Here is a 57671-nt window from a genome sequence, read left to right as displayed (position 1 = left end):
GCCAGGAAAAGTAAATCCAGTTATGGCAGAAGTGATTAACCAAGTCGCATTCCAAGTAATCGGAAACGATCATACAATTTGCTTAGCATCAGAAGCAGGACAATTAGAGTTAAACGTAATGGAGCCTGTGCTTGTATTTAATTTAATTCAATCTATTAGTATTATGAATAATGGATTCCGTGTATTCCGTGAATATTGTATTGAAGGAATTACGGCAAATGAAGAATTGCTGAAGCAATATGTTGAGAAAAGTGTTGGAATTATTACAGCAGTTAATCCTCATATTGGTTATGAAGTAGCATCTCGTATTGCACGTGAAGCAATTGAAACAGGGAAATCTGTTAGGGAGTTATGTTTAGAACATGGTGTACTGACAGAAGAGGAATTGGATATTATTTTAGATCCATTCGAAATGACTCACCCTGAAATTGCTGGAGCTTCTTTATTAAAAAATAAAAAAATGTAATGTGAAAAACACCGATCCACTTGGATCGGTGTTTTATTTTTAAAAGATATTAAATACAGCGTTTAATTGAAGTAAGCTAATAACAGCTAAGAAGATTAAACTGTATTTCATTGCTGTTTTAAATAGAGCAGATTCTTTACCAACTAGTCCAACTGCGGCACAAGCAACTGCTACAGATTGTGGTGAAACCATTTTTGCCATTGTACCACCTACTACGTTTAAGGCAACGAGTGTAGAAGGAACGATGTTTAACTGGTCTGCTGTTACTGCTTGAAGTGGTGCGAATAAAGAACCACTTGAAACTACTGAACCTGTAATGAATACGCCAATCCATCCTAAGATTGGAGAAAGAACTGGGAATGCATTACCAGTAGAAGAGAATGCAAGTCCAAGTGTAGATGACATACCAGAGTAGTTTTCTACGTAAGCTAAAGCGATAACGCTACAAATTGTATATACTGGAGCTTTTAATTCTTTCATTGTTTCAATCATTAATTCTTTAACCATTTTACCTTTTACGCGGTAAACGATAAGTGAAACGATAATTGCTAGTACAATCGCAGTAGTTGTAGAAGAGAATACATCAAATTTGAAAACAGCTGCGAAAGGTGTATCAGCTTTTGTAATTGGTGTAGTTTTCATAACAGCATTATGAAGACCAGGGAACTGAATGTTAAATACTAAGTTTGCTAACGCACCATCTGGAGCAAATAAAGCTTTAATCGGTTTTAAGTTAAAGATTGTTACAAATGCAGTTAAGAATACGAATGGAGACCAAGCATATAAAATTTGATTGAATGTGTGTGATACTTTAGTTTCTTGTTTTTCTTCTTTAGTAGAAGATTTTGGTTGCCAAACACGTAAGAATAATGCAAGAGAGATCATACTTACAACGGCTGCGAAAATATTAGTAAGTTCTGCGCCTAAGAAGTAAGTTACAGCGAATTGAGTAATAGCGAAAGAAACACCACTTACAAGAATACCTTGCCAAGTTTCTTTAATACCTTTAATTCCATCGACCATTGAAACAAGTAAGAAAGGTAAGATAACACTAATGAAAGGTAAAATAAGAACAGTTTGACGACCAATAGTTAATGCGTCAAGTTGAGTTAATTGTGCTGGTACTGTAACTGGAATACCCATAGCACCCATAGCACCACCAGCAATATTAGCTACTAAACAAATACCTGCTGCTTTTAATGGATTAAAGCCCATACCTACAAGTAGTGCAGCTGTAATAGCAACTGGAACTCCTAGACCAGCTGCGCCTTCTAAGAAAGCACCGAAAGAATAAGCGATTAATAATACTTGTAAACGTTGATCATTTGTAATGCTTGAAATACTATCGCGAATAATATTGAATTGCTCTGTTTTAACAGTTAATTTGTAAAGGAAAATTGCGGCGATAACGATAGTACAAATTGGATAAAATCCAGATAAAACACCGAATCCGGCAGATGCTACAGCTACTGTTGCTGGCATTTTATAAACAAATATTGCAAGGATAATAGCGACAATCACACTATAAAGACCAGCCATGTAACTTTTCATTTTGAATCCCATTAAACAAATGATGAAACAAAAGATTGGAAGTGCTGCGATTAGTGCAGATAACCAAATATTGTTTAATGGGTCATAAATTTGTGTCCAAGTACTCATAATAATGACAACTCCTATCTATTATATGTGAAGAAATTCACATTATTTGTGAAACTATTCACAATCAACTTACATGCTTAGTATATTCTCCTTCAACACTATTGTCAACGTAAAAAAGTATAATTATTCCATAATAGTGTTAAAAGAAAAGCTTTGTTCATAAAGTAGACAAAAAACACACTCAAATGAATTTAAGTGTGCTGTATAAACTATGTGCATATTATTTTGCTTATTCAGATGGCATGCTCCTTATAGGCGTATATTAGATGAAGTCTTTTATATTAAGTATAAAGTTTGATATATGCAATTATCTGTCCTGTTTGATCTAGTGGGGGGAACGGTGAGTGGATTTAATAGGAAGTTTTGCACAACAATCCAACCGCTTGCAATACGAATAAAAAATAAGAAACAAATTTTTAATATCACATCATCTCTTTTTACTGAAAATTCCTTTTAGCGTAACAAAGAGGTTAATTATAGTTCAACTACATTACGATAGGTTATCAATTATAGACGGTATTTTACAATACCGTTACTGTGCATTTCAATGAGGTGAAAATATAACAAAAAGCCTGATAAAACAACGTTTGCAAGCAAAGTATTCGTAGGCCATTATTTTGCTTTTTCGTTATATCATATAGTATAATATTCAAAATCAGCAAGGATTTTTTCCTGAATTTTTGCTGATGAAGATGGAAAAATTTTTCGGCTTTATAGGTTGATAAAGTTATGTCGTAACAGGAAATATAAGAACAGATATATAAATAAATAAAAAGAACATAAAAACGCAAATAAAAACGAAAATGAGGGGAACTTTATGAGCCAAAATCAATTCGAATGTCGTATTTCAGAAGAAGATGTACAAATGTTAAGAGCGTTAGCTCACCCACTTCGTCTACGTCTAGTAATGGAACTTATGCAAAGAGGAACATGTAATGTAACACAGCTACAGGAAGTATTAGAAATTCCACAATCAACTGTTTCACAACATTTAACGAAGTTAAAGCAAAATAAAGTAGTACGCTTTGAAAGACGAGGATTAGAAGTGTATTATCAAATCCATAATGATAAAGTAAGTGCGGTAGTAAAAACATTATTTTCTTAAAATTTGAATATTATGGAAAAAGACGTGTAGAATATACGTCTTTTTTTATTTGTCAGAAAGGTAGCGAGAGAGTAAATATTAGCATGTTAGGAAGAAATGACTATCAATCAACATGCTGCCTTACGGAATATATTCTAAAAGGAAAAGAAAAAATAAAAAGGAGTGTAGTAAGCAAAAGGAGGGATAGTAGTATGGATGTGAAACGTGTGAAACAAATCTTATCTTCTTCAAGTAGAATTGACGTTACATATGAGGGCGTACCAGTATGGATTGAGAGCTGTGATGAGCAGAAGGGGAGTGCTCAAGTGTATGATGTATCTAATCCTGGTGAGAGCGTTCATGTGGACGTGACAGCTTTAGAGGAGAAATAATAAAAAAGACGCTTCTAATTTTAGAAGCGTCTTTTTGTTATTCCATCATACTTGCAACTTTTTTAGAGCATAGAAGAAGTACAAATCCTAAGACGATAACGATAATCCCGATACTTGCAAATACTTCAAGGTATCCTAATGATTGTGTAAAGGAAGCAAGTTTACCAGCTAACCAGTTAGCCATACCTGAACCAGCTAACCATACACCCATTAATAATGATGCTAATTTAACAGGTGCAATTGCACTTACCATAGATAATCCGATTGGTGATAAGAATAGTTCTCCAATTGTATGGAACATATAAGTGATAACGATGAATAATAAGTTTGCTTTAACAGTTATATCAGCTTCACTACTTCCGGTTTTTAGAACCGCTAATGTTAAAACCAGGTAACCTATACCTAGTAAAATCATACCAAATGCCATTTTTGTTGGTATTTTTAAATCGCCACGCTTTGATTTAGAAAGTTTTAACCATAGCATAGATACGAATGGTGCAAGGAGTACGATGAACGCTGGATTAACGGATTGGAACCAAGATGTTGGCACTTCCCATCCGAAAATTGTACGATCAACAAATTTATCTGTATAAAGTGTTAAAGAACTACCAGCTTGTTCAAAGCCTGCCCAGAAGAATACTACGAAACAAGTTAAAATTACAATTGCCCAAGTGCGATTTTTTTCTTGTTTTGTTAAAGGTTTCTTTTCAATTGTAGGTTGATTTTTTGATTTTTTACCGACAACTGTTGTTCCAGCTTTACCAAGGTAGCGAGGAGCTAATAAGTTGAAAACAATTTGCCCAACAATCATACCGATACAAGCTGCTAAGAATCCGTATTTATATCCCATAACCATAACGCCATCAACGCTTGTTTTAAAGAAGTCTTCTGCTAAAAATCCACAAATAAGTGGAGCAAAGAAAGCACCTACGTTAATACCCATATAGAAGATAGTAAATGCACTGTCACGACGTGAATCATTTTCATCATACAATTCACCTAACAGTGTAGAAATATTTGGTTTAAAGAATCCATTACCAATAACTAATAATATTAATCCAAGGAAAAGTCCTGTTTTTGTGTTCATTGAGAATAGTACAAAGTTACCGATTGCCATAATAATTCCGCCGAGAGTAATGGCATGACGTCTTGTAATGTAATGATCAGTTAGCCATCCGCCAAGAATTGGCATGAAATATACTGCTGCTGTAAAATAACCGTATAATTGCACTGCAAATGCCTTATCAAATCCTAACCCGCCACTAACCGCAGCAGTTGTTAAATAAAGAACTAAAAGGCCACGCATTCCATAATAACTAAATCTTTCCCACATTTCTGTTAAGAACAACAAGTACAACCCTGGTGGATGTTTTTTTGGTGATTGTTGCTCTCCAGCTTTGTCTAATTTTAAAGCTGCATCCATTTTTGTTTCCCCCTAATCCTGTATAACGGATATTTATGTAATCATTTTAATTTACAAAATATTTAGAAGTCAATAGAATTATATGGAAATAGAAAGAAAATTTCTAAAAAAGTTCTATTTTTCTTCGACCGTTACTGTATTTTGCCCTGAAAACGAGATGATAAGCGTTTTCAAATGTAATAATTGAATTCTAAAAGAAAATAAAATAGTGATTAATCAGAAAATTTAGATTAAAATATTTATTCTGATATAAAGAAAATATATTCTATTTACTTTCTCAATATAACATATTGGGAATAAAAATACAAAACGAAATAATGTGACATTTAAGTGAATTGAAAAATAACCAGCTCCACAGAAGGGAGCTGGTTAAGGAAATATTATTTAACAAAGCGTTTTTCGATGTCATCTAATAGTAGGTTAGCGGCCATTACGCCACCAGCTGTATTCCAAATAACGTCATCAACTTTGTATGCTTTACCATTTTTTACTGCATTTAAATTTTTAAATAGAGGATCGTTTATATACTCTTTTTCTAGTTCAGATCCTTTTTTCTCATTTCCTTTATCGAATGTGAAGTAGAATAATACGTCACCATCCATAGCAGAAATACGCTCTTTAGATACGTTACGCTCTGCAAAATCATCTTTATTTTGATCTCCAGGACGTTTAAATCCAAGTTCTTTTAAAATAACACCAGAGAATGTATCGCCATGATAAATACGAACATCACCAGGCATGAAACGAACCATAGAGATTTCTTGGTTTACTTTATCGCCAAGTTTGCCTTTTAAATCTTTTATACGTGATTCGTAATCAGCTACAACTTTTTGACCTTCTTTTTCTTTATTTAATGCTTTTGCATAAAATTTGAAGTTATCTTTCCATTCACCACGTAATGTTTCTGAGAACACAGTAGGTGCAATTGCTTTTAGTTGTTCGTACACTTTTTCGTGGCGCATTTTATTACCGATAATTAAGTCTGGTTTTAAAGAAGCAATTGTTTCAACGTTAACTTGTCCTTCATCACCAACAACTTTTACATCTTTCATTTTATCCTTAATATGTGGATACCATGGGTCACCAGTCCAAGACTTTACAGCACCAACTGGTTTCACACCTAATTCAAGTAAAGCTTCAGTTCCTTCATTTGTTAAGATAACTACACGTTTTGGATTAGCAGGAACTTCTGTTTTACCCATTGCATGTTCTACAGTAACCACTTCTTTTTTATTATCTTCTTTTGTAGATTCTTCTTTGTTATTTGATTTTCCACAAGCGCTTAAAAGCATTGAAAATGCTAGTAAAAATACAAATACTGTAAACGATTTCTTCCGCATGAAATTCATTATGTACCCCCTACATGTTGAGAATATTTTTCAATAGCAAGCATGATATTAAGCCTTTATCTTTTGATTGTCAATACATATGGGTGAAAATAATTCTCATTTCCGTTGACAATGAGAATTAAGTTGAAATACACTAACAACGTATCATTATACATTGAAGGGGAAACGCTGCATGTTATTAAAAACAAATCGAGCAAAATGGATTGGATTATTTGTTGGAATCATTGCAGTCGTTATTTGTATTTGGGGAAGTATTATTTTTGGATATACAAATACGAGTTGGAAACTAGCATTGGATGCTTTTTTCCATTTTAACGGTTCCAATGAACATATTATTATTCAAAATGTACGTCTGCCTAGGGCGTTAATTGCAGCTAGTGTTGGTGCTAGTTTAGCCATTGCTGGTTGTCTTATGCAAACTTTAACTAAGAATCCACTTGCTTCTCCAGATTTTATTGGATTAAATTCAGGTGCTGCGTTCTTCATAGTTGTAGCAATTGTAATCTTTTCAGTAACATCATTATCAGCTTTCACATGGATTGCCTTTTTAGGAGCGGCGGTTGCAGCTGTACTTGTATTTGCTTCTAGTTCTTTAGGAAAAGAAGGAACTACTCCTCTTAAGTTAACGTTAGCAGGGGTCGCAATTAGTGCGTTATTTTCATCATTAACACAAGGATTACTTGTGTTAAATGAAAAAGCACTTGAAGAGGTATTATTTTGGCTTGCTGGATCTGTGCAAGGGAGAAAGTTAGAAATTTTACAATCTGTATTCCCATATTTATTAATAGGATGGATTGCATCTCTTATGATGGCAGGGAAAGTAAATACATTGATGATGGGAGAAGACGTCGCGAAAGGACTTGGACAACGAACAATTTTAATGAAATCATTCGTGTTACTTATTATTGTACTGTTGTCTGGTGGTTCGGTTGCGGTTGCTGGCCCAATTGGATTTATTGGAATTATTACTCCGCATTTTGCGAGATTTCTTGTTGGAGTTGACCACAGATGGAGAGTGCCTTATAGCGGATTGTTAGGTGCAATACTACTAATATCGGCTGATATAGCAGCAAGATATGTCATTATGCCACAAGAAGTACCAGTAGGAGTTATGACAGCATTTATTGGAGCTCCATTCTTTATTTATATTGCACGTAAGAGAGGGCTTAGCAAATGAAGAAATATATTCCGTTTCGTATAGGAAAAGGTGAGCTCTCGTTTTTAATGTATAAACGAGCTTGTCTCGTCTTGTTAAGTTTACTAGTTGTTTTAATAGGATTATTCTTTGCGAGCGCAGGTATGGGAGACATGAAAATTGCTCCTTATGATGTATGGCAAGCGATCACTGGAAATGGCGATGCGATGTCTAACATGGTTGTAAATAAGTTTCGTATGCCGCGTATTTTAATTGCCATCCTCGTAGGAATTGCGCTTGCTGTAGCAGGATGTATTTTACAAGGTCTCGTTCGAAATCCACTTGCTTCTCCCGATATCATCGGGATTACGGGCGGGGCAAGTGTTGCAGTTGTATTGTTTTTAGCTATATTTAGTGATAAAAATAATGCACTAACGGTAAGTATTCATTATATGCCGCTCGCAGCTTTTGCAGGAGCAACGATTGTAGCGGTTTTTGTATACTTATTTGCATGGAAAAATGATGGATTATCACCAATTAGTCTCGTTTTAATTGGTGTTGGATTTTGGGCATTAACGAAGGCGGCGACAACATTATTTATGTTGCTAGCACCAATTTATCAAGCGAGCCAAGCGAATGTATGGATTACGGGTACCGTTTACGGCTCTTCTTGGCAAAATGTTATGGTACTTGCGCCTTGGGTTCTCATTTTAACAGTAATATCATTTATCGCAGCTAGGCATTTAAATGCACAAGAGCTAGGGGATGATATAGCGGTAGGACTTGGGGTTCCTTTAACAAAGTCGCGTGTATTTATGTTATTACTTAGTACAGCTTTAATTGGTGGTGCGGTAGCTTTTGCCGGAGGGATTGGATTTGTCGGTTTAATGGCACCACATATTTCACGAAGATTAGTTGGTTCTTTATACGGTGCATTGCTCCCAGTTGCAGCTATTGTCGGTGCAATTCTAGTACTTGCTGCAGATTTAATAGGGCGTACAATTTTCACACCACTTGAAATTCCAGCAGGGGTATTTACATCAGCAATTGGTGCACCTTATTTCATTTATTTACTTTATAAAAGTCGGAATTCATAAAGGGAGATGAATATGCAAAAAGCATTGGAGACGAAACGCTTGACGTTGTCTTATGGTGAAACAATTATTATTGATGAGCTGAACTTAGAAATTCCAAAAGGAGAAATTACAATTTTTATTGGTTCTAACGGTTGCGGGAAATCAACTTTATTACGTTCACTAGCCAGATTATTAAAGCCAACAAATGGTGATATTTTGTTAGATAATCAAGCAATTCAAAGTATGCAAACGAAGCAAATTGCTCGTCAAATGGCGATTTTACCGCAAGGACCACAAGCACCAGAAGGACTTACAGTATTACAACTTGTAAAGCAAGGGCGTTATCCATATCAAACATGGCTGAAGCAATGGTCAGAAAAAGACGAGGAAATGGTACAGAAGGCACTTGCAGCAACAGGTATGACAGAATTTGCTGAGCGTGATGTGCATGCCCTTTCAGGTGGACAACGTCAACGTGCTTGGATCGCAATGACACTTGCACAAGATACAGATATTATTTTACTGGATGAGCCTACTACATATTTAGATATGACTCACCAAATTGAAGTGCTAGATTTATTATTCGAATTAAATGAAATAGAACAAAGAACAATTGTTATGGTATTACATGATCTAAATTTAGCATGCCGCTATGCAGATAACATTGTAGCCATTCAAGATAAACAAATATATGCACAAGGTAAACCTGAAGAAGTGGTAGATGAGAAACTAGTACGTGATGTATTCCGAATGGAGTGCCAAATTAGTACGGATCCGTTGTTTGGAACACCACTTTGTATCCCGCACGGAAGAGGAAGACGTGTAGTTAAAGAAGTTGCTCAGGCAATGAGATAAAAAACGATGAGTGATTCATCGTTTTTTTTATTTGGTACAAGAAAATAAGAGGAAGAGAGGAATACGTAAGCGACGTTTATACTCTTCTTCATCTTGAAAATAGGTTGGATTTGGTGTAGCTTCTTTTAATGATGTAATGGTAAATCCGGCTTGCTGTAATAATGTGAAATAATCTTCCGTTGTACGATGATATTTAATAACTTCTTGGTCAATCCATGGTTCAACCCGTTTGCCTAGTTTAAAGTAATCATCGACGAGCCAACTCGTTCTTTTACCACTCGTTTGTAAGCTTTCAAATGAAGAAGTAATAACGGGATGTTGAACGCTAAAGGTAAAGGTGCCATTTGTTTTTAAAGTTTGAAATACATTTTGAAAAATGGTATCAAGATGTTCAATATAATGTAAGGCGAGTCTAGATGTTACTAAATCAAAAGTGGAAGAGGGGTAGGTATAATCTTTGAGGTTTAAAAAATGAACAGATCCATTTTTATTTTCTAGTTGTTTTTTAGCTTTTTCATACATAAGTTCGGAGCCTTCAATGCCGGTGTAAGAGTAGCAACCCTTTTCTAATAATTCCGCGCCAAACCTAGCATCACCACAGCCTAAATCGAGAATTTGTTTTCCTCGTACATGACCAATGAGCTGAAAGAATACTGGTTTTTCAATGGATTCATTTGGGCTATTTTCTCGATATCTTCGTTTCATATATTGTTCGAAAAATGCTGTGTTATTGTATACATCAGATTCTGTAAATGCCATGTTTGAAACCTCCCGAAATATTTTTTTAATTCTATCAAATATGAAAAGTAAATGATAGATTTATTGTAATGAATCATATATAATCTAAAATTGTAAGCGGTTACTTTAAACTATTTTTCTATAATAAATTCTGAAAACGTGTTAAGCTAGTAGAGGGATTATTAGAACTATTAAGACAATAATCCGCTTACATGAACGATGGGAGGCTTCACGATGTCTAGTAAAACACTTGCGAAATTTTTAGAAGAAAATTTAGAGGATTTAAAATCAAAGGGGCTTTATAACGTAATTGATCCGCTTGAGAGTTCAAATGGACCGATCATTACAATTGGCGGAAAAGAATATATTAACTTATCTTCAAACAACTATCTTGGATTAGCAACAGATAGCCGTTTGCAAGAAGCAGCAATTGGTGCTATTCATAAGTACGGTGTTGGAGCAGGGGCTGTTCGTACAATTAACGGTACTTTAGATTTGCATATTAAGTTAGAAGAAACAATTGCAAAGTTTAAACATACAGAAGCAGCAATTGCTTATCAATCAGGATTTAACTGTAATATGGCAGCGATTTCAGCTGTTATGGATAAAAATGATGCAATTCTTTCAGACGAATTAAACCATGCTTCTATTATTGATGGTAGTCGTCTATCAAAAGCAAAAATTATTGTTTATAAACATTCGGATATGGAAGATTTACGCCAAAAAGCAATTGCGGCGAAAGAATCAGGTCTTTACAATAAATTAATGGTAATTACAGACGGTGTCTTTTCAATGGATGGAGATGTTGCAAAACTACCAGAAATTGTTGAGATTGCAGAAGAGTTAGATTTAATGACATACGTAGATGATGCACACGGTTCAGGTGTACTTGGAAAAGGTGCAGGAACTGTAAAGCACTTCGGTCTTTCTGATAAAGTTGATTTCCAAATTGGTACATTATCAAAAGCAATTGGGGTAATTGGTGGATATGTAGCAGGGAAACAAAATTTAATTGACTGGTTAAAAGTTCGTTCACGTCCATTCTTATTCTCTACAGCATTAACACCAGCTGATGCAGCAGCTTGCATGAGATCAATTGAAATCTTAATGGAAAGCACAGAGTTACACGATCGCTTATGGGAAAATGGTCGCTACTTAAAACAAGGATTAAAAGAACTTGGCTTTAACATTGGGGAAAGTGAAACGCCAATTACACCTTGTATCATTGGGGACGAAGTATTAACACAAGAATTTAGTAAACGTCTAAATGAAGAAGGTGTATACGCAAAATCTATCGTGTTCCCAACTGTAGCAAAAGGAACAGGGCGCGTTCGTAATATGCCTACAGCAGCTCATACGAAAGAAATGTTAGATGAAGCAATTCTTAAGTATGAAAAAGTAGGAAAAGAAATGGGCATCATTTAAGTAACGACATCTTTTGAATAGCTTGCAAATGAGGAGTGGGGAAAATGAAAAAAATTCTAGTAACCGGTTCTTTAGGGCAAATTGGTTCTGAACTAGTAATGAAACTTCGTGATGTATACGGCGCATCAAATGTTATTGCAACAGATATTCGTGAAACAGATAGTGAAGTAGTAACGTCTGGTCCATTTGAAACGTTAGATGTAACAGATGGACAAAAACTACATGATATCGCAAAGCGTAATGAAGTAGATACAATTATTCATTTAGCAGCTTTACTTTCAGCAACAGCAGAAAAAAATCCGTTATTTGCATGGAATTTAAATATGGGTGGACTTGTAAATGCTCTAGAAGCAGCTCGTGAATTAAACTGTAAGTTCTTCACGCCAAGTTCTATCGGTGCATTTGGTCCATCAACGCCAAAAGATAATACACCGCAAGATACAATTCAGCGTCCTACTACGATGTATGGGGTAAACAAAGTGGCAGGAGAATTACTGTGTGATTATTATCATCAAAAATTTGGCGTAGATACGCGCGGTGTCCGTTTCCCAGGTTTAATTTCTTACGTAGCGCCTCCAGGAGGCGGAACGACTGATTATGCAGTTGAAATTTATTATGAGGCGATTAAAAAAGGTGCATACACCTCATACATTGCTGAAGGAACATATATGGACATGATGTATATGCCTGATGCTTTACAAGCGATCATTTCATTAATGGAAGCTGATCCAAGTAAGCTAGTGCATAGAAATGCATTTAACATTACAGCAATGAGCTTCGAGCCAGAGCAAATTGCAGCGTCAATTCGTAAACACATTCCGACGTTTACAATGGATTATGCAGTAGATCCAGCTCGTCAAACAATTGCTGATAGCTGGCCGAACTCTATTGACGCAACAGCAGCAATGAAAGAGTGGGGCTTTAAAGCAGAATACGATTTAGACAAAATGACAACTGACATGCTGGCTAAGTTAAAAAAAAAGCTCACAGCTGAGTTAGTGATGAATTAATAGGAAGAGTCGATTCTTAGGAATCGGCTCTTCATTATTTTTGGGAGGAGAGAAGTCTTATGCAAAGAGTTGATGTCGTATACGCACTAATACATGACGAAGAAACAGATAAAATATTAATGGTACATAATGTAGAACAAAACGTTTGGTCATTGCCAGGTGGGGCTGTGGAAAAAGGTGAAATATTAGAGGAAGCACTAATAAGAGAAGTGAAAGAAGAGACAGGTTTAACCGCCTTGGCTGGGGGGCTTGTTGCGATCAATGAAAAATTCTTTGAAGAATCAGGGAATCATGCACTATTTTTTACATTCCGAGCGAATGTAGTAAAAGGGGAACTTATTGCGGAAGATGAAGGTGAAATTTCTGCAATAGAGTGGGTGGATCGAACAATTGCGAATGAGCGCTTCCCATACTATGACGGAGGATTTGAGTCTTTGTTAGAAGTAGCCATTCCATACAAGTTTCAACCAGAAACAAAGTAATTGAACGAAAAAACAGGAGCCACAAGGCTCCTATTTTCTATTCAATCGTCTTCAGTAATAGTTTTTTCAGCAATGGTTTAATCTTCAATCGTAAATCTTCAGCATGATTTGCAACTAAGAAGTGATGGTTATAAATGTTTTTCATCAATTGATAAGTTGCTTCTTTCGCTTCGCCTTCTTCTATGAAGATACCGATTACTTCCATACCACTTTTACGCGCGAGTTTAACAGCTTCATGCGTATCTAAAATTCCGTCTTGTTGATAGTCTAGCGCAGAAGGCTCACCGTCTGTGAAGACTAGTAAGAATTTATGTTTCTCAGGTCTTTTGGCAAGTTTTTCAGAAACGATACGAATAATATATCCGTCGCGGTTATCTTCTTCTTCACGAAGTTGCATAATTTCTGGACCAACGTTTGGTAACGTTGAGTTTTTATAATTTATAACTTCATGAATAACGTTCGGCTTATCTTCAGGTTTAGCGCTAGAGGCATCTTCCCAAAATCCGCTAATAGCGTGCGGGATTTTTAAAGATTTTAAAGCTTCATGGAATAGTACAACACTCTTCTTCGTTTCTTCCATTTTGTTATACATAGAACCAGAACAGTCAACTAACAGTTGGAATGCAACATCGAGTTCTTGTGACTCTTGTCCTTTTTTATAAAACATCCGCGGTTGTTTTTCGGTATAAATACGAAGGAATTTCTTACGAAGTCTTCCGTAATATTTATCACTATTCGCATTCGTTTTATTTTCAATCGTTTTTTCGATAATTTTCTTTAATTCTTTTACATCTTTATTGACGACTGATTTGATAGCTTGGTAATCTTTTTTCTCATCAATATTTACTTTGCGAGCTTCTTTAAATGTATGAGAAGCACCTACATTATACTTCCCATATGCACCGTCGTGCTGGCTAGAAGCGTGTGAAGCCCTTGCTTCTTCTGTATCAGCGCCATCAAAGTTGGATTGTGTACTTTTTTGAGAAGTACCTTGTACAGAACCAAGTGCTTGGTCGCCATCTTCTGATTCACGAGCAGTATCGCCCATCATGTTTGTTTTTGTTCCGCTTTCTAATTCAAAGCGTAAAAAGTTCTCGTTTTCGTTATTTTTATTTTCACGATGCCATGTGGAGAAACTTTCATCCATTTTGTTTTTATTTTCATCGTCATCTATAAGCTGCGTATCATCATTTGCTAAATCTTCGACGCGACAGTTCTTTTCGTCTGCAAGAACAGATAAGTAAAGTGGAGCATGTCCGAAATAGTTGTTAAGCATATCACTTTCAAGAAGCGCCTCTAAGCGATAGCGAATTTTCTCAACGATATACATAATATCTTCTGTATTACGTGCTTGGAATGTTTCATGTAAAATCGCTTCAATTTGCTCAAAATATTCATTATTAAACATTTCATATTTATCGCTCGTTAATGAAAGATAGCATAGGCAAAATAGACGATCACCGTGATAATTACGAACACGGTTTATTTCATTTTGAGAGCCGAAATAATTGCGGTACATTTCTTTTCGACGTTTAAAAACATGCTTCGTGCCAGGACGTAAGTTCTTTACGATTTCCTCAACGCGTAAATCTTCTAATAGAACAAATAATTGTGTTAAAAACTTTTTTAGGGGCGATTCTTGCAATTCAATCGCATAAGAACGAATTAAAGTCATGTCCGAGTAATGTTTATTACCAAGTGCTTTTAAGAACACTTCGCTTTTTAATCCGATTACTGTATCTTCTTCTTTTCGATCATCCCAAAAGTGACTAATGACAACTTTCTTTTCAATTTCGTCGTAGTATGCTTTATAGCCATATTCAAGATAGGCATCGTCTTCTTTTAGAAGGGCATACATTAAGTTTTCCATTTGTAGAAACAGCGACGCATCAATTTTTTTGTCACTAAAAATTTGTCTCATAAATTATCCCTCAAAGAAATAACTTTCTGCTAATTCACGGACAGTCATTTGTTCTGTTTCATCATTAAGTTTTGCAATTATGCTTCGTTCAATCGCTCGCATAACAGGAATATATACACCTAAATCACATGCGTCGATAATACCACGAATACTTGCTGCTTCTTCACTTACACGTCCATCGCGAGCTAAAGGCATAAGGTCGCTTGCAAAGGCAACAAACTTTTCAATTGTTGCAACATCATTTAATTTTGATTCTGCTAATAATAGTTCTTTTAATGTATCACCTTGAATGTAAGGAACTTCAATAATAACGAAACGGTTTTTTAACGCTTCATTTAGTTCACTTGTTCCAACGTAACCTTCGTTAATCGCAGCAATTACACGGTATTCGTCATCACCGTATACAACCTCTTGTGTAAATGGGTTTGTAATCATTTTACGGTAATCTAATGCGCCGTGAAGAAGTGGTAACGTTTCAGGTTTTGCCATATTGATTTCGTCAATATATAGGAAGTGACCGTTCTTCATTGCTTTCATAAGAGGACCGTTAACGAATGAAACTTCAGATGCACCATCTTTCGTTTGTAGTGTGTTGTATCCTAAAATACCCTCTACATCTAAGTCGACAGAGCAGTTAATGCTATGCATTGGTTTTTGGAATAAAGAAGAAAGAGTTTCCGCTAGTACTGTTTTACCACTACCAGTCGGTCCTTTTAATAGAATGTTCTTGCCAAGAAGAAGTGCTGTAATCGCATCTTCAATAATGCTATTATCAGACGCTTTATATATTTTCGTTCCGATTAAATGTGCATTTTCACCAGCTTCTTGTTTATTCTTTTCATGAATCGTAGAAAGCTGTTGTTTTAAATCAGCATGTATATGAAATTGTTCTAACATGTATTTCCCACCTAACATTATTTTCATAAAGTAATACATCTTATGATAACTTGTTTTAATATGGTATGCAAAGAAAAGGAAGGAGGATAAAGGGAAAAGAAAAAGCAATCAAGATGAAGTTGATTGCCTACAGTAAAGGAGAAATGAGCCTCATGAAAGACTCCAATATGCGTTTTTTTATACTTCTTTTTTGGAAAGAGTTCCATTTAATTTCAGTTGAATGTTTAAAATCTTCTTCAAAATCACGTTTAATGTCGTGAACTGTTTTTGATTCATAAAGCACGCTAATAATTTCGTAATTCAATTCAAAGCTACGTACATCCATGTTCGCTGTTCCAATAGTTGCAATTGTATCATCAACGAGTACAATTTTTGCATGCATAAAACCATCTTTATAACTGTAAATAGAAGCACCAGCTTTTAAAAGCGGAGTGAAATAGGATTGAGATGCTTGATCACTAATGATGCTATCACTTTTACCTGGATATAAAATCCGTACATCTATTCCGGCAATTGCACTTAAGCGTAATAATGTTAAAGTTTCTTGATCTGGAATAAAGTAGGGTGTAGCGATCCAAATGGATTTTTTTGCAGAGCCCATAACAGCTAATAATGTATTACGAATACTTTTATCATCGGAGCTTGGTCCGCTTGCTACGATTTGAACAGCACCTTCTGCATTTGAAATCTCTTTACCTGGGAAGTATTGTCTATTCATGAATTGATCCCAGGAATAAGTATTTAAACCACTAGAGGCATAGAGCCAGTCTTCTAGAAAGATTGCTTGTAATTTATATAATGCTTTTCCTTCTATTTTTAAATGACTATCACGCCAAACAGGAAATTTCTTGGAACGGCCAAGATATTCATCACCGACATTGAGTCCTCCGGTAAAACCAATTTCGCCATCTACAATAACAATTTTTCGATGGTTACGATAATTGACAGTTTCAAGTAACCAAGCTGAAAAAATAGGGTCAAATTCTACAATTTCAATCCCAGCTTCTTTCATAGGTTGCAAAAATCGTCGTCTTAACGTATTACTTCCAAGGCCATCATAAAGGAAGCGTACAATAACACCATCTTTTGCTTTTTGTATTAAAGCATCTCGAACTTTTGTACCAATTTCATCAGATTTATAAATGTAGTATTGAATATGTATATGATGTTTTGCTTGCTCTATAGCTCGCAAAATTTCTGAAAATGTTTGATCTCCGTTTGTTAAAAGTTTTGTAGTTGTTTTATCTGCAGCAGGACCGCCTCCAAATTTTTGTATGACTTCTGTTAAATGTATGGAACGTTCATTTAGTGGGACTGTGAGTAATAACTCTAGTCTTCTTCCTTCTAATATTTCACGGAATAATTTTCTTTGTTCTTCTGAACGATGGAGATGTTTTTTTCTTCTCCAGCGGCTGCGCCCGAAAATAGCGTATAATAGCACACCTATAATAGGAAGAAGTGCTAATACTAAAAACCATGCTAATGTACTTTGTGGAGATCTATTTTCTATAAAAATAACGAATGAAATTCCTACGATTGTGATGGACCATAGAGCACCGACAAATGTATATAACGAGATATACGATGTATTTAATAGGAACAGAACGATAGATACAATTGTAAATATTAATAGTAATTGAACGATAGGCTTCTTCATTTCTATATAATTCCCCTAATCTTTTTTCAATATAGACTTCTTAAATAGAAGATGTAATATGACATCTTTATTATAAGGTGTTTTGCTTTTTTTACAAAATATAGACATTTCACCTATACTTTCCGCATTTGTCCTACATACAATGTACTATCCCATTTTTTATCCCACTCTTAACGCATATGAAAATGAAAAAATCGAAAAGGAGCGGAGAAACATGAATTATATAGAAAATAATGGATTGTATTATCGAAATCATCATGGAGGACACAATCATGGTGGGCACAATCATAACGGTGGACATCATCACCATGGAGGACACAATCACTATGATCACCATCATCATCACGGAGGCGGATGGGGCTGGGGTGGTGGTAGTTCATGGGGAGGCGGATTTTTCCCTGGAAGCTTTGCAGGAGGATTGTTAGGCGGACTAACAGCTGGTGCATTAACAGGTGCAACAAGTGGAGGGTATTATCCGGCTCCATATCCAGTAGCTTATCCGTCGCCATACCCTGTAACGTATCCAATGCCATACCCAGGTTATCAGCAAATACCATATTCGTATTAAACTAAAAAAGAGGCTATCCTCTTTTTTAGTTTAATACGGTATTTATTTATAAAATACTTCCAAAATTAAGGTGAAAATATGTTAATATTTTGTTATTGTAATTCAAAAACATATACATTGATGTAGAGTTTTATATTATTATTCGTGAATAGTTATGTAGTATGTTCTAATTTCTATTTCGTTATTAAAAACAAAGAGATCAGATGTGAGTGGTATTAGTTGGAAACAAGGCTTGCATAGAGCCACTTAAAGGGATTGCAGTATAATAAGGTGCGAAATAATTAGGGAGATGAGAAGCTACTATTTATAATTAGAACGGTATAATATTGCTTTTTATTACAAATAATATTATGTTATTTTAATCGGTCTATTCAAAAAGATAATTTATGTAATGGGCTAGTATTAGAAAATGAAATATCTCTATTTCTATGAAGAGAAACAGGTTGTGTTTTAGTCAGATAGAAGCAAGGAGAGATGCGCATGCTAGAACAGAGAGGTCATGCATTATATGACTCTTCATTGCGAGATTTAAAGTTAGCATTAGATGAGTCTTCAATTGTTGCAATTACAGATCGAAAAGGTCTTATTACATATGTAAATGATAAATTTTGTGAAATCTCTAAATACAAAAGAGAAGAATTAATTGGAAAAGATCACCGTATTTTAAATTCAGGACATCATCCAAAAACCTTTTTTCAAGACTTATGGAAGCGTATTTTGAATGGGAAAGTATGGACAGGTGAGATTCGGAATCGAGCAAAAGATGGTACATATTATTGGGTCAAAACAACAATTGTTCCATTTTTAAATGAAAAAGGAGAGCCATACCAGTTTATCGCAATTCGAAATGATATTAGTAGTAGAAAAGAAGCGGAACATAGATTGCGGCTAAGTGAAAGTCGTTATAGGGAACTTGCCTATCATGATGCTTTAACGAGTTTGCCTAACCGTTTACAATTAATAACGACCGTTAACGAATTGATTGCAGATAAAAAAGAATTTGGTATGATTTACTTTGATTTGGACCGTTTTAAATTAGTAAATGATACATTAGGTCATATGATAGGGGATTTACTTTTAAGTGAAGTTGCTTCAAGGTTGCATTATGTACTAGGAGAGAAAGATGTTCTGGCTAGGCTAGGTGGCGACGAATTTGTGCTGTTAACAAAAAATCATAGACAAGATGATATGAGTCAGTTAGCGACATCTGTGTTGTCATGTTTTCAGGCACCATTTATGCTGGAAGGCCATGAAGTATACATTTCAGCTAGTCTAGGACTTTGTTCTTATCCACAAGACGGACAAGATGTGGAAACGTTATTGAAAAACTCTGACTTAGCTATGTATAGTGCAAAAGAACAGGGGAGAAACGCTGCGTGTTTCTTTACAGATGAGCTACGCGCGAAAATAAATCGTAGAATGAAAGTTGAGTTTGCTTTGCAAAAGGCAATTCGTGATGAAGAGTTAGATGTAGCATTGCAGCCTATTATTGATTTGAAAACGAAGAGATATTCTGGTATAGAAGCTCTAGTACGTTGTATGACAGAAGACGGACCTATTTCACCAAGCGAATTTATCCCTGTAGCTGAAGAGTCTGGACTAATTATAAAACTAGGAGACTGGGTATTAGAAAAATCATGTCGCTTGTTTAAAACATTGCCGAATTATCAAGAAGGACTAAAGTTATCTGTGAATTTATCTATACAACAATTAATGCAGAAACGTTTTATTTTATCAGTACGTAGCATTTTAAAGAGAACTGGTTTTCCTCCGAACCGTTTAATATTAGAAATAACGGAAAGTATTGCAGTCCGCCATTTTGATTATATTATTGCTACATTACAAGAATTAAGAAATATGGGTGTTTTAATTGCTTTGGATGATTTCGGAACTGGCTATTCTTCCTTATATTATTTAAAACAACTACCACTGGATATTGTAAAAATTGATCGTAATTTTATTCGTGAATTTCATTATGATCACGCACAACCAGAACGAACGATTGTAAAATCTGTTATTGAAATTGCTCATAGTTTAAATTTAGCAGTAGTTGCTGAAGGAGTAGAAACAGTAGAGCAAGAGAGTTTGTTACAATCAATGAGCTGTGATTATGTACAGGGATTTTATTATGCGAAACCTTTATCTGTAGGAGAGCTAAAAGAAAAGTTAATTACAGATTTTTAATAAAAAAGAGAAGCCAGCAGCTTCTCTTTATTTAATCCGTTTTTTGTGAGTCTTTCATTAGTACTGGATAAAGAATAAGACCTAATACGAACAATCCAATTCCTAAGAAGAACGTTTTTAAATCAGCAGTTCCCGTTTTGATAACCCAAATGGAGTATACCAACGCCAATGTAGTAATGATTCCATCTTTTACTCGAGATCCTGGCAGTATATCATACGTTTCTCCTGTAATAACTAATTTTAATTGGTACAAGGTAGAAACAAGGTATGGAATTAAATAGGCTAATGTTGCTACGACGATAGCGAAACTATACGCTTCTGAAACAGTACCAGAAATCGTTGAAAATAAGAAAATTTGCGTCATTACATTTGTAATCAATAATGATTTTGCAGGACTACCTTTTTTATTTGTTTTCCCGAAAAACTTAGGGAAAAGTCCATTTTTTGCTGCCTGGTAAGGTACCTCTGAACTAACAACAATCCAGCCAACTGTAGATCCAAATAAAGATATAAGAGCGAGTAAAGCCATTATATATGCACCTTTATTTCCAATTGCTAAATTTAATGCGTCTACTAATGGTTTTTGAGACTCTTTTAAAGCATCTTGCGGAAGAGCTCCCATTGTAAGTAAAGTAATTGACATGTAAATAAGAAGAGCGATAATTAATCCGAAAATCGTAGCTTTTTTTACATCGCGCTGTGATTTTGCACGATTAGAAAGCATAACTGCTGATTCAATACCGATAAATGCCCAGAGTGTTGCAATAGCAGCTGAATTGATTTGTCCACCTAATGAGATTGATTGTCCTGCTTCATTCATAAAGGTTTGACCGTCTCCGAAATTAGAGGCGTTGAAAATGAATAATGTAATTACAATAAACATTGTAAATCCAATAATTTTTGCAATGGTAGCAAGTAGATTCATGTTTCCAGCTCGATCAATATTTTGAGAAAGAATATATTGAATTCCCCACAGCATAAGGCTACATACGAGGAAAGTTAATCCTTTTCCGAGTTCCAGTGAAAATCCATTTATTGAAAAAAGAATTTGCTTACTTTGTAAAACTGGAAAGAATGTTGATAAATATCCAGCAAAGGAAATAATAACAGATGCTGTTGCAGCCCAGTTAGCAGCCCAATATCCCCATGCCATACTATATCCTGCAACTTTACCAGCTTTTTTTGAAGGAAACATCGCTTGAGCATAGCTTTGTGGTCCAGCTTTTAATTCTGGTTTCCGAATCGCTAAATTTCCAAATACAAGTGCAATCATAAATACGCCAAGGCCTGTAATACTCCATGCGAGTGTAGAACCCATTGGCCCTGATACTTGTGCTAAATTTGCTGGAAGCATAAATACGCCACCGCCAACCATATTCCCGATAACAAATGCTGTTAAAACCCATAATCCCCATTTTTTCGTTTCCATTTTTGTTAACTCCTTTGTAGTAAGTTTTGCTTAAACATCATTTTTTACTAGCTTTTTGACAATAAAAAAAGAGCCATGTAGATAAAAAAATACCTACATGGCTCTTTCGCCAAAGCGTAGGTACAACGGGAATAACCCTTGTACCTACGCGTAATTTTTCCGCTAGGTTTCAAGGGTTACGTATGATGATGATGTTTTTGTGCAAATGTAACTACAGTTGTTGTATAAGTAAGCATAGTTCTTTGCTCCCTTTCTCCTCTGATTTTGAAGTTAGTATACTACATGTTTTTTTGAATGAAAAGAAAAATATAAAAATTTTTATAAAAATACGTTTTAAAGATTAAATATTTACCTATATTTTTCTTGTACTGGAAAATAAGTGAGAGATTGGCAGAAGAGTGAAGCATGTTATAATACATATAGAATTAGAAGGTGACAAGGGGCTATTGTAGATGATGAGTAAGTATGAACAAATTTATACAGAAATCAGTAAATCTATTGATAATAAACAATTAAAAGAGGGATGCAAAATCCCATCAGAAACAGAATTAATGAAGCAGTATGAGGCAAGCCGAGGCACGGTAAGAAAAGCTGTAGATTTACTGCAAGAGCGTGGATATGTGCAAAAAATTCATGGGAAAGGTGTTTTTGTTTTAAAGCGAAAAAATATTGAATTTAATTTTGGCGGTATTGTAAGTTTCCAAGAAGAAAATGAACGTTTGGGACGTCATTGTATTACGGAAGTTGTGGAAATGGACAAAGAAAAAGCCACAAAAGAAATTGCGAAATTATTAAATGTAAAAGAAAAAACAGAGATTGACCATATTAAACGTGTACGAAATATTGATGGAGAAAAAGTAATTTTAGATATAAATCATTTTGTATCTGAGTTTATTCCAGGATTAACGAAAGAAATTGCGACTGCATCGATTTATAAATACATCGAGAAAGAGCTTGGGCTACATATTAGTTATTCGCAGAGGGTAATAGAAGTACAGCCATGTACAGAGGATGACAGAAAGTATTTAGATTTAAATGGAACAGACTATGTTGTCGTTGTGAAAAACTTTACACATTTGTATGATGGAAGTCAGTTTGAATATACAGAATCACGCCACCGTTTAGATATTTTTCACTTTTCGGATGTGGCACGCAGGAAGTAAAGAGGTGGAACAAAATATTGTTTCATCTCTTTTTTTTATAAAAAAAAACACAAACTCGTATATACGAGTGTTGACTAACTTATATATACGAGTTAATATGTAATTGTAAACGGTATCAAAAAAAGAAAAGAGGGACGGGAATATGGGGAAAGACTATCGTAAAACAGCAGAGGAAGTGTTGCATTATATTGGTGGGAAAGACAATATTGAACAAGCTGCACATTGTGTGACGAGGCTCCGTATCGCTTTAAAAGATGAAAGTAAAATAGATAATGATAAATTACAGTCTGTTTCATTAGTGAAAGGAGCGTTTCATAACGCTGGTATATTTCAAATTGTAATTGGTCCAGGGGATGTAGATCGTGTTTACGCTGAATTGATAACGCTTGCAGGTATGAAAGAATCGACTGTAGCGGACGTAAAAGACTCTGGAAATCAGAAGTTAAATCCAGCTCAAAAGTTTGTGAAAATATTTTCGGATGTATTTATGCCGATATTACCAGCGATCGTAACAGCTGGTTTACTAATGGGTATTAACAATCTATTAGGCGCAAAGGACTTATTTTTTGATGGGAAAAATTTATTAGATGTTTATCCGAACTTAGGCGGGCTTTGGGATTTAATTAATATGATGGCCAATACAGCATTCGTATTCTTACCAGCACTTGTCGGTTGGTCAGCAACGAAGCGTTTTGGTGGTAGTCCAATACTAGGGATTGTTATGGGATTAATGCTTGTACACCCGGCCTTATTAAACGCTTGGGACTATGGAAAAGCAGCGACTGGTTTAGAGGGTCAAAAGATTGAGTACTTCAATATTTTAGGACTATTCCAAATTGAGAAGGTAGGATATCAAGGACAAATTTTACCTGTTTTAGTAGCAGCATTTGTATTAAGTAAAGTGGAAATTTTCTTAAAGAAACATGTACCAAATGCAATTCAATTATTAGTTGTACCAATTACAACAATCGTTGTGACAGGTGTGTTAGCACTAGGAATTATCGGTCCGGTTACACGTCATATTGGAGATTTATTAACAGTAGGATTAGTAGGTGTATATGAAACAGTACCAGTAGTTGGAGCAGTATTATTTGGAGCGTTATATGCACCGCTTGTAATTACAGGTATGCATCATATGTTTATTGCAATTGATTTACAATTGATTGCACAACATGGCGGGACATTTATTTGGCCGATGATCGCTCTTTCTAACATTGCGCAAGGTAGTGCGGCACTTGCGATGTTCTGGATTTCTAAAAATCAAAATGATAAAAGTATGGCATCAACATCAGCCATTTCAGCATACTTCGGTATTACAGAACCAGCGATGTTTGGGGTGAATTTACGAAATAAGTTCCCGTTCTATGCAGCGATTATAGGGTCTGCTGTGGCAGCGATATTCATTACATTAAATGGTGTATTAGCGCCTGCTATCGGAATTGGCGGATTGCCAGCATTTATTTCTATCATTCCGAAATCGATTCCAATGTTTATTGTAGGAATGATTATTGCAGTTGTAATCCCGTTTACTTTAACATGGTTATTTGCAAAAAGAGTCAAACAGAAGTAGGAGGAAGTTAAACATGAAGGATTGGCATAAAAGTGTAGTCTATCAAATTTATCCGAAGAGCTTTAATAGTTATTACAATAGAGAAACCGGTGATATAAAAGGGGTTACAGAGAAACTAGATTATTTAAAAGAACTCGGAGTGGATTATATATGGTTAACACCGATATACCAATCACCACAAAATGATAATGGATATGATGTAAGTGATTACTACAGCATTGATCCATCTTACGGAACGATGGAAGAGTTTGAAGAACTTTTAGAGGAAGCGAAAGTACGTAACATTGAGATTATGCTTGATATTGTTGTAAATCATAGTTCGACTGAACATAAGTGGTTTAAAGAAGCGAAGGAAGATAAAAATAGTCCATATCGTAATTACTATATTTGGCGTGATGAAAAAAATAATTGGCAGTCTAAGTTTGGTGGATCTGCTTGGAAATATGATGAGAAGACGGAGCAATATTATTTACATTTATTTGATGAAACACAAGCTGATTTAAATTGGGAAAATGAAAAACTTCGTGAAGAAGTATATGATATGATGCGTTTTTGGCTGGATAAAGGAGTAACAGGATTCCGATTAGATGTCATTAACTTAATTTCAAAAGACCAATGCTTCTTAAACGATGAAGGTAGTACTGCGACAAGTGATGGACGCAAGTATTATACAGATGGTCCGCGTGTTCATGAATATTTACAAGAGATGAACCGAAATGTTTTTGAAGGAAAAGATGTAATTACAGTTGGAGAAATGTCATCTACGACAATTGATAATTGTATTAAATATTCTAATCCTGAGCGTAATGAATTAAGCATGACGTTTAGTTTCCATCATTTAAAAGTAGACTATCCGAATGGTGATAAGTGGACGAAAGCAGAGTTTGATTTTATTAAATTAAAAGAGATTATGTCTAGCTGGCAAATTGAAATGCAAAAGGGCGGAGGATGGAATGCGTTATTTTGGTGTAATCATGATCAGCCTCGCATCGTGTCACGCTTTGGTGATGATGGAAAGTACCGAAACGAATCTGCAAAAATGTTAGCGACAGCCATGCACATGCTGCAAGGAACGCCTTATATTTATCAAGGGGAAGAAATCGGTATGACGAATCCTAAATTTGAGTCCATCGAGCAATATCGTGATGTGGAATCGTTAAATATATACGATATAAAGCTAAAAGAAGGGTTATCAAAAGAAGAGATTATAGGGATTTTAAAGCAAAAATCTCGTGACAACTCCCGTACTCCAATGCAGTGGAATGAAGAGATGAACAGTGGCTTTACAACAAGTACACCTTGGATTTCAGTGGCTGAAAACTTTAAAGAAATAAACGTAGAGAAGGCATTAGAAGATAAAGAGTCCGTATTTTATCATTATAAAAAGTTAATAGAACTTAGAAAAACGTATGATGTAATTACAGAAGGAGAATATGCTATTTTGGATAAAAATGACCCTAAAATTTGGGCATATACTCGTACTACAGAAAGTGAAGTACTACTTGTTATAAATAACTTCTATGGAGAAGAAATAACGTACTCTGTACAAGCGCACGTTCAATTAGATGGAATGAAACAAGAAGTACTACTGTCGAATTATAAAGATGCCAGCAAGGATATTGCAAAACTTAACTTAAGACCTTATGAATCAATTGTGTATCGATATACGAAATAAAAAGGTTGTATGCCCATGCGGCATACAACCTTTTATTTTAGGACACCACTGTACAAAATGTTTACCTCTACCTCAGGTTTGAATTTTACTTTTGCATAATCTTTATTCCAATTTTTCTTCTTCCATAAGTCAGGGTGATAGGCGATAAGGTGTCTGCCGATACCGAAAGCATCACAGTTTGCTTTTTGTAACTTTTTCGTTATCTTTTTAGCTTCTTTCGTAAGTTGTGTAGACAATTCTTTATTTAGTTTTTTTCTTTCATCCATTTTGTAAAGATTATCTCTCGGAGCTTCAAGCGCTATAACTTTTAGTTGGAGCTTAATGTGAGCATAAACATTTCCTTTTTTATCTGTTGTTATTTTTAAGTCGCGTTTTAACTTTCGATTGCTAATTTCCATTGTTAAATAATCAGATGTTTTCTCTGATTCATCGCTAGTAAGCTTTTGGGTTATACGGGCACTTGTTCCCATTTTTCCAGTTAATAATACGAATAAAACAGATTGTTTCAAAGGTAAATGCCCAGTTAATTTATCATTATTAAATAAAGCTAGACCGTTTGTAATCACTTCTTTTCCTTTTATTTTTATAGAAGGGAGGGTAAAGTCTTTACCGGGATCTAACATTTTTGTAGAAGCTGTTTCTAAAGTTTCTTTTGGAAACACACTCATATCTTCTAAACTTTTCACTTTTTTCTTTAGAAAATCTCCAATTAGTAAATTTCCTACTTTCTTTTTTTCTAGTATCTCGGATGTTTCACCATCTACTGCAATAAGTTTTACTAAAGCAGTTGGGTTTGTTGGGTCCCGAAAGCTGACATCTAAATAAGGTAATATACCTTTTTTTAGGATTTTGGTTCCGAGTAATTGAACGCCATATTTAAAATAGCGAATATTCCCAGTCACATTTTTTTTTAGGGCATCGCTTGTATCCCTTATGTTATGCCCGTTTGCTGAATGTATTTCATTTTCGAATGAAGATTGCTCGCCGCTTGAACTTTTTACGAGTTCAAGCGTTTGCTGAAGTTTATTCTCTTCCGTAATATCATAACCAATGCTATAAGCTAATCTGGCTTCTCTTAATGGCTCTTGATCCCAACAGCCAGAAAGGAGGGAACTAGTACATAATATAAAAAGTAATTTAACTCTTTTTTGGAACATAATGTTCTCCTTTCTTATTTCTTATTACTGAATAAAGTAGAAATAAAAGAGGGAGGACAACGATGAAAATATACGTGAACTTATCAGTGAAAGTTGAAATTACTTTTAATTCTTCAGGTGTATCTATAAATAAGGCTACACTAAAAGCAATAATACCGACGATTGGAACAGCTTTTTTATGATTAGCAAGATTGAATATATGCCCAACTCCGATTGAAGCAGCGCAATAATAACTAGCAATAGAAGCCACAACTGTTATCATCCATATTGGTATAAATAGTAAATCAGTCCGGTCTATAATCCCGATATGTAAGGAGCGTAATAAGTAAGCAACTGGTTCTGGAATAAGCTCGATTTGTTTTGGGCTAAATACGATATAGCAAATCCAAACAGTAAAAGTATAAAAAAGAGTTACAAATCCGTTAGCGATAGAAATTGCCTTCAGTTTTGCCACAGAACTCCCGTTTACTTTTGGGAAAGCGATAAGAATGATTTCAAAACCATACATAGCTGTAATTGTTTCTTTGGATGCTTGAATAATATTCCACCATCCAGCTTCTGTAATTGGAAAAATATAAGAAAAGTCAGCCCGTGAGAGCCCAAGTCCAATTAAAAGTGCCATTGGGAAAATAAGAATAGAAGCCATGACATAAAATCGTACAATTACTTTAAATGTATTATAGGCTACATAGCAACAAGCTATTGTAAATAGGATGAGAATGGCAGACCAAGGAGTGGCTTGTAATATCCAAACTTTAATGACATTACAAGCATTCAACATAACCGTCATACCAATAAGCGTAAAATAAAAAACATAAGCAAAACCTAATAGTTTTCCAAACTTATTACCAAATAGCATACAAACACTTTCATACATATCTGCATCAGGAAATCGTTTTAAAAAAAGCCACATAAGTAAAATAATAAGCTGAATTGCAAGCCCGGCGATGAGAGCAGAAATCCATCCGCCACCTTTTGCTATCGGGTGAAGACGGTTAGGTAGAGAAAGGATACCAACTCCGATTTGGCATTGAATAACGAAAAAGGTAAATTGAACGAGCGAAATTTTACTTTGCGTGTTTGTCACCGTCCTCATCCTCTCTCGTTACATGTTGTCGTTGCATTTTTTTCGGTTTTGGATCATGTGGTCGTTCCCAAAACGACCAAATTGGAAGTCTTACAAAAGAATCTTTCATATCTTTTATCCGCATCGGGGCAACAGGAGAAAGATATGGCGTATGAAATGAATGTAATTGACATAAATGAACGAAAGTTATAATGAGACCGAATGATATTCCGACGTATCCGAATATAGCAGCAAGAATCATTAATGGAAAACGAAGAATTCGAACTGCTGAACTCATATCGTTTGATGGAACGAGAAAAGATGAGATTGCAGTTAAAGCTACAACGATAATCATTGTGTAAGAAACGAGTCCGGCTTTTACAATCGCATCACCAATTACTAAACCACCTACAATACCGATTGTTTGTCCAACTCGGCTTGGTAAGCGAATACCAGCTTCCCGTAATAATTCAAAGATTAATTCCATTAAGAGAGCTTCAAAAATAGGAGGAAGTGGTACTTTCTCTAATGAAGCTTTAATTGTATACACAAGTTCGAGCGGCAATACATCAGGATGGAAGGCTACGGTTGCGATATATATAGCTGGTAAGAGAAAGGCAATCAAGAAGCTTACTAGGCGAATCATTCGGACGAAAGAACCAACAATCCAGCGGTTATTATAGTCATCTGGTGATTGGTAAAAAGCAAATAATGTAACAGGAACGATAAGAGCTGTTGGATCTCCATCAGATAAAATAGCAACTCGTCCTTCCATTAAATTTGCTGCGACTCTATCTGGACGCTCTGTATTTAATTGCTGCGGAAATGGTGAGAAAGACGTATCCTCTATAAATTCTTGTATATATCCTGGAGGCATAAGTGCATCTGTCTTAATCGTTTCTAACCTTCTTTTTACCTCTGTAACTAAATCGTCATTCGCTATGTTTTGCATATAAGCAATTGCCACTTTCGTATGCATTTCTTCACCAAGTGTGAAATATTTAATGACGACATGTGGACTTTTTATGAGTTTGCGAATGGAAGCTAAATTGGTTGCTAAGTCTTCTACAAAACCAGTATGCGGTCCACGGACAATTCCTTCATTATCAGGTTCTGCTATATCTCTCTTTAAGGATAGAGCTGTTTCGAAAATACAAAAACTGTCGACGTGTTCATGAAAATATAAGGATTTACCTTGTAATAAAAGCTGCACACCATAATTTAAATTCGTTTCTTTTTTCATATTTAATGTAGAAAAAGCTTTATCTATAGCTAAGTCTGACCGTGTCAATAAAGGCTCAAGAGCTAACTGATGAATTAGATTTGGATCTGCTAAAGATTCGATATATAAGATTATTCCTTTTCCGTTTTGAAAAGGGAGATCTAATTTTTTTATATCATCAGAATGAGAAAGTTTATTTTCAATGTAACTAATGTTCTCCGGAAGTGATGGAAACATATGCTTTTGTTTTTTACTCTCTTGTTGTTCTTTTTTCTCTGTCATAATTTCCACCTCTTTTAAAGTGCAATTGTTTCTGTTAATTTTTGTCGTTTGTGAGAAATTTATGCTTGAATTATTTTTTAAAAAGAGGGTTGAAGGTTACGTTACATTGTCTTTTGTGCATTATTCAATTTCATAGCAGTACTTCTAACATTTGTGTCGAATTAAGAAGATATATAGGAGGGATATATATGGAAATAGCTGTAGAACGTGTTTTTACGAAAGAGATTTTAAAAAGAGCAGCGAATTTGTTTCATGTAACAGTAGAAGAAAAGCCACTTGGAGATTTTGAGAATTATATTTTTAAGGCGAAGGGTGATAATGATGAAGATTACGTATTACGTTTAACACATTCTTCTCATCGTTCTAAACAAGAGGTAGAGGCTGAACTAGATTTTTTACGATATGTTGCGGAGAATGGGGCAAAGGTAGCAGGACCTCTTTATTCAACGTCTCGAAATCTCGTAGAAGAAATCGTAGCAGAGGATGGGACTTTCTTTTTCGCTTCTTTATTTATATATGCAAAAGGTGAGCAAGTAAAAGGAGCAGAATCGCCTTATTGGGGAGATGCTTATTTTGAAGCGTGGGGAAAAGCGATTGGGCAACTGCATCGCCTTACAATGGATTATCCTAAAACAGACTACCGTGATACGTGGGAAGAAGACGAAAGTGGAATTGTTAATGAATTAGAAGATGGTCAAGTGAAAGAGATTGCAGCGGTATTAATGGATGAAATTAAGGCTCTTCCAGTTGAAAGAGAAACGTTCGGTCTTATGCACGGTGATATTCATCAAGGTAATTTTCATTATGATGGTAAAGAGCTAACAATCTTTGATTTTGATGATGCTGCTTATAATTACTTTATACATGATTTAGCGATGGTTTTATACTACTCTGTTCTATTTACACCGTGGACAGCAGAAGAGAAGACAGATTTTGCTCGTAAACAGTTACAAGTGTTACGAAAAGGATATGAGTATGAGCACAGGCTGGCGGATAGTTGGTATGAATCGTTACCACTATTTTTACGTTTACGTGATATAGGTTTATATGGAACGCTTCAAAAGAAGTTTAAAGGGAAAGATATGCCTGATAACTTCTTGAAATTATCAGAAGAGCTATACGAAAGAATTATTAAAAGAGAAGCAATTGTGAATATATAATACATTTAGTTCAAAACAAAGTATATAAAACAAATATATACTTTGTTTTTTTATACAAAAATATGTTTACTTTATTAAAATAATATTGTCCTAGATTCGGTATGCACTTATAATTTTATATATATTCTGAATATTCTTTATAAAGAAGGAGGGGGAATGTTGGAAACTTTCGTAAATTGGTTAAATAATATTGTTTGGAGTCCAGCACTTGTTTATTTATGTTTAGGAGTAGGTTTATATTTTTCTATTCGAACGAAGTTTTTACAAGTAAGGCACGTAGGAGAAATGGTGAAGCTGACATTTCAAGGAGAAAAATCAGAGGCTGGTGTTTCTTCATTCCAAGCGTTAGCACTTTCGTTATCAGGACGTGTTGGAACAGGAAATATCGCTGGGGTAGCAACAGCCGTTGCATTCGGTGGACCAGGAGCTGTATTTTGGATGTGGGCAGTAGCCTTTTTAGGAGCAGGATCAGCTTATGTAGAATCAACACTCGCGCAAATATATAAGACGAAACATCAAGGACAATTTCGTGGTGGACCTGCTTATTACATTGAAAAAGGTTTAGGTGTGAAATGGTATGCTTTAGTATTCGTTGCAGCGACAATTCTTGCAACGGGGCTTTTACTACCAGGTGTGCAAGCAAATAGTATTGCTGTAAGTTTAGAAACTGCTTTTGGTATTAATACTACCGCATCAGGGGCTATATTAGTTGTCGTATTAGCTCTTATCATTTTCGGTGGAGTAAAGCGAATTGTTAACGTAGCGCAAGTTGTCGTACCGTTTATGGCAATAGGCTATATTTTAGTAGCTTGCGTCATTGTTGCTATGAATATTGAAAAATTGCCAGAAGCATTTATGTTAATTATAAGAAGTGCATTTGCATTAGAAGCTGCTTTCGGTGGTATTATCGGTTTAGCAATCTCTTGGGGGGTAAAACGTGGTATTTATTCCAATGAAGCAGGACAAGGGACTGGACCACACGCAGCAGCAGCAGCCGAAGTATCACATCCAGCTAAGCAAGGTTTAGTGCAAGCATTTTCCGTTTACATTGATACATTATTTGTTTGTTCAGCAACAGCATTTATGATGATTATTACAGGCATGTATAACGTATTTGATGCAAGCGGAAAAAACTTTATCGTTAATAAACTAAATGGTGCTCAGCCAGGACCAGGATATACACAGGCGGCGGTAGAATCTGTTTTTCCTGGATTTGGAAACGGTTTCGTTGCAATCTCGTTATTATTCTTCGCGTTTACAACAATTATGGCGTATTACTACATTGCAGAAACGAATATTGCATACTTAAATCGTGATAAAGACCGTCCTTGGATGTCTATGGTACTAAAGTTTGTATTTTTAGGAGCTGTATTCTATGGCTGTATAAAAACAGCAGCAACAGCTTGGGCTTTAGGCGACATTGGGGTAGGAATTATGGCATGGGTAAATATCATTGCGATTTTACTATTACAAAAACCTGCATTAGTCGCATTAAAGGATTATGAAAAACAGAAAAAAGAAGGAAAAGATCCAGTATTCGATCCAGGGCCATTAGGAATTAAAAATGCTGATTTTTGGGAGCATGAATACGGGAAAGATAAGAAAGAAGAAGTATCTTAACAGAATAGAAATGAAGAAGCAAAGGGGAAACCCTTTGCTTTTTTTTATGGACAAATTGAAGCTAAAAGTTATTTTTGGGACTATTTTTGAATATAAAAAGAATGTACATGCATTGTTAGGGGAAGGGGGAGTATGTTGATAGAATTTCGTAATGTAAATAAATATTATGGTAACTTTCAAGTTTTGAAAAATATTAATGTGCAAGTGAAAAAAGGGGAAGTGGTAGTAGTTGTCGGGCCTTCAGGATCAGGAAAAAGTACATTGCTTCGATGTATAAATCAATTAGAGGCAATTACAGATGGAGAATTAATTGTACAAAATACAGAGGTACACAATAAAAAAACGGACATGAATGAATTGCGGCGAAATATTGGGATGGTCTTTCAACATTTTTATTTATATCCACATAAAACGGTTCTTCAAAATATTACATTAGCACCGATTAAAGTAAATAAAGTTTCCAAAGAAGAAGCAGAGAAAACAGCAATGTTTTATTTAGAGAAAGTAGGAATCCCGGAGAAGGCTAACGTATATCCGCATCAATTATCCGGAGGACAACAGCAACGGGTGGCAATTGCTAGAGGACTTGCGATGCAGCCGGAAATTATGCTATTTGATGAGCCTACGTCTGCTCTTGATCCAGAGATGATCGGGGAAGTACTTGATGTTATGAAAACGCTAGCTAAAGAAGGGATGACGATGGTCGTTGTCACGCATGAAATGGGATTTGCGCGAGAAGTAGCTGATCGGATTTTATTTATGGATGATGGTGAGATCATTGAGGATACAACACCGGCGCAATTTTTTGCGAGTCCTGAACAAGAAAGAGCACGTTTATTTTTAAGTCGAGTGTTAAATCATTAAAGGAGGAATTTTATGCTTAAAATGAAAAAGTTGTTCACCTTAATTGTATTTTCATGCTTATTCGTACTTGTCGTTGCTGGGTGCGGAAGTAAAAAAGATGAGGCGAAAGAAACGAATACGAAGCAAGGCGGGGCCGTTGAGCAAATTAAGAAGCGCGGGAAACTAGTAGTTGGGGTGAAGAATGATACGAACTTATTTGGATTGAAAAACCCTTCCACAGGGCAGGTAGAAGGATTTGATGTTGATGTTGCAAAGGCGCTTGCGAAAAAAATCCTCGGAGATGAAAAGAAACTAGAATTAAAAGAAGTAACGTCTAAAACGCGTATTCCACTCCTGAAAAACGGTGACATTGATGCAATTATCGCAACAATGACAATTACGGAAGAACGTAAAAAAGAGGTTGATTTTTCAGATGTATATTTTAAAGCAGGGCAGTCGTTACTCGTGAAAAAAGGGAGCAATATTAAAAGTATTGATGATGTGAAAAAGGGTGTGAAAGTGTTAGCCGTAAAAGGTTCAACATCGACAAATAACATTCGCCAAAAATCACCGGAAGCGACTGTTTTAGAATTTGAAAATTACAGTGAGGCATTTACGGCGTTAAAAGCAGGAAAAGGTGATGTTTTAACGACAGATAATGCAATTCTTTACGGCATGGCAAAACAAGATTCAAATTATGAAGTTGTAGGGAAAATTTTTACGGATGAACCATACGGAATTGCAGTGCAAAAAGGTGCAGATGATTTGACGAAAGAGATTAATAGCTTACTAAAAGATATGAAAGCGAATGGAGAATACGATAAATTGTATGAGAAATGGATTGGTCAAAAACAAGAGAAGTAAAGTGAAACTCTAATTAGTGGGGCTTTATTCTTATTGAAGAGTAAGAGGATGAGGGATGCTCATCCTCTTCTTGTAAAGAAAGAGGGGAGAATATGTGCCTGATTTTTCTATACTAACGAATAACATTGATATGTATTTAGAGGGCTTTAAATATACAGTGATGTCTAGTGTAATTGCATTAATAGGAAGCTTTATTTTAGGAGTAATTTTGGCGGTAATGCGTATTGCACCGATTCGCATTTTAAATTGGTTGGGAGCTGCTATTGTAGAATTTGTAAGAAATATTCCGCTCGTATTAATTGCATTTATATTTTATTTCGCTTTACCTGTAGTAGGAATTACTTTAAATGGTTTTGTAGCAGGAACAGCTACGCTTACCGTATATACGGCAGCTTTTATTGCTGAAGTCATTCGCGCTGGTATTTTATCAGTTGCGAAAGGGCAAATGGAAGCTGCTCGCTCTTCAGGGCTAACGTATGTGCAGGCGATGTATTATGTTGTGTTACCCCAAGCTGTGAAAATTGTAATTCCCCCTTTAGGAAACCAGTTTCTCAATTTAGTTAAAAACTCCTCAATACTTGGAATTATCGCTGGTACGGATTTAATGTATCAAGGAGATTTAATTTCAACGAAGACATTTGTTACGTTCGACGTCTATATATTTGTCGGGATGTTTTATTTAATATTAACAATTCCGCTCAGTATGCTAGTGCGTTATTTAGAAAAACGCTTAGTAAAGGAGGCGGTATAAATGGATTTTAAGGGAGCAATTACAGGAGATCATATTCTCTTTTTATTAAAAGGATTACTTATAACGTTAGAGGTAGCGCTCGTAGCAATTATACTTAGTTTTATTATTGGTAGCGTAATAGGAATATTGCGCTACATGAAAATCCCTGTCGTCTCACAAATATTAGGAATTGTCGTTGAAGTGATTCGAAACTTACCACTACTTTTAATTATATTTTTCACGTATTTTGCACTTCCAGAAGCAGGATTGAAATTAGAAATTATAACAGCTGTAATTGTTGCTTTAACAATATTTGAAGCAGCAATGATATCTGAAATTGTTCGAAGTGGCCTATTATCTATTGAAAAAGGACAGATTGAGGCCGCAAGATCTTCAGGATTAACGTATGTTCAAGCACTTTGGCATATTATTTTACCGCAAGCATTAAGAAGAATGGTCCCGCCGCTTGTTAGTCAGTTTATTTCATTGCTGAAAGATACATCACTAGCAGTCGTTATATCACTGCCAGAGCTTATGCATAATGCTCAAATTATTAGCGGACAAAATGTGAATTATACGATTCCAACGTTTATAGTAGTAGCTTGTATGTATTTTATCGTAAATTATAGTTTATCAATTTTATCGAGAAGGTTAGAACTCCGTTGACTCTTACAATATATGTAAGGGTTTTTTCCTTGTTTCTCCTTATTTTCCTCTAAATAGAATCTAAATCTTGCAATAATTCGATTTTTTATATTATTTTATCAGAAAAGTTTTAATTTTATATAGAAAATGTAATCGCTTTCGTGTATATTTTTATTATCAGAAAATTTTAACAAGATATAGGGGTATTGGTAGGGGGAGGATTTAGATGCAGCAACCAACGAATGAGAAATTACATCGTACGATGAAGAGTAGACATTTATTTATGATCGCACTAGGTGGTGTAATCGGAACTGGTTTTTTCTTAGGTTCAGGTTACACCATTAATCAGGCTGGACCAGGGGGAGCCATCCTTTCATATTTAGTAGGCGGATTTATTATGTATTTAACAATGCTTTGTCTTGGAGAGTTAACGGTAGCAATGCCAGTTTCAGGTTCTTTCCAAAAGTATGCGACGAAGTTTATTGGACCAGGAACAGGCTTTATGATTGGCTGGCTATATTGGCTTGGCTGGGCAGTAACAGTAGGATTAGAATTAACGTCAATCGGTTTAATGATGAAAAGATGGTTTCCGAATGTTGATGTTTGGGTATGGTGCCTTGTATTCGGCGTTATTTTATATGCTTCAAACGCAATTTCGGCGAAAAGTTATGCTGAATTAGAATTTTGGTTCTCTAGTATTAAAGTAATTACAATTCTTGCATTTGTTGTTCTTGGTGGTAGTGCATTATTAGGGTTTATATCATATGACGGAAAAGAAGCAGCACCTCTTTTCTCTAACTTTGTAAGTGATGGTGGATTATTCCCGAATGGACTAGCTGCTGTATTACTTACAATGATTACAGTTAACTTCTCGTTCCAAGGAACAGAGTTAATCGGGATTGCAGCGGGAGAAAGTGAAAATCCAGAAAAAACAATTCCACGTGCGATCCGTAATACAGTATGGCGCATTATGTTATTCTTCATTTTAACAATGACGATTTTAGTAGGATTAATTTCTTGGAAAGAAGCAGGCGTAATTGAAAGTCCATTCGTAGTCGTATTTGATAAAATTGGTATTCCATACGCAGCTGATATTATGAACTTCGTTATTATTACTGCGTTATTATCTGTAGCGAACTCTGGATTATATGCAGCGACGCGTATACTATGGTCACTTGCAAATGAAGGAATGGCACCAACTTCCTTCCAGAAAGTAAATAAGCGTGGTATTCCAATTACAGCGCTAGTTGTAACGATTGCTGTAGCTGGCCTTTCTTTATTCACAAGTTTCCTTGCAGAAGATACAGTATACATGTACTTATTATCTATAGCTGGTTTATCGGCTGTTTCAAGTTGGATCATTATTGCTCTATCGCAACTTCGCTTTAGAAGTCAGTATATAAAAGGCGGAGGAAAGTTAGAGGACTTAAAGTATAGAACACCACTATACCCAATTGTCCCGATTTTAGCCTTAATTACAAATAGCATTGTTGTTATTAGTTTAGCGTTTATTCCTGAACAAAGAATGGCGTTATACTGTGGTATTCCATTTATCATTTTCTGCTATATATATTATTATATTAGTAAGAAACGGCAGAAACCGATGAAAGTGGAGATGGAAAAAACAAATGAAACTAACAATCAAACACGATGATATAGAAGCAGATTTATCGTATGGTCAATTAGCGATTGGAAAAGAAAACGGGTATTCACCGTTACAATTACTCATTTCTTCTATCGCAGGATGTAGTGCAATTGTCTTTCGAACAATTTTAGAAAAGAAACGTATTACATATGATACGTTTACAATCGAAACTGAAATTGGTAGAAGTGAAGCTTTATCGAAGCCAGTTGAAAGTGTTCATTTGCACTATAAAATTAAAGCAGAAAACATTACAGAAGAGCAGCTGGACAAGGCGCTGCAACTTGCAGTGAAAAATTGTACGATTGTTCAATCTGTAAAAGATAGTATAAAGGTTACGGAAACAATTGAATTAATAAAGTGAAACTGTAATCAGTGGGAGTGTTTATCCCCCACTGATTACTAGTTGAACCAATCGGGCTTTTACGGGCAGTTGATCTCCTATTTCACTTCTTTGCTTTACAGCAGAATTTTGAGATAGGGATCTTACTGCCCGTTAATGCGGGATAAAATGAAACATAAAAACGTGAGAATACGGCTCTCACGTTTTTATGTTTTTAATAAAGGGAGAAAGTATGATGGAATGTTTAGGTTGTAAATTAGCAAACGAAGAGGAAAAAATATATAAAATATATGAAGATGACTATGTAACATGTTTTTTAGATCATGAACCTTTCTATACAGGACATACTTTAATTGTGCCAAAGCAACATGTTGTAGAAGTAGACGAATTAGATGATGTTGTAGCAAAATCCATTATGGATGCTTCTAAGCTGATTGCAAAAGCGATTAAGGTATTATATAAACCTGACGGAATTACGATTTGTCAAAATGGTGGAATCTTTAATGAACTTACGCACTATCATATGCATGTTGTACCAAGATATAAAGAGCGTTCATTTGCTGAGTTTTATACGGTACAATCGGGAGAAAAGAAGAATCATAATTTGGAAGAAATAAAGACGTTGTTAAAAGAAGAGATAGAGAAAATACTGCACACTAAAAAGGCGTAAGAGAATTTCTCTTACGCCTTTTTAGTCTTCATACATACTTAAAACTTCTTTCGCACGCATACGTAAACCATCTATCAATTCTGTCGGTTCTAAAACTTTTGCATCTTTTCCGAGTCTATAAAATAAAGGGGTAATAAAATTGATTTCTCCTTTATCAATTGTTGAATTTATATATCCTGTCCCATCCTCGTTTATTATAACGAATTCCTCAAGATAAGGGACGCTTTTACATTGGCGTACGCCTTCTGTTGTCAGTAAAACATGTAACTGAGTAGGGATGTGTACTACGTTAGAGTTAGAGGCAAACCACTCTTCTAAATTCATGAATGTATCCTCATTTTCTTCCGTTGATAATATGGAAAGAATACGATCGATGCGATACAGTAATACTTTTTTTCTACTGAAGTCATAGGACGGTAAATACCATAGCCCGTCATGAGCATATACACCGATAGGATGAACGTGTTTTGTTTTTAACCCCGATTTAGATTCGTATTGAAAGTGTAAATTTTTATTTTCAATAGCCGCGGTTAACACTTCGTTTAAAAGAGGTGTATCAATTGTGCGCTTAGGATTCCAAAAAGCGATGTAAGAACGTATTTTATCAACTTTCGTTTTTGCATCATGTTGTAGGGAGCTATACAGTTTATGTGTAACGGAATTGATTTCTGTGTTAAAAGGTAAGTCGCGATAGTAACTTAAAGATTGAAAAGCAAAAAAGATAGAGACTGCTTCTTCTTCCGTAAATAAAATAGGCGGAATTACTCTATTCGTTAATACTTTATAGCCGCCGTTACGACCTTGTTCTGCGTAAATGGGCAACCCCATATCACTTAAATCTAAAATGTATCTATGGACAGTACGAACGGAGATATTAAATTCATCAGCTATTTCTTGCGCTGTAAATGTCTTTTTGGCAGAAGCAAATATAAGAATATCTAATAAGCGTTTAGCTTTTGACAAATGTATCACCTTTTTTCTTTTTAACATGACATAAATTGTCATGTTTTATTGTTAGTATATTGTTTACATCATATGTTATCAAGATGAGATGCAAGGAGGAAAAGATATGTCACGTGAAATAGTTTTATTTATTGCGGCGAGCTTAGATGGATATATTGCGAAAGAAAATGATGATTTAGAGTGGTTAATGGAAACAGAAGGAGAGGGAGATAACGGTTATACAGAAATGTATGAAACAATTGATACAATAATTATGGGAAAGAAAACGTACGACTATGTAGTAGAGCATACGGAAACATTCCCGTACTTAGATAAATCATGTTATGTTTTTTCTCGTTCAGAAAAAGGTTCAGACGGAAACGTAGAGTTTGTAAATGAAGATGTAGTGGAGTTTACAAAAAGGTTAAAAGCAAAAGAAGGATCTAAAATATGGATGGTTGGTGGAGGAGAGCTACTGAGAGAATTCTTTAAGAATAATCTAATTGATGAATATGTTGTTACGATTACACCGCATATATTAGGTTCTGGAGTTCCGTTATTTCAAGACAAGAACCCAGAAATTAATTTAACTTTGACGGATACGAAACGTTTTGGGCAATTTGTAAATTTATATTATAAAGTAAAATGATAAAGTGAAACTTTAATCAGTGGGGGTTTTGTTCATCTCCCACTGATTATTAGTTGAACCAATCGGGCTTTTACGGGCAGTTGATCCCCCACCTAACTTCTTTGCTTCCGCTGAATTTTGATGTAGGGGTCTTACTGCCCGTTAATGCGGGATAAAGAAACACGACTACTGATGGTAGTCGTGTTTCTTTACAGATGGTAATGAAATGATAAAACAAGATCCATGATCAACTTCACTCGTGACAGTAATCGTCCCGCCGTGTAGCTCTACAATTTCTTTCACGATAGATAGTCCTAAACCAGTTCCACCTGTAGCTCGTGATCTTGCTTTATCGACACGGTAAAAGCGGTCAAAAATGTGAGGGAGGTCTTCAGGTGGAATACCTTCGCCTTCATCTTCAATTGCAATGGAAATATGTTTATGTTCTTCTGTAACAGAAATGTTTATATGAGAATGCTCTTTTGAATGTCTATAAGCGTTATTTAAAATATTCACCACAACTTGTTCGAATCGTTGTTCATCTAAGTTTACTAGCAGTGTAGGAGGACAAGAGAAAGAAACTTTACTGTACCTTTCTTTATACATGGCGTTTACTTTTTCACATATACGCGTAAGGAAGGTGTGTAAATGCACTTCCTTTACTTGAATAGAAAAGTTATGTTGTTCCATTTGTGCAAGTGAAAATAAATCTTGAACTAAGTTTGTAATGTAATCAGACTCATCTTTTATAATTGATAAATATCGCAAACGTTGTTCAGAAGGGGTGCTTTCTTTTAAAGCAATGTCAGCATAACCTCTTACGTATGTTAACGGTGTTCGTAATTCGTGAGCAACACTTGCTAGAAATTCACTTCGCTCTGTTTTCATATAATGCAAATCATTTGCGAGCGTTTGAATAGATGATGCCAGTTCACCAATTTCATCATTACGAGTAGTCGTTAACGAAACGGACAAATCGCCTTTACTCATTTTTTCAGTTGCATGTTTCATGTGTAACAATGGTTTTGTTAATAAACGTGATAATAGGAAAATTGTGATGACTGTGAGTAGAAATGTGATGGCACCAGCAATAATGAATTGTTTCGTTAATCCATTAACTAACTTTTCAATTGATTCTGTTCCAAGAAACATGTACACATAGCCTTCATGTTTTCCATCTACTACAATGGGGCTAACTGTACATATATAATTAGATGTTTTCCAATGATTTTCTATAATCGCTCCATTATGGTCTGTTCGAGTTTGCATTTTACTAATATGATCGTTTATAGTCGTGTTTATTTCGTTAGATTTAGCTAGTATTTCTTTATTTGCATTTGTAATAACGACAGTTGTTTCAGCTTCAGATTCCATTAATGCTACGTGAGAGATGGTTTGCTCATCGTAATATTTTTCAAGTACATCTCGATGACTATTTCCTCGCTTTAATAAAGCTGTCATTTCTTCATTTACTCTAGTGTTTACAAGACTATAATAGAGCAAAATAAAGAGAACACTTTCAATTAAAAGTGTAACAATTAAAAAATAAAATCCGAATTGAATTGAAATTCGTTTCATCGTTTTGCCCCTTACTGTTCAGTATCAATCCATCGATAACCTATTCCATACACGGTTTTTAAATGATGATCAATAGGAAAATTTGCTTTTCGCAATTTATCACGTAAATTACGAATATGTGAATCGACTGTGCGATCTTCTGTATTTGTGTTTAATCCCCAAATTCGTTCGATGAGCTGATCACGGTTTAATACGTAGTTCACATGGCGTAAAAATAATCCGAGTAAAGAAAATTCAATTGGTGTGAGAAGGAGTTCTTCATTATGGACAGAAACGAAGTGTTTTGTTTCATCCCATACAATACCGTGATATTGGATTTGTTTATGTTCATTTGTACGTCTTAAAACGGCTTCAATTCTTGCGAAAAGTTCTTCTTCATGGAAAGGTTTCGTTACGTAATCATCGGCTCCAATTTTTAATCCTTGAACGACATCTACTGTTTGATCACGAGCTGTAACCATAATAATAGGAATGTTACTAAAAGATCGGATTTTTTTGCACGTTTCCCATCCGTCCATCTTTGGCATCATAATATCGAGTAAAACAAATTTAAAGTTTCGATTTTCTATATGTAAAATAGCTTCTTCTCCTGAAGTCGCACATACGCAGTTATATCCAATTGGTGTAAGATAAAGCGTTAATAATTCAAGCATTCTCGGTTCATCGTCTACGAGCAGTATATCAATCATAGAGAGCCCTCCATATTTATAATCGTTACTTAAAGTGTAATGCAAAATCATGAAGAAATGGTGCAGATTATGATGTGTCTGCATAATTTCTTCAGAATTGCTTGTTATTGTGGAGTTGAAATTACATTTTAGGTAATCATATTGGCTCAAAAATGATTAATACGGAGGCGGTATAGTGAAAAAAATGACCCGAATTTTTGGGATAACAATAATTACAGCAGTTGGTCTTGCTGCATGCGGACAAACGAATACAGACCATAAAAACCATGAATCTACAAAAGAGAAGAAAACAGAACAAAAGGAAATGAAAATGAATCAGGAGGTAACGGCGCCAAAAGAAATGAACCAAGGTGCATCTAATGATTTATTAACGACAAGTTTAAAAAATGTAACGAGATTAAACACAAATGATCCTTCGCAAATGGCAGTATTAACTTCGCAAACGATATGGCCAGCAACTCATAAGGAGAACCAGCCAGGTGCTGTTATTTTAGTACCAGCAAGCGAGTGGCAATTAGGTATTGCGAGTGCAGATCTTATTCATCATCCGAATAACGGGCCGATTTTATTTATAGAAAAAGAAAAGATACCGGAAATGACGTTAAAAGAAATAAAACGATTAAATCCAATCGGAACGAAAGATGGAACACAAATTATGGTGATGGGAGATGTAGGTACTAGCGCGCTTGAACAATTAAAAGGTTATAAAGTAAAACAAATAAAAGAAACGGACCCAGCTATATTTGCGAAGGATGTTGATAAGGAGTATGCCGATATAACAGGAAGCTACCCAAATAGTGTTATTATCGGTTCGTCTGCAGAAGAAGGACGTTTATATACAACCCCCGCTGTAAATTGGATTTCTCATATGCCGGAACCACTACTCTATACAGAAAAGAATAAAGTGCCAGAAGCGACAATAGAGGCACTAAAAATGAGAAAAGATAAAGCAAATATATATGTATTAGGGCCAGAAAAAATTGTTTCAAAAGAAGTAGAAAAAGAGCTAAGCAAATACGGGAAAGTAACGCGTATTAGTGGAGAGACCCCTACAGAAAACTCGATTGCGTTCGCTAAATTTAAAGATGAAAAAACAAAATTTGGCTGGGGATTCACAAAAGGTGGTCACGGTTTATCATTTGTTTCAAATAAAACACCAGATTTAGCAGTTGCTGGGGCACCTTTTTCACATATGGGTAAACATGCACCTGTTGTATTATTAGAAGAAGGTAAAGCTTCACAACCAGTGTATGACTTTCTTGCAAGCATTCAGCCGAAGTTCAAAGATGATCCAACAATTGGACCATATAATCACGGTTTCTTATTAGGAAGTACGAGTGATATTTCATTTGAAACACAAGGAATACTAGATGAGAGGTTAGAAATTGCTCAGGAAAGTGGTCAAGGACACGGTGGACATTAATGAAATGAGCAAAGACGCTACTGATATAGCGTCTTTTTTTATTTTCCTCGACAAAATATGACAAAAAAGTTGTAACTGTTTCTGTTATGATAGTTTCGGAAATCTTACATTTTACATAATCGGAGGAAAAGAAATGTATAAAAAATTGGGTACTATTGCTTTAACAGGTGCACTTGCTTTTAGTTTAGCTGCTTGTGGTGAAACTGAAGTTAAAGAAGTGAGTAAAAACGATGCTCCTAAACAGGCTGAAAAGAAAGATAAAAAGGAAAAAGCTGAAAGCAAGATTTATAAAATTGGAGATACGGTAGAAGTTAATGGCCTACAACTTACTTTCAGTTCAGCTAAATTCGTTGAGCCTAACGAATACGTAAAAGCTGAAAAAGGGAAAGTACTAGAAATCGCTTTTAATGCTAAAAATAATGGCAAAAAAGATATATATTTTGGAACTTCTGAATTAAAAATTGCTGATACTAACGGCAACCAATTCAAAGAGTACTTTGGTGGGGAAAATACGTTTATAAACGAAAATATTGCGCCAGGTAACCAAATTACAAACAAAATGTTATTTGATGTACCAGAAGGCGATAAGTTTGTTGGTACATTTAAACCTACATTTACATTTGACGAGAAATCAGTGAAATTTGAATTTGAAGTTGCTAAATAAGGAGAGATTAAAATGAAAAGAACAGCTGAATTTGTATTAGGTCTTATTGGAGGTATTTTTGGTATTATTTGTGCATTTGTTGCTTTATTGATCGGCGGTATGGGAGCTGCTTTTGAAGCTGATGGAGCGAATACTGTTATTGGTTTAGGTTGGGGAGCTGTGGCTCTATCAATCTTAGGAATTGTTGGATCTGTTATGGTAAGAAGTAAAGCGAAGGTTGGCGGTATTATGATGACTGTGGCTGCTATCGGTGGATTTATTTGTATTTCTATAATTTACTTATTACCAGGTGTATTACTATTAATCGGTGGGTTAATGGGTATATTCCGTAAGAATAAAGCAACTGTATCTGCATAAAATGAGCACTCGAAAGAGTGCTCTTACTATTTTCATTAAATTAGCATAAACTCCTCTAATCCTAAACGATCCAAACTAAACCTGATATATGAAGTGTAAATATCTATAGAACTTTAAATGAATTCCCTTGGTAGCTAATATCTTGATCCTTGGATTATTCAATTAAATGAACTGAATTACATGTGCATTTTTCATCCATCCAAACAAAGTTCTCTTCATTTGACATACTGTAGAATCCGAAATCATTGTACGTTAAATCAACAATAGGTGATAGTATATTTAAAGTTTCCTAAAAAAGAAGCTACGAAGGTAACATCTTTTTCTTTAGGAAACTTTTACATAGCAAAAAATCTTCTACTCGTTATATAATATCCTTCGTGCAGTCGGCTAGATTTTCTTATGGAGAAAATCAAATTATAAAGGAGTAGAGGAGTGGTATTTTGTTTCAAACGATAAAAAATGACTGGTTTTCTAATGTGAGAGGGGACGTGTTATCAGGAATTGTCGTTGCTTTAGCGTTAATCCCTGAAGCGATAGCCTTCTCTGTTATTGCAGGCGTGGATCCGACAGTTGGACTATACGCAGCCTTTTGTATTGCAGTTACCATTTCATTTGTTGGCGGAAGAACTGGAATGATTTCAGCTGCAACAGGTGCAATGGCATTATTAATGGTAACGCTTGTTAAAGATCATGGTTTGCAATATTTATTTGCTACAACAATATTAACAGGTATTGTCCAAATTATTTTTGGCGTGTTCAAACTGAGCTCATTTATGAAGTTTGTTCCGAAATCTGTTATGAGTGGTTTTTTAAATTCACTTGGAATTTTAGTTTTTACAGCGCAATTGCCACATTTTAAAAATGCAAATTGGCAAATGTATGCACTCGTTGTATTAGGACTTGCAATTATATATTTATTTCCACGTATTACAACGGTTGTACCTTCTACGCTTATTTCAATTATTATTGTGACGAGTATTGCACTTATGAGCGGATTACAGTTGAAAACAGTAGGAGATATGGGAAGCCTGCCGAAAGAATTACCGTTCTTTAGTATTCCTGACGTGCCTTTTACACTTGAGACATTAGGGATTATTTTACCGTATGCAGTTATGCTTGCAATTATCGGTTTACTAGAATCATTATTAACAGCTTCAGTTTTAGATGATATGACGCATACGGAAAGTAATAAGCATAAAGAGGCACGCGGACAAGGGATCGCAAACATTGTTGCTGGTTTCTTCGGAGGAATGGCAGGTTGTGCAATGATCGGTCAATCTGTTATTAATATTAAATCAGGTGGACGAGGTCGCCTATCAACATTTGTAGCGGGCGGATTTTTAATCGTATTACTATTCGTTTTAGGAGATTATGTCGTTCATATTCCGATGGCAGCTTTAGTTGCAGTTATGATTATGGTTTCAATCGGAACGTTTGATTGGAACTCTGTAACAACAATTCATAAAGTACCAAAAGGAAACTCATTTGTTATGATCGTAACAGTTGTGATTGTCCTAATTACACATAATTTAGCATTAGGTGTAATTATCGGAACAGTAATTAGTGCAGTTTTATTTGCATTCAATATGGCAAAGATTCACGTGAAACATTTATATATTGAAAATAAGAAAATATACGAAATTCACGGTCAACTTTTCTTTGCATCTACAGCCGATTTCATAACTAATTTTTCATTTAATGAAGATGTAAAAGAAATTGAAATGAATTTTACTCATGCGCACGTATGGGATGATTCAGCAGTGGCATCAATTGATAAAGTTATCATGAAGTATGAACAAAGTGGTGTGAAAGTAAGTATAACAGGATTAAATGAACGTAGCTCAAAACTTGTTGCAAATTTAGCTACTTATAATAAAAGAATTGCTAGTTAAAAGCCTCCTTTTTAGGGGGCTTTATTATATAATACGAGTAGGATAACGAAAAGGGGATTCAGCATATGTACAAACAAATTATATTAGCATGTGACGGTTCTGAACATGCACTTCGAGCAGCGGAACATGCAACATATATTGCAAAATGTAGCGAAGAAACAAATGTTGAAGTTGTGTACGTAGTAGATAATAGAACGGCAAAATCAGATATTATACAAGGTCAAACAGATTTAGAAACAATATCAGCTAGTCGAAAAGATAAATTAAAAGAGATTGAAGGTTTATTAAAGAAAGAGAACATTTCTTATACAATTACGATATTACATGGTGATCCTGGAGATACAATTGTTCAATATGTAAATACAGGAGATATAGATCTTGTCATTGCTGGAAGTAGAGGGCTCAATACACTGCAAGAAATGGTGCTGGGAAGTGTAAGTCATAAAATAGCAAAGCGTGTGAAATGTCCAGTGATGATTGTAAAATGAAATAGAATGTAACGAAGATCTTAGTATAACTGAGGTCTTTTTTTATGTATAAATGACTCTTATTTGTGGAAATACTAGATATATAAGTTGAAAAGATGTTAACTTACAAATTTGTAAGTTAGTTGTTAGAGAAATCGATGTTATGAAATTTTTCCCATTGGTAAAATAAAAGTATCAAAAGGGAGATAGGGAGGATGGAAGCAATGAAATCATTTCAAAATTTGTCATATAGCCAAGGTGTCAGTCTTATTTGTTTAGGGGGATTTGCTGCATCTGTTACGTTAGCTGTTTTAATAAAGGTGTTTCATCAAATCTTTTAATCTTATAGTAGGGAAGGAATTGGTTGTTATCATTAGTAGGAACAGCAATGAAAATAAAAAATAGCTCTTAGCATGTATGTAAATGCTAAGAGCTATTTTTATGGTTGTTATATATTATTTAAGCTTGTTTTGATTTTACTGACCCTGTATTTAAAGTAAGAGCAAGGAAGAACATTGCAAGTACGCAAGATGCAAGTAATAAGATGAATCCGCCATCCCATCCGAATGCATCTACGATAAAGCCCATAGCTGCACTAGCGAAAGCTGCTCCGCCTAAGTAACCGAAGAATCCAGTTAAGCCTGCTGCAGTTCCAGCAGCTTTCTTTGGTGCTAAATCTAGAGCGTGTAGACCAATTAACATAACCGGTCCGTAAATTAAAAATCCAATTGCGACAAGTGCGATACTATCAACCATTGGATTACCAGGAGGGTTTAACCAGTAAACAAGAACTGCTATAAATACACCAACCATAAATAAAATACCAGCAGGTGCACGACGTCCTTTAAATAGTTTATCACTCATCCATCCGCAAAGAAGTGTACCTGGAATACCAGCCCATTCATATAGAGCGTAAGCAGTACGTGAGCTACTATGAGTAAAGCTTTTTTCTTCTACTAAATAAGTAGGAGCCCAGTCTACAACGCCGTAACGTACGAAATATACGAAAACGTTCGCAATAGCGATGTACCATAAAAACTTATTGTTTAATACGTATTTAAATAAAATTTCCTTTACTGAAAGCTCGCGTTCGCGATCTTTTACTTTTTCATCTGGTGGATATTCCCCAGTATGTTCTTCAATAGAAGGTAGTCCGCAAGATTGAGGCGTATCTTTCATCGTAATTAATACATAAATACCAACTAAAATTGAAAGAATACCTGGGAAGTAAAAAATACTTTTCCAGTCATCTGCGAAGAAGTATAAGCCTAATGTTACAAGGGAAGGCATAAGCGCTCCGCCAACATTATGAGCGACGTTCCAAATGGACATTTTTGTACCACGTTCGCTAATAGAGAACCAGTGAACCATCGTACGACCACAAGGAGGCCATCCCATACCTTGTACCCATCCATTTAAAAACTGAAGTACAAACATAAGTATAATGCTCGTTGTAATGAAAGAAAATGAGCCGAAAATAATATTAATGATACCTGATAAAAATAGCCCAGCTGCTAAAAAGTAGCGAGGATTACAACGATCGGATACGATACCCATAAGAAATTTACTTAATCCGTAAGCAATAGAAACTGCTGAAAGGATAACCCCAAGTTCCCCTTTACTAAAGCCTTGCTCGATTAAGTATGGCATTGCTAGTGAAAAGTTTTTTCGAACAAAGTAGTAACCTGCATAACCGATGAAGATACCTAAGAATACTTGTAAACGTAATTTACGGTATTCGCTATCAACGCGATCAGCTGGTAAGCGTTCCGCGTGGGGCGCAGGTTTAAATAATTGTGTGAAAAACATAAAATGAAAATCCTCCCCTAATTAATTCGAAGCGTTTTAAGACAGAGAACATAAAAAGGCCATGAAATATAAAAAAGTTTCCTTTTTTATGATTCATAGCCGTGTACTCCGTTTCTCCGTGACTGTCAATATTAACTTCGTCGAAAATTATACAACTTTGTGACAAAAATGTAAACGTTTTTATGAATAAAAGTATTGACGGATTTTATTCGTGGGATTAATATTTAAATACATTAAATATTTTATTGTTTAAATAAGAGGTGGATAACATGCCAAATGATATGACGCATATCGATAAAATTCAAGCTCTTGCCTTTTCGATTGGAAAGAAAAGGCAAACGGAGTTATTAGAACAAATGCAAGCGACAGGACTTACACCACCGCAGTTTTATATTTTAAAGATTCTAGATCATTATGGGGCTTCAAGAGCGACAACATTAGCGAAAAAGATGTATGTGAAGCCTAGCGCGATTACAGTGATGATTGATCGTCTAATCGATCAAGAACTTGTAGAACGCTATCACGACAAAGATGACCGTCGCGTTGTCATCATCGAGTTAACGAAAAAGGGGAAAGCTAGAGTAGAAGAGGCAATGACAGCTCGTAACGAGCATATTGCAAAATACTTTTCACATTTAGAGTTGCAAGAAAGAGAAGATTTATTACGTCTCTTTGAGAAGTTAGAAACCATTATTTGCGGGACACAAGAGAAAAAAGAGAATAACTAAGAGGAATTGAGGAGATTACATGGAGCAACAAGAAAATCAAAATAGAAAGTTGTTGTTAATCGGTTTAATTATCGCGATGCTATTTGCTGCATTAGATGGAACAATTGTCGGTACAGCAATGCCACGTATCGTCGGTGACCTAGGTGGATTAAGCTTAATGACATGGTTAACAACAGCTTATATGTTAACATCAACGACAGTTGTACCAATTGCAGGTAAATTAGCTGATTTACTTGGTCGTCGTAACGTATATATAACAGGGCTAGTTATTTTCATGATTGGTTCGGCGTTATGTGGTATGGCAAATGGTATGACAGAATTAATTATTTTCCGTGGTATTCAAGGTCTTGGTGGCGGTATTATGATGCCAATGGCTATGATTATTATTGGAGATATGTTCACGGGAAAAGAACGTGCGAAATGGCAAGGTATTTTTGGGGCGTTATACGGCCTTGCTTCTGTAATTGGACCACAAGTTGGTGGTTGGATTGTAGATGCAGTGAACTGGAGATGGGTATTCTACATTAACTTACCGGTTGGTATTTTAGCAACAATCTTTATTGCAATGGGATTAAAATCACATAAACAAACAGGACCAATTAAAATTGATATCGCTGGAATCTTTACGATGATTCTCGGTGTTGTAAGTTTATTACTTGCGCTAACGTTTGGCGGAAAAGATTATGCATGGGATTCTTGGCAAATTATCGGTTTATTTGCACTAGCTGTAATTGGTATCGTTAGCTTTGTTATCGTTGAAACGAAAGCTGAAGAGCCAATTTTACCAATGCACTTCTTTAAAAATCGCACATTTACAATACTGAATGCGATTGGATTCTTTATGAGTATTGGAATGTTCGGTGCGATTATGTTCGTACCATTCTTCATGCAAGGGATTGTAGGAGTAAGTGCTGCTGAATCAGGAACAATTATGACTCCAATGATGATTACAATGATTGTGATGAGTATTATCGGTGGGCAACTTGTATTAAAAGTTGGTGTAAAACCACAAATTATCGCAGGTATGCTTATTATGGCCGGTGGTTTCTGGTTATTAACAACGATGGATATGCACACAACGAAGCTTACAGCTACTTCTTATATGATGGTTATCGGTTTAGGAATGGGTCTTGTAATGCCTACATTAACATTAGCGTTACAAGAAAGCTTCCCGAAAAAAGACCTTGGTGTCGTAACGTCATCAAGTCAATTCTTCCGACAAATCGGTGGTACATTTGGTATTACAATTTTAGGGTCAATTATGAATAACACTTCAGGTACGACATTAACAAAAAATTTAGTACCTGTATTAGATACATTCCCGAAAGAAGCGGGACAAATGGTAACGAAATTTAAAGATATGATTCACACAGATCCACAAGGTTTATATTCAATGCTATTTAGCCCAGAGGCATTAAAACAAATGCCAGAAGCGTTCGCTAACAGCATTGTACCTATTTTGAAAAACTCTTTAGTAGACTCGCTTCATACTGTATTCTTAACAGGATTAGTATTTATCGTAGTAGGTGCCATCTTTACGATTTTCTTACAAAAAATTAAATTATCAGATCGTAAAAAAGATGCTAAAGAGCCTGTTGTAGAAGAAAAAGAAAAAACTGTATCATACTCGTAATGAAGAAGCATCGCCTTATGGCGGTGCTTTTTTGAGTATAACCTTAAAAGCTTTTTAGTGAGAAATGATTGACGTATTTTTAGAAATACGTTATATTATTTTCTGTAAACGGTTACATGAAATGAGGAGAAAAGAGAATGAGTACGATCAAAGACGTTGCGAAATTAGCGGGAGTATCTGTTGCGACCGTTTCCAGAGTTCTAAATAAAAATGGATATGTTCACGAAGATACATTAAAAAAGGTAGAACGTGCAATTGAGATGTTAGATTATAAGCCTAGTACAGTAGCGCGTTCACTGTATAATAAAAAGTCTCGTTTAATTGGCTTAGTTGTTCCAAATATCGTGAATCCATTCTTTCCGGAAGTTGCACGTGCCGTAGAAGATGTAGCACATAAACAAGGTTACACAGTTGTCCTTTGTAACTCTGATGAAAGTTTAGAAAAAGAGAAACAATATATTGATGTACTTAGACAAAATAATGTAGATGGATTTATTGTAGCAACGAATCCACAAAATAGTGTTAATTACATGAATTTATCTGTTCCAGTTGTTGCGATTGACCGTATGTTTAATGAGCGTATTCCTACTGTATATGCAGATAACTATGCAGGAAGTCAGGCTGCGACAAAGTTGTTACTAGATAAAGGATGTAAACATATTGCACATATTCGCGGTCCACGTGATGTGAGTACTGCAAATGAACGTTTTGAAGGTTTTGTAGACGTTATTACGCAAAATAATCTTTCGTATATGATTGCAGAGAGTACGTTTGATCCAGCAAATAGTGAGCGTGTAGCGATGGAATTATTAGAAGAATACCCGCATATTGATGGTATTGTCGCTGGGAATGATTTAATTGCGATCGGTATTGTAAAGGCGGCACTTCAAAAGGGGATTGCCATTCCAGATGATTTACAAATTATCGGATTTGATGGCATTTCTTTAACGGAAATGATGTATCCATCTATTACGACAGTTGCACAACCGATATATGAAATGGGGAAAATTGCAACAGAGTTGTTGTTAGAGCAAATGGAAGGAAATACATTAGAAGAGAAACATTATCGTTTGCCGATTGAAATTATAGAACGAAATACAACGAAGTAAGGAGATGAAACAGATGCCAAATATTGCAGTAGTAGGAAGCATTTCAATGGACTTAGTGGCTGTTTCAAAAAAACGCCCGAAAGCAGGAGAAACAGTAATTGGTGAAGCGTTTCATACAATCCCAGGAGGGAAAGGGGCAAACCAAGCAGTTGCTGCAGCTAGGTTAGGAGCAAATGTAGCAATGGTTGGAGCGGTAGGAAATGATGATTATGGAACAGTAGTTAGAAAAAATCTGGAGAACGAACGCATTTTTATCGATTATGTGGTACCGGTTACAGATGGAACGACAGGAATTGCTCATATCGTTTTAGCAGAAGAAGATAACAGTATTGTTGTCGTACAAGGGGCAAATGCTCTTGTAAATAAGTCAGTTGTAGATCGCTCCAAAGACCTTCTTGTAAAAGCGGATATGGTTGTTCTTCAACTAGAAATTCCACTTGAAACAGTAAAATATGTATTGGCTATTTGTGAGGAACATAATATTCCTGTTATGTTAAATCCAGCGCCAGCACAAGTTTTATCAGAAGACATTTTAGAAAAGGCAACTTATATTACGCCAAATGAACATGAGTGCCGCATCGTATTAGATGATTTTACATCACCAATTGAAGATTTATTGGCGAAGTATCCCAATAAATTATTGATGACAGAAGGTTCTAACGGTGTTCGTTTCCATAATGGCACGGAGATTGTACATGTTCCTAGCATTGCTGTTGATGTAGTGGATACAACTGGAGCTGGTGATACATTTAATGGTGCGTTAGCAGTTGCACTTTCTGAAGGAGAGACACTTCAAAAAGCAATTCGTTTCGCGAATATTGCCGGTGGTCTTTCTGTAACGAAACTTGGAGCACAGGGCGGTATGCCAACGAGAGATCGAGTACGTGAAGTGCAGGTGATTGTTGGATGAAAAAGCATGGTGTATTAAATAGTGAAATCGCGGCAGTCCTTGCTTCACTTGGGCATACAGATACGGTTGTAATTGCTGATTGCGGGTTACCGATTCCGGATGGAGTAAAACGAATTGATTTAGCTGTTGAGATTGGAAAACCGAGTTTTTTAGAAGTGTTACAAGTTGTAGCTGATGATATGGCAATCGAAAAAGTGACGTTAGCAGAAGAAGTCATTATAAATAATGCGGCAGTAAATAAAGAGATCGAGCAGAAATTAACAGAGCCAGCATTTGAGTATGTATCTCATGAGCAATTTAAAGAGCATACAAAGAAAGCGAAGGCGATTATTCGTACAGGCGAGGCTACGCCTTATGCAAATGTAATTTTACATGCAGGCGTGATTTTTTAATAAAGGGAAGTGATGGGAATGCATATTGAAATGAAAAACATTTCAAAGGCGTTCAATGGAAATCCTGTTCTGAAGAATGCACAGTTTATGATTGAAACAGGAGAAGTCCATGCATTGATGGGGGAAAATGGAGCGGGTAAATCAACGCTCATGAAGATTTTAACAGGTGTATACAAAAAAGATGGTGGGACAATCACAATTGATGGGCAAGAGCGCACCTTTAAAAATGCGAAAGAAGCTGAAGAGTACGGCATCGCATTTATACATCAAGAACTAAACATATTGCCGAATTTAACAGTAGCTGAAAATATGTTTCTCGGTAAAGAGTTAATGTATGGGAAAACAGGTATTTTACGCACTCGACAAATGAACGCGATTGCGCAGCAGCAACTAGCGGAGTTAGGGTTGCATGTAAGAGGCGCTATGTTAGCAGAGGAATTATCGGTTGGACAACAGCAAATTATCGAAATTGCGAAAGCATTAATGACAAACGCGAGCGTTATTATTATGGATGAACCTACTGCGGCACTGACGGATCGTGAAATCGAAACGCTCTTTACAGTAATCAATAAGTTACGTAAAGAAGGTGTTTCATTCGTGTACATTTCGCATCGTATGGAAGAGATTTTCTCAATATGTGATGCTATTACGATTTTGCGTGATGGAGAATACGTGGGAAAGAGATTAATTCCAGAAACATCATTTGATGAAGTAGTGAGTATGATGGTGGGGCGCAGCATTGGTGAACGTTACCCAGAGCGAAATAGTCAAATTGGTGATGTCATTTTTGAAATGCGTAACGGAACGAAGAAAGGGAAATTTGAAAATGTTTCGTTTCAAGTGAGGAAAGGTGAAATCCTTGGTGTAGCTGGTTTGATGGGGGCTGGTCGCACTGATATTATGAAAGCGATATTTGGTTATGAACCTTTAGACTCTGGACAAATTTTTATAAATGGACAAGAAGTAAAGATTGATAGTCCAATAGATGCAATTAGACAAAGAATTGCTTTCATTACAGAAGATAGAAAGTCTGAAGGATTAGTGTTAGATTTTTCAATTCGAGAAAATTTAGCTTTACCGAATTTAGAAAGTCTTTCAAAGGGAAGTGTTCTAAGCAACGAGCTAGAACAACAGTTTACAGAGGATATGATGAAGCTTCTTAATGTGAAAGCATCTAGCGGAGAGCAGGCAGTGAAATCTCTTTCTGGTGGAAATCAGCAAAAGATTGTAATCGCAAAATGGCTAGGCATTCATCCGCAATTACTCATTTTAGATGAGCCAACAAGGGGTGTTGATGTTGGAGCGAAAAAAGAAATTTACTCTATTATGAATAAGCTTACAGAGCAAGGCGATGCCGTTATTATGGTATCATCTGAGCTTCCGGAAGTTTTAGGGATGAGTGATCGAGTTCTTGTTATTCATGAAGGAAAAGTCGGCGGAATTTTAGGGAAAGATGAGGCATCACAAGAGTCTATTATGGCACTAGCTACAGGGGGAGAGTAAGGATGGCTAAGAAGGGGAATGTATTACAACAACTTGGTTCTTTAATCGGTTTAGTATTAATTATCGTCGTAATTACAGCTTTAAATCCAGCGTTTATTGAAATTCCAAATTTATTTAATATACTGCGTCAAGTATCGATTAATGCGCTTATTGCATTCGGAATGACCTTCGTAATTTTAACAGGGGGTATTGACTTATCGGTAGGTTCTATTTTAGCATTATCAAGTGCACTTGTTGCTGGAATGATGGCAAGTGGCATGGATCCGTTCCTTGCAATGGCAGTTGGACTATTAGCAGGTCTTGTAATGGGAATTGTAAACGGTATCATCATTGCGAAAGGAAAAGTAGCTCCATTTATTGCAACTTTAGCAACAATGACTATTTTTCGTGGGTTGACGCTTGTTTATATGGACGGACGTCCGATCACTGGTCTTGGTGATCATTTAATGTTCCAAATGTTTGGCCGCGGTTATTTTCTTGGTATTCCGGTACCAGCTGTTACAATGATGATCGCTTTCGCAGTACTGTACTTCATTTTGAAGAAAACGACATTTGGCCGTCGTACATTTGCAATTGGTGGAAATGAAGAAGTAGCAGCACTATCAGGTATTAATGTTACGAGAATTAAAGTAATGATTTACGGTCTTTCCGGAATTTTGGCAGCGCTTGCAGGTATTGTCTTAACATCACGATTAGATTCTGCACAGCCGACTGCAGGTACTTCTTACGAATTAGATGCAATTGCAGCAGTTGTATTAGGTGGAACAAGTCTTTCTGGGGGAAGAGGATGGATTGTTGGTACATTCATCGGTGTACTTATTATTGGTGTACTAAATAACGGTTTAAATTTATTAGGTGTATCTTCTTTCTTCCAACAAGTTGTAAAAGGACTTGTAATCTTACTAGCTGTATTAATTGATCGCAGAAAAGAAGCGTAATGGAGGGACAGTTCATGAAGAAATGGTTACTTATACTCGTTGCATGTATTATGGTCGTTACTGCTGGTTGTTCAATGGAACCACCAGAATGGGCAAAGGATTCTAGCGATAAAGGTCGAAATAAAACTATTAAAGTTGGATTCTCTGTTTCAACTTTAAATAATCCCTTCTTTGTAACTTTGAAAAAGGGGGCAGAAAAGAAAGCGAAAGATAGTGGCATCGAATTGATTGCTGTTGATGCGCAAAATGATGCAGCAAAGCAAACGAACGATGTTGAAGATTTGATTCAAAAGGGTGTCGATGTAGTTGTTATTAATCCGACCGATTCAGATGCTGTTGCTTCAGCAGTAAGTGCAGCAAACGCAGCCAATGTTCCTGTTATTACAGTAGACCGCGTTGCGAATTCAGGTAAGGTTGTTTCTCACATTGCCTCTAATAATATCGAAGGTGGTCAAATGGCTAGTGATTACATTCGTGAATTAGTCGGCGAAGGAGCAAACGTTGCTGAGTTAGAAGGAATCCCTGGATCCTCTGCCGCTCGTGAACGTGGGAAAGGATTCCATAACGTAGCCGATAAGTCTTTAAAAGTAGTTGCCAAACAAGCGGCTGATTTTGATAGAGCGAAAGGATTATCTGTTATGGAAAACATTTTGCAAGCAAATAGCGATATTAAAGCCGTATTTGCTCATAACGACGAGATGGCATTAGGTGCACTTGAAGCGTTGAAGGCTGCTGGAAAAACAGATGTAGTAGTTGTTGGATTTGATGCAACAGAAGATGCTGTGAAAGCGGTTAACGATGGGCGTATGGCTGCAACAGTCGCTCAAAAACCAGAATTAATCGGAGAGAAGGCGATGCAAACAGCAAAAGAGATAACACAAGGTAAAAAAGTGGACAAATCTATTCCGATTGAATTAGAGCTTATTAAGAAAAATAAATAAATATAAAATGAAAATTAGGAAGGAAGAACAACAAATGAAATTCTTTATTGATACAGCAAACATTAACGAAATTAAAGAGGCAAATGCATTAGGGGTATTAGCTGGAGTAACGACAAATCCATCACTTGTAGCAAAAGAAGGCGTAGATTTTCACGAGCGCATTCGTGAAATTTGCAACGTTGTAGAAGGTCCTGTAAGTGCAGAAGTAATTAGCTTAGAAGCTGATAAAATGATTGAAGAAGGAAAAGAATTAGCGAAAATTGCTCCAAACGTTGTTGTAAAAGTTCCAATGACAACAGAAGGTTTAAAAGCAGTAAAAGCATTCTCTGACTTAGGAATTCGTACAAACGTTACATTAGTATTCTCAGCAGTTCAAGCGTTACTTGCAGCTCGTGCTGGTGCAACATACGTTTCACCATTCTTAGGTCGCTTAGACGATATCGGTCATAACGGTATGGACTTAATTCGTCAAATCGCAGAAATCTTTGCGATTCATGGCATCGAAACAGAAATCATTGCAGCATCTGTACGTCACAGTGTTCACGTAACTGACGCAGCATTAAACGGTGCACATATTGCAACAATCCCAGCAAACGTAATTGCTTCATTAGTGAAGCACCCATTAACAGATCAAGGAATTGAGAAATTCTTAGCTGATTGGGAAAA

The 57671-nt window shown here is 35.7% G+C and carries 53 protein-coding genes and 1 pseudogene (2 of these 54 cut by a window edge); 39 read left to right on the top strand and 15 right to left on the bottom strand.

The window, feature by feature from the left end; genetic code table 11:
• Positions 1 to 466 carry the final stretch of an aspartate ammonia-lyase gene (aspA, locus tag HMAS_RS25110; protein ID WP_000562131.1) on the top strand. Its footprint begins 968 nt before the window's first position, so the window shows 466 of its 1434 coding nt (coding positions 969–1434); its start codon lies off the left edge, out of view; the stop codon is at positions 464 to 466.
• Between the two features lie 39 nt (positions 467 to 505).
• Here aspA and HMAS_RS25105 read toward each other — a convergent pair whose 3' ends face one another.
• Positions 506 to 2125 (bottom strand): L-lactate permease, encoded by a 1620-nt coding sequence (locus HMAS_RS25105; protein WP_044306389.1) that lies wholly within the window; start codon positions 2123 to 2125, stop codon positions 506 to 508.
• Between the two features lie 817 nt (positions 2126 to 2942).
• Here HMAS_RS25105 and HMAS_RS25100 point away from each other — a divergent pair.
• Positions 2943 to 3230 (top strand): ArsR/SmtB family transcription factor, encoded by a 288-nt coding sequence (locus HMAS_RS25100; protein ID WP_000081428.1) that lies wholly within the window; start codon positions 2943 to 2945, stop codon positions 3228 to 3230.
• Between the two features lie 191 nt (positions 3231 to 3421).
• Complete coding sequence (locus HMAS_RS25095; protein WP_000382679.1) at positions 3422 to 3601, top strand: acid-soluble spore protein H; 180 nt, start codon at positions 3422 to 3424, stop codon at positions 3599 to 3601.
• Between the two features lie 37 nt (positions 3602 to 3638).
• On the opposite strand, the gene HMAS_RS25090 is transcribed toward HMAS_RS25095, so the two are convergent.
• Both HMAS_RS25090 and HMAS_RS25085 read right to left on the bottom strand, forming a co-directional pair.
• A complete protein-coding gene (locus tag HMAS_RS25090) occupies positions 3639 to 5024 on the bottom strand; it encodes a peptide MFS transporter (RefSeq protein ID WP_000338327.1) in 1386 nt (461 codons plus the stop codon).
• Positions 5025 to 5404: 380 nt separating this feature from the next.
• Positions 5405 to 6373, bottom strand: coding sequence for an ABC transporter substrate-binding protein (locus tag HMAS_RS25085; protein ID WP_001010274.1), 969 nt, complete (start codon positions 6371 to 6373; stop codon positions 5405 to 5407).
• 172 nt (positions 6374 to 6545) lie between these two features.
• On the opposite strand from HMAS_RS25085, the gene HMAS_RS25080 reads away from it, so the two are divergent.
• Genes HMAS_RS25080 through HMAS_RS25070 form a run of 3 tightly spaced genes read left to right on the top strand, consistent with a single transcriptional unit; the run spans position 6546 to position 9439 of the window.
• A complete protein-coding gene (locus HMAS_RS25080; protein ID WP_046392344.1) occupies positions 6546 to 7550 on the top strand; it encodes a FecCD family ABC transporter permease in 1005 nt (334 codons plus the stop codon).
• Entirely contained in the window at positions 7547 to 8605 is a 1059-nt protein-coding gene (locus HMAS_RS25075) for a FecCD family ABC transporter permease (RefSeq protein ID WP_116345081.1), read from the top strand. Before HMAS_RS25080 ends, HMAS_RS25075 begins: the two co-directional genes overlap by 4 nt.
• Before the next feature lie 12 nt (positions 8606 to 8617).
• Positions 8618 to 9439: an ABC transporter ATP-binding protein gene (locus tag HMAS_RS25070; RefSeq protein WP_033695236.1), complete on the top strand. Its 822-nt coding sequence runs from the start codon at positions 8618 to 8620 to the stop codon at positions 9437 to 9439.
• Positions 9440 to 9466: 27 nt separating this feature from the next.
• On the opposite strand, the gene HMAS_RS25065 is transcribed toward HMAS_RS25070, so the two are convergent.
• A complete protein-coding gene (locus tag HMAS_RS25065) occupies positions 9467 to 10198 on the bottom strand; it encodes a class I SAM-dependent DNA methyltransferase (RefSeq protein ID WP_025710092.1) in 732 nt (243 codons plus the stop codon).
• A 213-nt stretch (positions 10199 to 10411) separates the two neighbouring features.
• Here HMAS_RS25065 and HMAS_RS25060 point away from each other — a divergent pair, with 213 nt between their 5' ends.
• Genes HMAS_RS25060 through HMAS_RS25050 form a run of 3 tightly spaced genes read left to right on the top strand, consistent with a single transcriptional unit; the run spans position 10412 to position 13094 of the window.
• Positions 10412 to 11602 (top strand): glycine C-acetyltransferase, encoded by a 1191-nt coding sequence (locus HMAS_RS25060; protein WP_000095905.1) that lies wholly within the window; start codon positions 10412 to 10414, stop codon positions 11600 to 11602.
• Positions 11603 to 11646: 44 nt separating this feature from the next.
• Positions 11647 to 12612, top strand: a complete 966-nt coding sequence (locus HMAS_RS25055) for an L-threonine 3-dehydrogenase (RefSeq protein ID WP_000723125.1) — start codon at positions 11647 to 11649, stop codon at positions 12610 to 12612.
• A 59-nt stretch (positions 12613 to 12671) separates the two neighbouring features.
• Positions 12672 to 13094 (top strand): NUDIX hydrolase, encoded by a 423-nt coding sequence (locus HMAS_RS25050; RefSeq protein ID WP_001189940.1) that lies wholly within the window; start codon positions 12672 to 12674, stop codon positions 13092 to 13094.
• Between the two features lie 37 nt (positions 13095 to 13131).
• Here the strand turns inward: HMAS_RS25050 and HMAS_RS25045 are convergent, their stop codons facing one another.
• The 3 genes from HMAS_RS25045 to HMAS_RS25035 all read right to left on the bottom strand — a co-directional run bounded on the left by HMAS_RS25045 (position 13132) and on the right by HMAS_RS25035 (position 17569).
• The gene (locus HMAS_RS25045) at positions 13132 to 15015 is read right to left on the bottom strand and encodes a vWA domain-containing protein (protein ID WP_025710090.1); all 1884 of its coding nucleotides are present in this window, start codon (positions 15013 to 15015) and stop codon (positions 13132 to 13134) included.
• A gap of 3 nt (positions 15016 to 15018) precedes the next feature.
• Positions 15019 to 15912 carry an ATP-binding protein gene (locus HMAS_RS25040; RefSeq protein WP_000892973.1) on the bottom strand — a complete coding sequence of 298 codons (894 nt, stop codon included), beginning with the start codon at positions 15910 to 15912 and terminating at the stop codon, positions 15019 to 15021.
• A 127-nt stretch (positions 15913 to 16039) separates the two neighbouring features.
• Positions 16040 to 17569, bottom strand: a complete 1530-nt coding sequence (locus tag HMAS_RS25035) for a cardiolipin synthase (protein WP_000743030.1) — start codon at positions 17567 to 17569, stop codon at positions 16040 to 16042.
• Between the two features lie 214 nt (positions 17570 to 17783).
• Between HMAS_RS25035 and HMAS_RS25030 the strand changes: the two genes are divergently transcribed.
• Together HMAS_RS25030 and HMAS_RS25025 are read left to right on the top strand one after the other, a co-directional pair.
• On the top strand, positions 17784 to 18137 hold the full coding sequence (locus HMAS_RS25030; protein ID WP_116345080.1) for a cobalt transporter: 354 nt from the start codon (positions 17784 to 17786) through the stop codon (positions 18135 to 18137).
• 480 nt (positions 18138 to 18617) lie between these two features.
• Positions 18618 to 20321 (top strand): putative bifunctional diguanylate cyclase/phosphodiesterase, encoded by a 1704-nt coding sequence (locus HMAS_RS25025; protein WP_000893345.1) that lies wholly within the window; start codon positions 18618 to 18620, stop codon positions 20319 to 20321.
• A 31-nt stretch (positions 20322 to 20352) separates the two neighbouring features.
• Here HMAS_RS25025 and HMAS_RS25020 read toward each other — a convergent pair whose 3' ends face one another.
• On the bottom strand, positions 20353 to 21750 hold the full coding sequence (locus tag HMAS_RS25020; RefSeq protein WP_000448441.1) for an amino acid permease: 1398 nt from the start codon (positions 21748 to 21750) through the stop codon (positions 20353 to 20355).
• A gap of 452 nt (positions 21751 to 22202) precedes the next feature.
• Here HMAS_RS25020 and treR point away from each other — a divergent pair, with 452 nt between their 5' ends.
• From treR to treC, 3 genes are all read left to right on the top strand, one after another.
• Positions 22203 to 22913 (top strand): trehalose operon repressor, encoded by a 711-nt coding sequence (gene treR / locus HMAS_RS25015; RefSeq protein ID WP_000987242.1) that lies wholly within the window; start codon positions 22203 to 22205, stop codon positions 22911 to 22913.
• A 142-nt stretch (positions 22914 to 23055) separates the two neighbouring features.
• Entirely contained in the window at positions 23056 to 24483 is a 1428-nt protein-coding gene (gene treP, locus HMAS_RS25010) for a PTS system trehalose-specific EIIBC component (protein ID WP_048558569.1), read from the top strand.
• Positions 24484 to 24496: 13 nt separating this feature from the next.
• The gene (treC, locus tag HMAS_RS25005; RefSeq protein WP_116345079.1) at positions 24497 to 26158 is read left to right on the top strand and encodes an alpha,alpha-phosphotrehalase; all 1662 of its coding nucleotides are present in this window, start codon (positions 24497 to 24499) and stop codon (positions 26156 to 26158) included.
• A gap of 32 nt (positions 26159 to 26190) precedes the next feature.
• Here the strand turns inward: treC and gerKC are convergent, their stop codons facing one another.
• The 3 genes from gerKC to gerKA are packed head-to-tail and all read right to left on the bottom strand — an operon-like array spanning position 26191 to position 29885.
• Positions 26191 to 27315 carry a spore germination protein GerKC gene (gene gerKC / locus HMAS_RS25000; RefSeq protein WP_000486849.1) on the bottom strand — a complete coding sequence of 375 codons (1125 nt, stop codon included), beginning with the start codon at positions 27313 to 27315 and terminating at the stop codon, positions 26191 to 26193.
• On the bottom strand, positions 27296 to 28402 hold the full coding sequence (locus HMAS_RS24995) for a GerAB/ArcD/ProY family transporter (protein WP_000185774.1): 1107 nt from the start codon (positions 28400 to 28402) through the stop codon (positions 27296 to 27298). Before HMAS_RS24995 ends, gerKC begins: the two co-directional genes overlap by 20 nt.
• A complete protein-coding gene (gene gerKA / locus HMAS_RS24990) occupies positions 28383 to 29885 on the bottom strand; it encodes a spore germination protein GerKA (RefSeq protein ID WP_000136667.1) in 1503 nt (500 codons plus the stop codon). Before gerKA ends, HMAS_RS24995 begins: the two co-directional genes overlap by 20 nt.
• 188 nt (positions 29886 to 30073) lie before the next feature.
• Here gerKA and HMAS_RS24985 point away from each other — a divergent pair, with 188 nt between their 5' ends.
• The 9 genes and pseudogenes from HMAS_RS24985 (at position 30074) to HMAS_RS24945 (ending at position 38402) form a co-directional block, all read left to right on the top strand.
• Positions 30074 to 31045: a phosphotransferase enzyme family protein gene (locus HMAS_RS24985; protein ID WP_000401644.1), complete on the top strand. Its 972-nt coding sequence runs from the start codon at positions 30074 to 30076 to the stop codon at positions 31043 to 31045.
• Between the two features lie 159 nt (positions 31046 to 31204).
• Positions 31205 to 32665, top strand: coding sequence for an alanine/glycine:cation symporter family protein (locus HMAS_RS24980; protein WP_000447396.1), 1461 nt, complete (start codon positions 31205 to 31207; stop codon positions 32663 to 32665).
• Positions 32610 to 33529, top strand: a pseudogene (locus tag HMAS_RS24975) (amino acid ABC transporter ATP-binding protein). The gene HMAS_RS24980 and the pseudogene HMAS_RS24975 overlap by 56 nt, the downstream one beginning before the upstream one ends.
• Before the next feature lie 12 nt (positions 33530 to 33541).
• Positions 33542 to 34372 carry a glutamine ABC transporter substrate-binding protein GlnH gene (glnH, locus tag HMAS_RS24970; RefSeq protein WP_000916488.1) on the top strand — a complete coding sequence of 277 codons (831 nt, stop codon included), beginning with the start codon at positions 33542 to 33544 and terminating at the stop codon, positions 34370 to 34372.
• A gap of 94 nt (positions 34373 to 34466) precedes the next feature.
• Positions 34467 to 35123: an amino acid ABC transporter permease gene (locus HMAS_RS24965; protein WP_116345078.1), complete on the top strand. Its 657-nt coding sequence runs from the start codon at positions 34467 to 34469 to the stop codon at positions 35121 to 35123.
• The gene (locus HMAS_RS24960) at positions 35124 to 35768 is read left to right on the top strand and encodes an amino acid ABC transporter permease (protein ID WP_000345965.1); all 645 of its coding nucleotides are present in this window, start codon (positions 35124 to 35126) and stop codon (positions 35766 to 35768) included.
• A 205-nt stretch (positions 35769 to 35973) separates the two neighbouring features.
• Positions 35974 to 37401, top strand: coding sequence for an amino acid permease (locus HMAS_RS24955; protein ID WP_001187097.1), 1428 nt, complete (start codon positions 35974 to 35976; stop codon positions 37399 to 37401).
• Positions 37376 to 37753, top strand: coding sequence for an OsmC family protein (locus HMAS_RS24950; protein WP_000778831.1), 378 nt, complete (start codon positions 37376 to 37378; stop codon positions 37751 to 37753). The genes HMAS_RS24955 and HMAS_RS24950 overlap by 26 nt, the downstream gene beginning before the upstream one ends.
• Positions 37754 to 37940: 187 nt before the next feature.
• Positions 37941 to 38402 (top strand): HIT family protein, encoded by a 462-nt coding sequence (locus HMAS_RS24945; RefSeq protein ID WP_162840096.1) that lies wholly within the window; start codon positions 37941 to 37943, stop codon positions 38400 to 38402.
• A gap of 21 nt (positions 38403 to 38423) precedes the next feature.
• On the opposite strand, the gene HMAS_RS24940 is transcribed toward HMAS_RS24945, so the two are convergent.
• The gene (locus HMAS_RS24940) at positions 38424 to 39407 is read right to left on the bottom strand and encodes a helix-turn-helix transcriptional regulator (protein ID WP_171009799.1); all 984 of its coding nucleotides are present in this window, start codon (positions 39405 to 39407) and stop codon (positions 38424 to 38426) included.
• Between the two features lie 64 nt (positions 39408 to 39471).
• On the opposite strand from HMAS_RS24940, the gene HMAS_RS24935 reads away from it, so the two are divergent.
• The gene (locus tag HMAS_RS24935; RefSeq protein WP_000085783.1) at positions 39472 to 39993 is read left to right on the top strand and encodes a dihydrofolate reductase family protein; all 522 of its coding nucleotides are present in this window, start codon (positions 39472 to 39474) and stop codon (positions 39991 to 39993) included.
• Between the two features lie 165 nt (positions 39994 to 40158).
• Here HMAS_RS24935 and HMAS_RS24930 read toward each other — a convergent pair whose 3' ends face one another.
• A complete protein-coding gene (locus tag HMAS_RS24930; RefSeq protein ID WP_006918010.1) occupies positions 40159 to 41550 on the bottom strand; it encodes a sensor histidine kinase in 1392 nt (463 codons plus the stop codon).
• An 11-nt stretch (positions 41551 to 41561) separates the two neighbouring features.
• The gene (locus HMAS_RS24925; RefSeq protein WP_006918011.1) at positions 41562 to 42239 is read right to left on the bottom strand and encodes a response regulator transcription factor; all 678 of its coding nucleotides are present in this window, start codon (positions 42237 to 42239) and stop codon (positions 41562 to 41564) included.
• Between the two features lie 175 nt (positions 42240 to 42414).
• Here HMAS_RS24925 and HMAS_RS24920 point away from each other — a divergent pair, with 175 nt between their 5' ends.
• From HMAS_RS24920 to HMAS_RS24895, 6 genes are all read left to right on the top strand, one after another.
• On the top strand, positions 42415 to 43662 hold the full coding sequence (locus tag HMAS_RS24920; protein ID WP_000738879.1) for a hypothetical protein: 1248 nt from the start codon (positions 42415 to 42417) through the stop codon (positions 43660 to 43662).
• A 133-nt stretch (positions 43663 to 43795) separates the two neighbouring features.
• Entirely contained in the window at positions 43796 to 44326 is a 531-nt protein-coding gene (locus HMAS_RS24915) for a DUF4352 domain-containing protein (protein WP_000277056.1), read from the top strand.
• Between the two features lie 12 nt (positions 44327 to 44338).
• Positions 44339 to 44683 carry a DUF4064 domain-containing protein gene (locus HMAS_RS24910; protein ID WP_025710086.1) on the top strand — a complete coding sequence of 115 codons (345 nt, stop codon included), beginning with the start codon at positions 44339 to 44341 and terminating at the stop codon, positions 44681 to 44683.
• 440 nt (positions 44684 to 45123) lie between these two features.
• The gene (locus HMAS_RS24905) at positions 45124 to 46575 is read left to right on the top strand and encodes a SulP family inorganic anion transporter (protein WP_025710085.1); all 1452 of its coding nucleotides are present in this window, start codon (positions 45124 to 45126) and stop codon (positions 46573 to 46575) included.
• 65 nt (positions 46576 to 46640) lie between these two features.
• Positions 46641 to 47063 carry a universal stress protein gene (locus tag HMAS_RS24900; protein WP_000277999.1) on the top strand — a complete coding sequence of 141 codons (423 nt, stop codon included), beginning with the start codon at positions 46641 to 46643 and terminating at the stop codon, positions 47061 to 47063.
• A gap of 203 nt (positions 47064 to 47266) precedes the next feature.
• Complete coding sequence (locus HMAS_RS24895) at positions 47267 to 47383, top strand: DUF4027 family protein (protein WP_000834733.1); 117 nt, start codon at positions 47267 to 47269, stop codon at positions 47381 to 47383.
• A gap of 118 nt (positions 47384 to 47501) precedes the next feature.
• Here the strand turns inward: HMAS_RS24895 and glpT are convergent, their stop codons facing one another.
• Entirely contained in the window at positions 47502 to 48851 is a 1350-nt protein-coding gene (gene glpT / locus HMAS_RS24890) for a glycerol-3-phosphate transporter (RefSeq protein ID WP_000466385.1), read from the bottom strand.
• A 269-nt stretch (positions 48852 to 49120) separates the two neighbouring features.
• Between glpT and HMAS_RS24885 the strand changes: the two genes are divergently transcribed.
• From HMAS_RS24885 to fsa, 9 genes are all read left to right on the top strand, one after another.
• A complete protein-coding gene (locus tag HMAS_RS24885) occupies positions 49121 to 49579 on the top strand; it encodes a MarR family winged helix-turn-helix transcriptional regulator (RefSeq protein WP_116345077.1) in 459 nt (152 codons plus the stop codon).
• Between the two features lie 19 nt (positions 49580 to 49598).
• Positions 49599 to 51212 carry an MDR family MFS transporter gene (locus HMAS_RS24880; RefSeq protein ID WP_000437641.1) on the top strand — a complete coding sequence of 538 codons (1614 nt, stop codon included), beginning with the start codon at positions 49599 to 49601 and terminating at the stop codon, positions 51210 to 51212.
• Positions 51213 to 51349: 137 nt separating this feature from the next.
• A complete protein-coding gene (gene rbsR, locus HMAS_RS24875; protein WP_000104047.1) occupies positions 51350 to 52321 on the top strand; it encodes a ribose operon transcriptional repressor RbsR in 972 nt (323 codons plus the stop codon).
• A gap of 13 nt (positions 52322 to 52334) precedes the next feature.
• A complete protein-coding gene (gene rbsK / locus HMAS_RS24870; protein WP_001132860.1) occupies positions 52335 to 53231 on the top strand; it encodes a ribokinase in 897 nt (298 codons plus the stop codon).
• Positions 53228 to 53623, top strand: coding sequence for a D-ribose pyranase (rbsD, locus tag HMAS_RS24865; RefSeq protein WP_000716150.1), 396 nt, complete (start codon positions 53228 to 53230; stop codon positions 53621 to 53623). The genes rbsK and rbsD overlap by 4 nt, the downstream gene beginning before the upstream one ends.
• Before the next feature lie 18 nt (positions 53624 to 53641).
• Entirely contained in the window at positions 53642 to 55126 is a 1485-nt protein-coding gene (gene rbsA / locus HMAS_RS24860; RefSeq protein ID WP_002163845.1) for a ribose ABC transporter ATP-binding protein RbsA, read from the top strand.
• Between the two features lie 2 nt (positions 55127 to 55128).
• Positions 55129 to 56064: an ABC transporter permease subunit gene (locus HMAS_RS24855; protein WP_116345075.1), complete on the top strand. Its 936-nt coding sequence runs from the start codon at positions 55129 to 55131 to the stop codon at positions 56062 to 56064.
• A 14-nt stretch (positions 56065 to 56078) separates the two neighbouring features.
• Positions 56079 to 57005 carry a ribose ABC transporter substrate-binding protein RbsB gene (rbsB, locus tag HMAS_RS24850; RefSeq protein WP_025710083.1) on the top strand — a complete coding sequence of 309 codons (927 nt, stop codon included), beginning with the start codon at positions 56079 to 56081 and terminating at the stop codon, positions 57003 to 57005.
• A gap of 34 nt (positions 57006 to 57039) precedes the next feature.
• On the top strand, positions 57040 to 57671 hold the 5' portion of the coding sequence (gene fsa / locus HMAS_RS24845) for a fructose-6-phosphate aldolase (RefSeq protein WP_000667661.1). 16 nt of this gene lie beyond the right edge of the window; 632 of the gene's 648 nt are visible here — the first part of the coding sequence; it begins with the start codon at positions 57040 to 57042; its stop codon lies beyond the right edge, outside the window.

The organism is Bacillus sp. HMA207 (assembly GCF_003402455.1).
In the GTDB taxonomy this organism is placed as follows: domain Bacteria; phylum Bacillota; class Bacilli; order Bacillales; family Bacillaceae_G; genus Bacillus_A; species Bacillus_A cereus.
Note: the sequence above shows the minus strand (reverse complement) of the source record. Positions and strands in the feature narration are given on the sequence as shown.

Excerpts from the sequence above, each read along its gene's own strand:
- HMAS_RS25080 (WP_046392344.1), top strand. The coding sequence starts at position 6,546 with ATGTTATTAAAAACAAATCGAGCAAAATGGATTGGATTATTTGTTGGA.
- HMAS_RS25090 (WP_000338327.1), bottom strand. The coding sequence starts at position 5,024 with ATGGATGCAGCTTTAAAATTAGACAAAGCTGGAGAGCAACAATCACCA.
- rbsB (WP_025710083.1), top strand. The coding sequence starts at position 56,079 with ATGAAGAAATGGTTACTTATACTCGTTGCATGTATTATGGTCGTTACT.
- HMAS_RS24955 (WP_001187097.1), top strand. The coding sequence starts at position 35,974 with ATGCAGCAACCAACGAATGAGAAATTACATCGTACGATGAAGAGTAGA.
- HMAS_RS24950 (WP_000778831.1), top strand. The coding sequence starts at position 37,376 with ATGAAACTAACAATCAAACACGATGATATAGAAGCAGATTTATCGTAT.
- glpT (WP_000466385.1), bottom strand. The coding sequence starts at position 48,851 with ATGTTTTTCACACAATTATTTAAACCTGCGCCCCACGCGGAACGCTTA.
- HMAS_RS24910 (WP_025710086.1), top strand. The coding sequence starts at position 44,339 with ATGAAAAGAACAGCTGAATTTGTATTAGGTCTTATTGGAGGTATTTTT.
- HMAS_RS24935 (WP_000085783.1), top strand. The coding sequence starts at position 39,472 with ATGTCACGTGAAATAGTTTTATTTATTGCGGCGAGCTTAGATGGATAT.
- HMAS_RS25055 (WP_000723125.1), top strand. The coding sequence starts at position 11,647 with ATGAAAAAAATTCTAGTAACCGGTTCTTTAGGGCAAATTGGTTCTGAA.
- HMAS_RS25065 (WP_025710092.1), bottom strand. The coding sequence starts at position 10,198 with ATGGCATTTACAGAATCTGATGTATACAATAACACAGCATTTTTCGAA.
- HMAS_RS24895 (WP_000834733.1), top strand. The coding sequence starts at position 47,267 with ATGAAATCATTTCAAAATTTGTCATATAGCCAAGGTGTCAGTCTTATT.
- HMAS_RS24985 (WP_000401644.1), top strand. The coding sequence starts at position 30,074 with ATGGAAATAGCTGTAGAACGTGTTTTTACGAAAGAGATTTTAAAAAGA.
- HMAS_RS24945 (WP_162840096.1), top strand. The coding sequence starts at position 37,941 with ATGTTTTTAATAAAGGGAGAAAGTATGATGGAATGTTTAGGTTGTAAA.
- rbsA (WP_002163845.1), top strand. The coding sequence starts at position 53,642 with ATGCATATTGAAATGAAAAACATTTCAAAGGCGTTCAATGGAAATCCT.
- HMAS_RS25095 (WP_000382679.1), top strand. The coding sequence starts at position 3,422 with ATGGATGTGAAACGTGTGAAACAAATCTTATCTTCTTCAAGTAGAATT.
- rbsK (WP_001132860.1), top strand. The coding sequence starts at position 52,335 with ATGCCAAATATTGCAGTAGTAGGAAGCATTTCAATGGACTTAGTGGCT.
- HMAS_RS24880 (WP_000437641.1), top strand. The coding sequence starts at position 49,599 with ATGGAGCAACAAGAAAATCAAAATAGAAAGTTGTTGTTAATCGGTTTA.
- HMAS_RS24930 (WP_006918010.1), bottom strand. The coding sequence starts at position 41,550 with ATGAAACGAATTTCAATTCAATTCGGATTTTATTTTTTAATTGTTACA.
- HMAS_RS25060 (WP_000095905.1), top strand. The coding sequence starts at position 10,412 with ATGTCTAGTAAAACACTTGCGAAATTTTTAGAAGAAAATTTAGAGGAT.
- gerKC (WP_000486849.1), bottom strand. The coding sequence starts at position 27,315 with ATGTTCCAAAAAAGAGTTAAATTACTTTTTATATTATGTACTAGTTCC.
- HMAS_RS24940 (WP_171009799.1), bottom strand. The coding sequence starts at position 39,407 with ATGACAATTTATGTCATGTTAAAAAGAAAAAAGGTGATACATTTGTCA.
- HMAS_RS25040 (WP_000892973.1), bottom strand. The coding sequence starts at position 15,912 with ATGTTAGAACAATTTCATATACATGCTGATTTAAAACAACAGCTTTCT.
- HMAS_RS25050 (WP_001189940.1), top strand. The coding sequence starts at position 12,672 with ATGCAAAGAGTTGATGTCGTATACGCACTAATACATGACGAAGAAACA.
- treC (WP_116345079.1), top strand. The coding sequence starts at position 24,497 with ATGAAGGATTGGCATAAAAGTGTAGTCTATCAAATTTATCCGAAGAGC.
- HMAS_RS24925 (WP_006918011.1), bottom strand. The coding sequence starts at position 42,239 with ATGATTGATATACTGCTCGTAGACGATGAACCGAGAATGCTTGAATTA.
- HMAS_RS24915 (WP_000277056.1), top strand. The coding sequence starts at position 43,796 with ATGTATAAAAAATTGGGTACTATTGCTTTAACAGGTGCACTTGCTTTT.
- gerKA (WP_000136667.1), bottom strand. The coding sequence starts at position 29,885 with ATGACAGAGAAAAAAGAACAACAAGAGAGTAAAAAACAAAAGCATATG.
- rbsR (WP_000104047.1), top strand. The coding sequence starts at position 51,350 with ATGAGTACGATCAAAGACGTTGCGAAATTAGCGGGAGTATCTGTTGCG.
- HMAS_RS25100 (WP_000081428.1), top strand. The coding sequence starts at position 2,943 with ATGAGCCAAAATCAATTCGAATGTCGTATTTCAGAAGAAGATGTACAA.
- HMAS_RS24960 (WP_000345965.1), top strand. The coding sequence starts at position 35,124 with ATGGATTTTAAGGGAGCAATTACAGGAGATCATATTCTCTTTTTATTA.
- HMAS_RS24885 (WP_116345077.1), top strand. The coding sequence starts at position 49,121 with ATGCCAAATGATATGACGCATATCGATAAAATTCAAGCTCTTGCCTTT.
- HMAS_RS25035 (WP_000743030.1), bottom strand. The coding sequence starts at position 17,569 with ATGAAGAAGCCTATCGTTCAATTACTATTAATATTTACAATTGTATCT.
- treR (WP_000987242.1), top strand. The coding sequence starts at position 22,203 with ATGATGAGTAAGTATGAACAAATTTATACAGAAATCAGTAAATCTATT.
- HMAS_RS25070 (WP_033695236.1), top strand. The coding sequence starts at position 8,618 with ATGCAAAAAGCATTGGAGACGAAACGCTTGACGTTGTCTTATGGTGAA.
- HMAS_RS24900 (WP_000277999.1), top strand. The coding sequence starts at position 46,641 with ATGTACAAACAAATTATATTAGCATGTGACGGTTCTGAACATGCACTT.
- HMAS_RS25030 (WP_116345080.1), top strand. The coding sequence starts at position 17,784 with ATGAATTATATAGAAAATAATGGATTGTATTATCGAAATCATCATGGA.
- glnH (WP_000916488.1), top strand. The coding sequence starts at position 33,542 with ATGCTTAAAATGAAAAAGTTGTTCACCTTAATTGTATTTTCATGCTTA.
- HMAS_RS25020 (WP_000448441.1), bottom strand. The coding sequence starts at position 21,750 with ATGGAAACGAAAAAATGGGGATTATGGGTTTTAACAGCATTTGTTATC.
- HMAS_RS25075 (WP_116345081.1), top strand. The coding sequence starts at position 7,547 with ATGAAGAAATATATTCCGTTTCGTATAGGAAAAGGTGAGCTCTCGTTT.
- HMAS_RS25105 (WP_044306389.1), bottom strand. The coding sequence starts at position 2,125 with ATGAGTACTTGGACACAAATTTATGACCCATTAAACAATATTTGGTTA.
- HMAS_RS25025 (WP_000893345.1), top strand. The coding sequence starts at position 18,618 with ATGCTAGAACAGAGAGGTCATGCATTATATGACTCTTCATTGCGAGAT.
- treP (WP_048558569.1), top strand. The coding sequence starts at position 23,056 with ATGGGGAAAGACTATCGTAAAACAGCAGAGGAAGTGTTGCATTATATT.
- rbsD (WP_000716150.1), top strand. The coding sequence starts at position 53,228 with ATGAAAAAGCATGGTGTATTAAATAGTGAAATCGCGGCAGTCCTTGCT.
- HMAS_RS25085 (WP_001010274.1), bottom strand. The coding sequence starts at position 6,373 with ATGAATTTCATGCGGAAGAAATCGTTTACAGTATTTGTATTTTTACTA.
- HMAS_RS24855 (WP_116345075.1), top strand. The coding sequence starts at position 55,129 with ATGGCTAAGAAGGGGAATGTATTACAACAACTTGGTTCTTTAATCGGT.
- HMAS_RS25045 (WP_025710090.1), bottom strand. The coding sequence starts at position 15,015 with ATGAGACAAATTTTTAGTGACAAAAAAATTGATGCGTCGCTGTTTCTA.